Consider the following 57,671-nt stretch of genomic DNA (forward strand, 5'->3'; position numbering starts at 1 on the left):
TTTTTCGGCGGTGCCGGCGTTGACCACCAGGCGGAACCAGTTCTCGTTGATGAAATAGACGATCAGGTCGTCGATCACGAAGCCTTGCGGGTTGAGCATGCACGAGTACAGCGCCTTGCCCGATACTTGCAGCTTGTCGACGTTATTGGCCAGCAGGCCGCGCAGGAAGGCGCGCGCGTTGTCGCCCTTGATATCGACCACGCACATGTGGGCCACGTCGAACATGCCGACGTCGGTGCGCACGGCATGGTGTTCCTCGATCTGCGAACCGTAGTTCACAGGCATGTCCCAGCCGCCGAAATCGACCATGCGGGCGCCGGCTGCGCGGTGTGCGTTATTGAGGGGTGTGGCTTTGAGCGTCATGGCGGTCCAGATCAAGGAGGGTTAACAGAGCATACAAGGAGCGACCGGGCTAAATGCCAAGCCATTCCGCAATGTTGCAGACCCCTCTGTCCTTGGTACCTGAGAGATAACGGGAGTAACCCCGTGCGCCCCTTCGGTGGATTGCTGTGGCAATCGCTCTCCAGAGTTTGAGCCGCGCATGTTGCCATGCGACGCCCCTTGACCGGTCCTTTTGCCTGAGAGTTTTTGGGTAGTGCCCCTTCGGCGGCAACGCTGGTTTGCCCTCTCCCGATCAAGACTCGGGAATATAAGTCAGAAGGGCATATAAGTCAATCTTGAGGGGCCGTGAGCCAGCGTACAGACTAGCTTGTCGACCACCGCACGAATGGCGTGCAAGCAAAAAGCTCAAAAGACAACTTTTTGCTAGAATAAATTACACAATTTTGAGAGCCCAGCCATGAGCCAAGACCCACAACCTATTGATGATTACGCCGGCCAGGCGTGGTTCACGCTGTCTGGCGATGTCAACAGCGACATGGTGCGCCGCGTGTTCGACGCGGTCGCGGACATGACCGAAGACCGCATCACGACTGCCCACATCCTGATCCAGTCCAACGGCGGCTATGTCAGCGACGGTATTTGTCTGTACAACTACCTGAGCAAGCTGCCGGTCAAGATCATCACCTACAACGCCGGCGCCGTCGCGTCGATCGCGGTGATCCTGTTCCTGGCCGGGGAAGAGCGCTACGCCAGCGACACCTCGCGCTTCATGGTGCATAAGTCGCACGCCAGCGCCCCGCACGGCGCCCGCCCGGACGCGCTGCGCATCATCGTCGAAGGCTTGCAGGCCGACGACGCCCGCACCGAGCAGATCCTGCGCGAACACGTGCAGCTGTCCGAAGAACACTGGCGCACCCACGCTTACTCCGACCTGCACCTGACCGCTTCCGACGCGCGCGACGTCGGCATGATCAACGACGTCAAGGACTTCATTCCCCCGCGCGGCCAGCGCGTCACCAATATCTGAAAAGCCCGCCAACATCATCCCTGCAGTGCACCAAAAAATTCCCGCACGGCATTAATTCGCTACAATGCCGCTGCTGTGTTTAAATAGTATGGTGCAATGCAATAAATGAAAGGCTTTACGGATGATGTATTTCTGGCACCTCCTGAGCATGATCGGCAGCCTGGCCGTTACCGGCCCCATCGGCGCCGCCATCGCCATTTACCTGATCGCTGGCAAGCAATGGCGCCTGACGCTGGCCTGGGCCATGCTGTTCGGCATCGGCATGGCGCTGGTGGTCATCACCAAGATGATGTTCATGGGATGGGGACTCGGTGTCGAGTCCGTCGAGTTCGCCGGTTTCAGCGGCCACGCCATGCGCGCGGCGGCCGTGTACCCGGTGGCCGGCTACCTGGTCCTGCGTTCCAGCGGTCCTTATGCCCGTTACATCGGCGCTGCCGTGGGCGTGATCCTTGCTGTGCTGATTTCCATCTCGCGCGTGCCCACACTGGCCCACTCGGTGTCCGAAGTCGTGACCGGCGCCATACTCGGCCTGGTGGTGGCCGGTGGCTTTATCTACTTTGCCAGCCGCGAACACCGCTGGGCGCTGAGCCGTATGCTGGCCGTGCTGTGCCTGCCGATCGTGCTGGTGGCGCCCAACGTGGAGCCGATTCCGGCCGAGGACTGGATTACCCAAGTAGCTTTGAAGCTCTCGGGCCGCGATCATCCGTATACCCGCGATATGTGGCGCCACAATAATTCCAACGTCGCGCACTAAGCCGCTACCGCTGCCGCACACTTGCGGACATGGTTTTTGGCCTTGGCAGATAAGCTAAATGGTATTATTGCGAACCTTTACAGCCTCTCCCAGTTAAACCAACGTGCGTCTCTCTTCCATCAAATTGTCGGGATTTAAGTCATTCGTTGATCCCACCAATTTCCAGGTGCCGGGGCAACTGGTTGGCGTGGTGGGGCCCAACGGCTGCGGCAAGTCCAATATCATCGATGCCGTGCGCTGGGTGCTCGGCGAATCGAAAGCGTCCGAGCTGCGCGGCGAGTCGATGCAGGACGTGATTTTCAACGGCTCCACCCACCGCAAGCCGGCCGGCCGCTCATCGGTGGAACTGGTGTTCGACAATGCCGACGGCAAGGCCGCAGGGCAGTGGGGCCAGTATGCCGAGATCGCCGTCAAGCGCACCCTCACGCGCGACGGCACGTCCACCTATTACATCAACGGCCAGCCGGTGCGCCGGCGCGATATCCAGGATATTTTCCTCGGCACCGGCCTCGGCCCGCGCGCCTACGCCATCATCGGCCAGGGCATGATCAGCCGCATTATCGAGTCGCGCCCGGAAGAACTGCGGGTGTTCCTGGAAGAGGCGGCCGGCGTATCGAAATACAAGGAACGCCGCCGCGAAACCGAAAACCGCCTGCACGACACCCGCGAAAACCTGCTGCGCGTCGAAGACATCCTGCGCGAATTGAACAGCAATCTCGAAAAGCTCGAAGGCCAGGCCGCTGTCGCCACCCGTTTCCACCAGTTGCAGGCGGACCAGGAAGAGAAGCAGAAGCTGCTCTGGCTGCTGCGCAAGGTCGAGGCGGAAAACGAGCAAAAGCGCGTGTTCCGCGAGATGGAGCAGGCCCAGAACGACCTCGAAGAACAAACCGCCAAGCTGCGCAATGTCGAGCTGTCGCTGGAACACCTGCGCCAGTCGCACTTCGCCGCCGGCGACCGCTTGCACACGGCGCAGGGCGCGCTGTACCAGACCAATGCCGAAATCGGCAGTTTAGAGGCGCAGATCAAGTTCGTGATCGAATCGCGCAGCCGCCTGCAATCGCAACTGGCCACACTCACCGCCCAGCGCGACCAGTGGCAGCAGCAAGCGCTTGACTACGGCGGTCAGATCGAGGAAGCGGAATTCACGCTCGAAGAACTGGGCGCAAAAGTGGAAGAAGCGCAGATGCGCGCCGAGCAGAAGGCCGAATCGCTGCCGCTGCTCGAGCAAGCCTGGCGCGCGGCGCAAGAGAAAAGCACCGAGTCGCGCGCCCGCATCATGCAGGCGCAGCAGCAACTGGAACTGGAATCGGCGCACCAGCGCAACGCCAGCAATATTCTGAACAGCCTGGCCGTGCGGCGCGAGCGCCTGCAACAGGAAAAGCACGGCCTCAGTCTGCCCGACAGCGCGCATTTGTCCAATCTGCGCGAGCAGCAGGAAGAACAGCAGTACCAGCTTGAAGAACAGACCGGATTGCTCGAAGAACTGACCGCGCAGCAGCCGGCGCTGGAGCAGGAGCGTCGCGACGCCCAGCAGCAGGTGAACGCCGAGACGGCCGCCAACGCCCAGCTCGAAGCGCGCCTGAACGCGCTGCGGCAAATGCAGGAACGCGTGCAAACCGAAGGTAAAGTCACGCCGTGGCTGCAAAAGCACGAACTCGATACCTTGCCGCGCCTGTGGCAAAAGCTGCACATCGAAGCTGGCTGGGAAACCGCGCTCGAAGCCGTGCTGCGCGAACGCACGTCGGCGCTGCAATTGTCCAACATCGAATGGGCCAAGGCGTTTTTTGCCGATGCGCCGCCGGCCAGGCTGGCGTTGTACGCGCCGTCAAGCAGCGCACCGCCGGCGCCTGCCGATACCTCGGGCCTGGCGCCGTTCATCGACCTGCTGAAACTCAATGATCCCGGCCTGCGCGGCCTGCTGCAAGACTGGCTGCACCATGTGTACCAGGCACAGGACGCGGCCACCGCGTTTGCCGAGCGCGCGCGCCTGCCGGCCGGCAGCAGTTTCGTCACGCCGCAGGGCCACGTGATCAATGCGGCCAGCGTACGTTTTTACGCAGCCGATTCCGAACAGGACGGCATGCTGGGCCGCCAGCAGGACATCGAAAACCTCACGCGCCAGCTGCGCGCCCAGCAAATGCTGGCCGATGAAGCGCGCGCCCGCGCCGTGCGCGCCGAAGCGGCGCTGAGCGGCCACACGCGCGCGCTGGGCGACGCCCGCATCAAGCTGCAAAGCTTGCAGCAGTCGGTGCACAAGCTGCAAATCGACGTCGTCAAACTGTCCGAGATCGAAGCGCGCTTCAACCAGCGCAGCACGCAAATCGCCGCCGACCTGGCCGAGATCGTGGCGCAGGAGGAAGAGCAAACCCGGATCAAGCTCGAATCGGAAGAAAAATTCGAGCAGCTCGACATGGAACTGGGCGACCTGCAAGGCGAACACGAAGACGGCCAGACCGTGTTCCTGGAACAGGAGCAGCGCTTGGCCGATGCCCGCGACGCCGCCCGCGATCTGGAACGCGCGGCCCAGGAAATCGTCTTTGCCGAGAAAACCCATCGCAACAAGATCGAGGAACTGCGCCGGGCGATCGCCACCGCCAGCGCCCAGGTGGTGCAGGTGACCGACAGCATGGAGGCCGGCCACCTGGAGCTGGCCAATCTCGATTCCGGCGCTGCCAACGACGGCTTGCAGGACTTGCTCGATCGCCGCACCGACCAGGAAAAAGCGCTGTCCGACGCCCGCCATGAACTGGACCAGGTGGCGCAGCAGATGCGCGCATTCGAAGAAGGGCGCATGTCCACCGAGCGCGCACTGCAACCGCAGCGCGACAAGATCACCGAGCTGCAACTGAAGGAACAGGCCGCGCGCCTGAACCAGGAGCAGTTCGCCGCCCAGCTGGCCGAAGCGCAGGCGGATGAAGCGGCGCTGGCCGAAAAACTCCATCCCGAGATGAAGGCGTCGTACCTGCAGGGCGAAGTCACGCGCCTGACCAATGCCATTGCTCTGCTCGGTGCGGTGAACCTGGCCGCGCTCGACGAGCTGGCCACGGCGTCGGAGCGCAAGAATTTTCTTGACGCGCAAAATGCCGATCTGATGGAAGCGATCGCCACGCTGGAAGATGCGATTACCCGGATCGACAAGGAAACCCGGGACCTGCTGCAAGATACGTTCGACCGCGTAAACGGGCATTTTTCCGAGTTGTTCCCCATCTTGTTCGGCGGCGGCCAGGCCAAACTGATCATGACCGGCGACGAGATCCTCGACTCCGGCGTGCAGGTCATGGCGCAGCCGCCGGGCAAAAAGAACGCCACCATCCACCTGCTGTCCGGTGGTGAAAAAGCGCTGACGGCAACCGCGCTGGTGTTCTCCATGTTCCGCTTGAATCCCGCGCCATTCTGCCTGCTCGACGAGGTGGATGCGCCGCTGGACGACGCCAATACCGAGCGCTTCTGCCGCATGGTCAAGCGCATGTCGGAACATACCCAATTCCTCTTCATCTCGCACAACAAGATTGCGATGGAGATGGCCAATCAACTAATCGGTGTGACGATGCAGGAGCAGGGCGTGTCGCGCATCGTGGCGGTGGACATGCAGTCCGCCGCCAACTTTGCAACTGAGGTACAAGCAGCATGACAGATCTCCAACTGAGTTTGATCGGGCTCGCGGGCGTGTTCGTCGCCGGCGTCTTCACCTATAACAAGATCCAGGAATACAAGGCCAAGAAAAGCGTGGAACGCGCGTTCGGCACCGACCACGACGACGTGCTGATGAAGGGTCACCCCAATGCGCCCGACGCTGCGGCCGCGCCGTCCTACGCCCAGAACCCGGTACCGGCCGCGCCTCCCACGCCGGCCACCGTGCGCGCCGCCAGCAGCCCGGTTGCCGGCCCCGCCGTGCGCCAGGAACCGAGCTTTTCGCTCGATGAACCGGCGGCTGATGCACCGGGCGTTGCCGGCGCCGAAGCCACGGCGTCCGCCGCAGCACTGGGCGCGGTATTAAGTCCGGTCAGTCCGGCACTGCCACCGATCCCCGAATTCACCACCGACCCGGTGGCGCCCGGCGCGCCGGAGCCGGACGTGGACGAACTGGCCGCCCGCGCCAACGCCGCAGCGGCGGCTGCCGCCGAGCAGGCCACCGCGCTGGTCGATCCGCTGATCGACTGCCTGCTGCCGCTGGCGCTGGAAGCCCCGCTGCGCGGCGACAAGCTGCTGCCGGTACTGCAAACGCTGCGCATGGTCGGCAACAAGCCGCTGCACTATATCGGCCTGGCTGTCTCCGGCGACTGGGAACCGATCGCCTACGGCGGAGTGTACACCAGGCTGCAAGGTGGCATCCAGCTGGCCAGCCGCAGCACCGCGCTCAACGAACTCGAATACTCGGAACTGGTCACGCGCCTGCGCGCCATGTCCGACGAAATCGGCGCCGAGCCGGAAGTGCCGGACATGATCGAAGTGATGGCCGAAGCGCGCAACCTGCACCGTTTTGTCGCCAGCCATGATGCCCAGCTGGGCGTGAACCTGCAAAGCAATGGCGCACCATGGGCGATTTCCACCCTGATCGGCGCGCTGGAAAAGCAGGGATTCGATTTGCGCCCGGATGGCCGCTACGTGATGCCCGACGGCGACGGCGGCTTCCTGTTCTCGCTGTCCACCAATGTCACGCTGGCCGAGGAAACCACGTCGCGCCTGACCCTGCTGCTCGACGTGCCATGCGTGGCGCCTGCGCGTGACGGCTTCGGCGCCATGATCGCCTGCGCCAAGTCGCTGATGGGCCGCCTCGATGCGACCATCGTGGACGACTACAACCAGCCGCTGTCCGACGCCGCCCTGGCCGAAATCGCCAAGCAGGTGCAGGACTTCTATACCGAAATGAACGACGCCGACATTCCGGCCGGTTCCACCCGCGCCATGCGCCTGTTTAGCTGAACCGAGTACCTGCAATGACTGAAGTAGATTACCAAGCCCGCATCGCAACGCTGAGCGCGGAACTGAACCGCCACCTGCACGCCTACCACGTGCAGGACGCGCCGACCATCCCGGACGCGGAGTACGACAAGCTGTTCCTCGAGCTCCAGCAGCTCGAAACCGATCACCCGGAACTGGTGCAACCCGATTCGCCCACCCGGCGCGTTGGCGCCGCGCCGCTGCCGCAGTTCGACCAGGTGACGCACTCGGTGCCGATGCTGTCACTGAACAACGGCTTTACCGACGAGGATATCGAGAACTTCGACCGCCGCGTGCGCGACGGCCTCGATACGTCGGCTGCCGTCGAATATGCGGCCGAGGTCAAATACGACGGCCTGGCCATCAACCTGCGCTACGTAAACGGCCTGCTGGAGCAGGCGGCCACGCGCGGCGACGGCTACACCGGTGAAGACGTCACCGCCAACATCCGCACCATCAGCGTGATCCCGCTGCGCCTGGACACCGACAGTCCGCCCGCCGTGCTGGACGTGCGCGGCGAAGTGCTGATGTTCAAGGGCGATTTCGCGGCATTGAACGCGCGCCAGCGCGAAGCGGGCCAGAAGGAATTCGTCAATCCGCGCAACGCGGCCGCCGGCAGCCTGCGCCAGCTCGATTCGCGCATCACGCGCCAGCGCAAGCTGCGCTTCTTCGCCTACGGCATTGGCCTGCTCGAAGGCGCCGACATGCCGGCCTCGCACAGCGCGCTGCTCGAGTGGTACCAGGCCATGGGCCTGCCGGTGGCAAAAGAGGCGGCCGTGGTGCGCGGCTACGACGGCCTGATGGAATACTACAAGACCATCGGCGCCGCCCGTCCAACCATGCCGTACGAGATCGACGGCGTGGTCTATAAAGCCAATCGGCTCGAAGACCAGCGCACGCTCGGTTTCGTTTCGCGCGCGCCGCGCTTTGCGCTGGCCCATAAATTCCCGGCCGAGGAAGCACTGACCACGGTGCAGGCCATCGAAGTGCAGGTGGGCCGCACCGGCGCCATCACGCCGGTGGCGCGCCTGGCGTCCGTGTTCGTCGGTGGCGTGAATGTCACCAACGCCACGCTGCACAACGAGGATGAAGTGCGCCGCAAGGACGTGCGCGTGGGCGACACCGTGATCGTGCGCCGCGCCGGCGACGTGATACCGGAGGTGCTGTCGGTGGTACTGGAGCGCCGACCGCAGCCGTCCCCCTTGGAATTGCTGTTTAGTATTCGGAAAAGAGCATCCAGAGCAAGTTCACACAAACCACAGAAAAAGTCTTCTCGTCCTTCTATTTCAGACAGAGAAGCATACCGAAAATTTTTTGTTCGTGGATCGGTAATTATCACGTCGCATAAAAGCAGACAATCAAAAAATTCTAGAGTGTTGCCTGGTAGGCATACCACTCCAATTAAACTGACTGATGTTCAGCCTAAAATACGAAATATCATTAGTAAAATTCTTCTCCGCAGCCCGTTGAGAGGAGAAATTAATTCTAAGGTAAGCATTACCCTAAAGGGTGGCGTGAATTTAAAATTCTTGAGGACATCCGATTGTAAAAATGAATTGCCTCTAAAGCGGCTCCGATCAAGCCTAAGTCTGCTTGCTTATAACATTGATGTAATTTCTGAACAGTTGGAACCGCGTCAATTTATCATGTATAAGTCATGCCCAGTGTGTGGTTCGCATATTGTTCGGGAAGAAGGCGAAGTGATCGCACGTTGCTCCGGTGGTCTTTTTTGCTCAGCGCAGCGTAAGGAAGCAATTCGACACTTCGCGGGGCGACGTATGATGGATATCGAGGGTCTAGGCGACCGCTATATCGATAACTTGGTTGACCACGGAAAAGTTCAGCGAGTGGCAGATCTGTATTCTCTAAATCTTGAAGATTTGCTGAAAATGAAGCGCTTGGCTGATGAGCGTGAAGGTACGATACCGGAGACTGTTACGACCGGCAAGGTTGCAACAAAGTGGGCCGACAACTTGCTAAAAGCAATAAAGGCAAGCAAAAATCCTCCATTGGAGCGTCTGCTGTTTGCGCTAGGTATACGCCACGTCGGCGAATCTACTGCCAAGACGTTGGCCGAATGGCTCGGGAGTTTGACGCTGATAAGCGAGGTGCCGGCTACGCTGCTGCGTGTATTGCCCGATATTGGTGGCACTGTTGCCATTTCGATCGCTGAGTTTTTTGCAGAACCAAGGAACCGGGAGGCTATTAACGCACTACTGGACGCAGGTGTGGCGCCGAAAGGCGAGCATCCACCAAGCGCCAAACTGCGCGAGAAGCTTGAACCAGTCAAGCTGATAACTGCGCTGGGCATCCCTAAATTGACTGAGCCACGCAGTAAGCAACTGATTGAGGCAGGTGTCACGCTGGACAAGCTGCCGCATTTACGTGTATTCGATGTGTTTGGTTTGCCCACCACGGTATCACATGCTTTAGAAGAGTGGATGAATGTCCCGGGGCACCGCGAACAGGTCCAGAGGCTTCATACGCTTCGTGAAGCTCTGCTGGCGCAGCTGCCTGCCACGGTAGCCAGCGAAGGGCACCTGACCGGCAAGACGTTCGTGCTGACCGGCACCTTGCCCACCATGGGCCGCGACCAGGCGGCGGCGCTGATCGAAGCCGAAGGCGGCAAGGTCTCCGGCTCGGTCTCCAAAAAAACCCATTACCTGGTGGCCGGTGCGGATGCCGGCAGCAAGCTGGCCAAGGCCCAGGAACTGGAAGTGACCATTCTCGACGAAGCAGGCCTGCTGGCGCTGCTGGCGGCAAAATAAGGGAAACGTGATGGCGGTACGTGAAATTTTAAAGATGGGCGACCCGCGCCTGCTGCGCGTGGCCGAACCGGTCACCGAGTTCGACACGCCGGCCATGCGCCAGCTGATCGCCGACATGTTCGACACCATGGCCGATGCCAACGGCGCCGGCCTGGCCGCGCCGCAGATCGGCGTCAACCTGCAACTGGTGATCTTCGGCTTCAAGGAAAATCTGCGCTACCCGGACGCGCCGCAGGTGCCGGAAACGGTATTGATCAATCCCGTGCTCACGCCCCTGTCGGACGAGATGGAAGAGGGCTTCGAAGGCTGCCTGTCGGTACCGGGTCTGCGCGGCAGCGTGCCACGCTACACGCGCCTGCGCTACGAAGGCGTGGACCAGCACCGGCAGCCGATCCGGCGCGAGGTGGACGGCTTTCACGCGCGCGTGGTGCAGCACGAGGTCGATCATTTGCTGGGCATCCTGTACCCGGCGCGGATCAGGGACTTCACCAAGTTCGGCTTCACCTCGGTGATGTTCCCGGACCTCGACCCCAACGATGACGACTGATCAGTCGGGCTTGCCCACCGCTGCCACCGCCCCATCCTCCGGCAGCAACACCATCTCCACGTGATTCTTGCGGTCGAGGTAGCGCCGCGCCGCTGCCTTGACGTCGTCGGCGGTGACGCCGTTGATGCGCTTGTCGATGTTGAGGATTTCGTGCGGATCGAGGCCTTCGAGGACATTGAGGCGCAGGTAATTCATCCAGTAGCCGTTTTCACGCAGCGCCCGGCGATAGGTCTGCAGCCTGGCCTGCTTGACCTTGTTCAGGTCGTCCGCCTGCGGGCCGTCGGTCTGCAGTTTTTCGATCTCGCCCCATAACGCGGCTTCCACCTTGGCCACCTTGTCCGGCGTGGTCGGCAGCACGATGGTGGCGCCGTAACGGCCGCTCGGGATCTTCTCGTACCTGACGCTGGAGCCGCCCGAGTAGATCAGTTTTTGCTGTTCGCGCAGCTCGTCGGTGATGCGCAGGTTCAGCACTTCGTTCAACATGCCCAACGACCAGGAGTCGGGGTAGGAATAGGTCATGTCGCCGCCGAAATCGACGATCACGGTGCTCTTCTGTTCGAGACCTGCCTTCACTTCGCGCCGCACCACGCCCGGCACCTGGCGGATGCCCGGGTCCTTGTACGCGAGCGACACGTCGCCGACCGGCAGCGTTGCCACGTAGGTGGCCAGCAGCGGCTTGATCGCTTCGACCTCGAAATCGCCGACAAAGATGAAGGTCATGCCACGGGCGCTGGACAGGCGCGCGCGCAGCAGGTTCTGGCTGCGGTCGAGGTTGATCTTCTCGAAGTCTTCGGGCTTGGGCGGCAGTTCGAGCAGCGGATGGTCGCCATACACGGTCCGGGTGCGCGCTTCGGCAAAGCGCGCTTCCGGCGAGGCGGAACGGTTGCGCACGGCTTCGGCGCCGCGCGTGACGAACGAGCGGAACAGGTTCTCGTCGCGGCGCGGGTTGGTGATGGTCAGGTAATTCATTTGCAGCACGGCTTCGAGGTCGCCGCTGCGGCTGTTGCCGCTCAACGTATCGTTATACGGCCCCAGCGCGGCGTTATAGGCAAGGCCTTTGCCGGCCAGCACGCGCTGCAGGTCGGACGGGCTGTACGAGCCCACGCCCATCGCTTTCTGCACGTCGCTGGCAAAGCGCACGGCGCTCTTTTCCGCATCGCTGTACGCGTAGCGGCCGCCGGGGCGCACCGCCAGCATCTGCACCATGTCCTTGCTGAAGTCGGTCGGCTTGAGCATCACCTTCACGCCATTCGACAGTGTCAGCGTGGTCACGCCCGTGACCTTGTCTTCGACCTGGGCGGTGATGCTGCCCGGATCTGGCTTGTAGCTCATCAGGTTGGCCGGCAGCGCCTTTTCCTCAAGCTTGGCGACTGGCAGCTTGCTGGCCGTGTCAACGCGCGTCAGCAGGTCGGCGCCGGTGGGCGCAGCCTGGCCGGCGGCAACGCTGTTGGTGTGCGCCGTGTACAGCACCAGCTTGGGCGCCGTGGCCGGGATGATGGTTTTGGCATAGGCGTTCACTTCGTCGAGCGTGATGGTGGGCACCAGTTCGCGCGCATACCCGGCTTCGACGTCCACGCCCGGCATCGCGCCGCCGGTGCGGAAGTGTCGAATGAATTCGCCCGGGATGGCGGCAGAGTCGCGCGTGGCGCGCGACTTCACGGCAAAGTCGTAGCTGCCCAGCAGATTGCGCTTGGCCACGTCGAGGTCGTACGGCGAAAAGCCGAACTGGCGCGCGCGCGCATTTTCCTGCACCAGCGTGTCGATGGCGGCATTCACGCCGGCCTTGCCCACGGTGGCGCTGGCCGAAAAACTGTACTGGTGCAGGCCGAACGGAATCGGGCTCTCGCCGGCGGTGCCGGCAACGAACGGCGGCTCGGCAATCTGCGTCAGGCGTCCCAGGCGCATCGCCATCAACTGGCTGAACATGCGCCGCACCAGCGCATCGCGCAAGTCGCCGACGGTCTGGCCCGGCTGGCGCCCGAAGGTGGAATAGACCAGCTGCACATTATTGGCGGGCGCTTCCTGGTCGAGGAAGGCCAGCGCGTCGGGCGCACCGAGCGGCGGCAACTGGTAAGCGATATGCGGGCGCGGCTTGGCCGGCATTTTGAGGCCGCTGAAATGGCGCTTGACCATGTTTTCAGCCTCGACCGGGTCGATATCGCCGACCATGATCACGGCCATCAGGTCGGGACGATACCAGTCGGCATAGAAGCGGCGCACGGCATCGGCCTTGGCGTGCAGGATCGAGTCCTCGGTGCCGATCGGCAGCCGGTCCTGGTAGCGCGAGCCGTTGGCCAGCTTGGGCAGGATGGCGGCCAGGCTGCGGCGCGCATAGCCGCTGCGCAGGCGCTTTTCTTCGAGCACGATCTGGCGCTCGTCGTCGATATCCTTGTCGGTCAGCGTCAGGCCGTGGGCCCAGTCTTCCAGCACCGTCATGCCTTGCTCGAGATTTTCCGGCTTATCGGTCGGAATCGGCAGCATGTACATGGTCATGTCGAAGCCGGTGGAGGCATTCAGGTCAGGCCCGAAGCGCACCCCGATCGAGCGCAGGTAGGCGATCAGTTCGTGCTTCTTGAAATGCGTGCTGCCGTTGAAGGCCATGTGCTCGAGCAGGTGGGCCATGCCGCGCTGGTCGTCATCCTCCTGTACCGAACCGGCATTGACCACCAGCCGCAGTTCCACGCGCTGGGCCGGCTTGGCGTTCTTCTGGATGTAGTAGGTGAGACCGTTGTCGAGTTTGCCGATCTTGACGTTGGGGTCGAGCGGCAGGCGGTCGGTAAGGACCGGAGCGGCCACCGCCGAGATGGCCAGCAGCAGGCTGGCAAGCAGGGCGGACAAGCGCAAATGTTTGGTCATGCGAATTCCTGTGATTGATTTCTATACCAGACTGTAAGCGAGAAATATCTTTTCGGCAATAAGCTCGTGCTCAACCCCGTGAGCGATCATTGGTATTGACTATTTGCTATCGATCATGCTTAATCACGCTGGTGGATTGCGTATGGGCAAGTGAGATAAAAAGAGAGGCATGAATTGAAACGAATCGGAATCGGATTGCTGCAGGTGGCGGTCATGGCATGGGCCACTGCGGCGGAGGGGCAGGAATATCCGCAACAGGCCGAAATGCTGGCCGGTCTTAAAAGGGAAGTGGTGCGTGCTTTTACCGTGCCCAAGGTTCAGCAGCTCGATCCCGCATTGCGCACTGCTGCCGAAAAAATCGCTGCAGACCAGGTAAAACGTATCGAGAGCCAGCTGCCAGGCTGGCTGCTGGAAGAAAAACTCGCCCTCAACGATACGACCAGTCAAAAGGCGCGGCTGGCTTACACCGCGGTAGCGGCACGGGTGCTCAACGAACTGGCGTACTGGCATATCGAACCGGGCGACGCGGCCTACGAGCGCGCCACGATCGAGCTGATCAAGACTTCCCCTGCGGCGTGCAAGATCGGCGAGTTGCCGTACACCGCCGACTTTGCCCGCCGGATCGCGCGCATCCAGGCCATGCCGCCAGCGCAGCGTGCAGCCGCGCTGGAAGCCGAAGCCCGCCTGCTGGAGCGCTGGGGCAAGCCGCATGCCGAACCATTGCCGTGGCCGGAAACGCCAGCGCGGCAGCAGATTGTCGATGCCGTGGCGCGTATCCCCGACGGCAAGCGGCCGTTGACACCATTGCCGCCGGTGCTGGCCTGGCTGCTGTTGTCGGAAGGCCGCCCTTATGACGACCTGCCGCCGGAGGTCAACTGCCATGCGCAGCGCTGGTGGCTGGTGGAAAGCCTGGCGCAAGGCGTGGCGCCGGCGACGGCCATCAACGCGTTCCGCTACGGCACCCTGGTCACCGCCACGGTCCGTTTCGGCAGGGCGTTCGACCCGCCGGCCGGCGAGGCGCCCGAAGAGCGGGCAGACGGCAGGCCGGCCTTTCCCGGGCTGGCCAGCCGGTATGGCGTCAGCGGAGTGACCAAGGTGCGCCGCACATTCGACGCCAGCGGCAAACCGGTGCGCGCCACCGTCTCGGCCCGCGAGATTACCGTGCCCGGTATCCGCGGCATGCGTCCGATTGCTTTCGAAGATACTTTCGACAAGGGGACGCTCAAGGGCGGCCTCAATCCGGCGATGGGCGCGGTAACCGGGGTTCCGCTGCCGCCGGAGGTCAAGCTGGTATGGGGCAAAACGTATGAACCAGAGGGCACGCCTGCCAAGGCTGCCGGGGAGGCAAGTCAATGAGTACTACATCGAACACGCAACGCCGCGCACGCCGGGTGTGCGCACTGGTCCTGGCTACTGCGCTGGTCTGGGCCGGGCCTGTTGGGGCCGCCAACGACCAGCCGGCAGTACCTTCGGTCCAGCAGGCAGCCACGGAAGCTTTCTGGACAGGCGACTTTGCCGCGCTCGACAAAATGAACGCGGCCTACCGGCAACCGGGCCCGCTGGAGACCAATGCCCGCAACCGGCTCGATTATTTCCGCAGGGGGACCAGCGCCGTGTTCTCCTACGTGGTCAAGAACAGCGAGGCTTACCTGAGCGAACTCGATGCCCTGACTTTGCAGTGGGCCCACGACAATCCGCAATCGGCCTATGCCCACATCCTGCATGCGCGGTCGCTGCTGGCGCACGCCCAATCCTATCGCGGCACCAGCTATGTCAAGGACGTGCCGCCCGAAGCCTGGGCCTATTACCAGCGCTACGTGGACCAGGCGTTTGCCTACGTCAAGCAGCACATGGACCTGGTATCGACCGACAGTTCCGGCCACCTAGTGCTGCTCGAGATCGGCCGCGGCTTGTCGTGGGACCAGGCCCGGATGGAGGCGATCGCGGAGGCGGGCATCGCGCGCAATCCCGACGATATCCAGTTGTATTTCATGGTCGCTCTCGGGCTGGTGCCCAAGTGGGGCGGCAACCCGAAGGTGCTCGATACCTACATCCGCAAGGTGACCGCCGCCACCAGCGCCAAATTCGGCACCGGCATGTATGCGCGCCTGTATGCGGACGCCATGGACAACCAGTTCGGCGCGGCGTTGTTCGAGTCGAGCTACGCGGATTGGGACAAGATGAAACAGGGCTACGAGGACATGCTGGCCCGCTACCCGGACGGCGCCGCCCGGCGCAACAACTATGCCTACGTGGCCTGCATTGCCAAGGACAGGCCGACCTTGCAGCGCCTGCTGGGCGAAATCGGTACCGGCTTCATCGCGGATTCCTGGGGTGTGAATCCGCAGCGCGCCTTCGAGACCTGTACCAAGTGGGCGCAGCAGACCTGAGCGTCCCTGGCTAGTTGGCCTGGGCCTTCATCGCATCAAGCTCGGCGATATCGCTTGTTGCCGCGCCGAGCTCCCGCGTTCGGGTGCAGCCGCCGGCGTACAGGTGGCCGCCGGCGCTGGTCGCGTAAATCAGGTAACTCTGTCCCACTTCGTACTGGTACTCGGTTGAGACGATGTAGTCGGTGCCGTCGGCATCCCTGGGTATATTGGTGTGCAGAGTAATCTGCTCGCTTGGCGTGCCTTTCCACCATGTGCCGGTTGCCAGCTTCACCACCTGCATCTTTCGGCCCTTGACTTGCTGGTCCTCGGCCGGAATGTACTCGATTGCGGTGACCTGGCCGGTGAAGACCGCACTGCTGTTACGCACGGCCCACTCGACGGCAGTTTGCAGACTGGCCGATGCGAGACCTGGCCAGACATTACAAGAGGCGGCAACTGACCCGCTGGCCGTGGCGATGGCCAGGGCGGTTGCCAGATTGATCAACGAGGGAATCTTCATGTGTCCTTGTGTGGGCGGATTGCACTGAGGACATCATACACTTTAGATAACGCCAAAACTAATCCTGTCGATTTCCCAGCAAATCGCGGGCATCGAGTAGTGCATAGACAATGTCAGGGTGCTCGGCCAGGCAGCGTCGTACCGCCGCGGGCAGTATCTCGCGCGTGCGGCGGCACAGGCCCTGCTGGTCGGCCAGCTTGATGGTCAGGCCCCTCACAGTGCGCACGCCGTTGGCGCTGGGGGTAATCGTAAGGCGGATGCCCAATTGGTCGTACAGGCGCTGCTCGATGCGGCCCAGCGCCTCGTAGTTGTCGATCGCCTCGATGCGCGCGACCAGCGCTTTTTCTTCTTCGCGCGTCAGGCGCAGGATGCGGATGTCGGTGGCCGGGTCGCGCTCCCAGGCGTCCAGCAACTCGCCCTGGCGGCACTCGCATGCGCCGGGCGGGCATTCCTTGCGGATCGGGAAGGGCAGGGCGGGTGACATCGTCGTCGGCGGCGCACAGGTGGTTAAAAGCCGATTTTAACCCGAACGCGTGCCGCCCGATCGCGGGCCGTCTGGTCTCGGGCCGCCGGCTCGCGGGCTGCGCTATTCGCGGATGGCCGGTTCGTGTGCCACCCGTTCGCGGGCTATGCGATCCGCGCGCAGCCTGACGCAATCACGCATCAGACGCGCTAGGGCTGCAAACGCCGCTGCAACAGCGCCAGCACGGCCGCTTCTTCGGGCCGCAGCGCGTGCACGTCGTCCTGCAACTGCTGCTGCGCGCGTTTGCGCAGCGCGGTTTTCATGGCGCCGCTCAGGTAGGTTTCGATCACGGCCGGGTGCACATAGCACTTGCGGCAGATGGTCGGCGTATTGCCGAGTTTTTTCGCCACCGATTCGATCGCGGCCACCACGTTCTTCTTGGCCTGCACCTCGGAGTCGAATTTTTCGTACTCGAGCAGGGCCACTGCCGCCAGCACGGTGCCGGACCAGGTGCGGAAATCCTTGGCGGTGTAATCCTCGCCGGCAATGCCTTGCAGGTACTCGTTCACGTCGGCCGAGCCGACCGTGTGCGCATTGCCGTCGTCATCGACGTACTGGAACAGGTCCTGCCCCGGCAGGTCGAGCGTGCGGCGGATGATGTTGGCCAGGCGCCGGTCCTGTACCTGCACTGCGTGATTGACGCCGCTCTTGCCACGGAAGCGGAATTCCACCTTGCTGCCGTCGAGCCGCACGTGGCGTTCGCGCAGCGTGGTCAGCCCGAACGACTTGTTTTCGCGCGCGTACTCCTCGTTCCCGATCCGCATCATGGTCGCCTCCAGCAAATAGACGATGGTGGCCAGGACCTTTTCGCGCGGCAGGCCGGGCAGCTTGAGCGATTCATCGACGGCGCGGCGGATCTTCGGCAGCGCCTTGCCGAAGCTGAGCATGCGCTCGTACTTCGATTCGTCGCGCACCGAGCGCCACTTGGGGTGGTAGCGGTACTGCTTGCGTCCGCGCGCGTCGCGCCCTGTCGCCTGCAGGTGACCGTTGACGTGCTTGCAGATCCAGACGTCCTGGTAGGCGGGAGGAATCACCAGCGACTTGATGCGCGCGAGTGTGTCCTCGTCCTTGACGGCGGCGCCGTCGGCATCGACGTAGTGAAAATTTTTGCCGCGCTGCTTGCGGGTGATGCCGGGCTGGTCGTCGTGCACGTAGCGCAGGCCGGCCGATTTGGCGGCAGCCGGCGCATCGGCCACGCCGCCCGGTACTTCAGGTAAGTCGTCGCGCTTCATCGCTGTCCTTCGTTGAGCAGTATCTGACGATGCTACTCCCGGCGCTGGCCACGCGTTGTGCGCGAACGCACCGACCTTAGTCTAGAGTTTTTAAACGTTGGCCGACAATACCCCACTTGCGCGGCTCACCATCCACGGTGCCCACCAGCGCCCAGCCGGTGCCGATCTTTTCCACGTCGATCGCGCATTCGAGCTCCCTGGCCAGCTTTTCGGCCCAGCCGCGCGCGGCGCCCTGGCCCTTGAACAGCTCATTGCCTTCGTAGATCACGGTGGCGTCGAAAACAGAGGAGGCAAATACGGTCATGGCGGTTCCTTCAGAGTGAAGGCGGTATTTTGACATGCCACGACCGCAGCTGCCACCTCCTTGATTGCGGTGGCTATGCTTTTATGGCAACATCCGCCACCTTATTACCGGACCCTCTTCATGCAGCGTACTGTTATTGCCATCGCCCTGGCTGTTGTCACCTCGCTCGGCCACGCCGCCGTCCTCCCGCCAACCGATGCCAACGCCAGCAGCAGTCTCCAGTACGCCAAAGCGCTGCGGGCAGAGGCGGAACCGCTGTCCGGTCCGGAGGCGCAGCCGGCGGACGTGCAACGGGCGGTGGCGCTGTACCAGCAGGCGCTCGATTACCTGGCCACGCCGGCGGCGAGGGAACAGGCGTTTGGCGCCAAATCGCTGATCGCCGAACAGGTCAATCTCGAGTATTCGCAGGCGTTCGCCCATGCAAAGCTGGGTAACAAGCAGGCAGCGCTGGTGGCGCTGGAACGGCTGGCCAACCTGGCGTGGAACCCGTCCTTCGATCGCGCACTGGCGCACGAGGGTTTGCCGGCGCTGCGCGACGAGCCGCGTTTCCGGGCGCTGCAGGCGACCATGATGCTGCCCGAACGGCTCTACAATACGCCGGCTATCGCCACGCCCTGGAAGCCGGTACTCACCACCGAAGAAAAGGTGGCCGGCCTGTCGCTGTTCTGGGCCGAGGCCCGGCGTAATTTCGTCTATTTCGACCATGTACCGCAGTTGCAGTGGGACCAGGTGTACATGGACTACCTGGCCAAGGTGATCGCCGCGCCGACCACCGAGGATTACTATCGCGTGATGATGACGCTGGCGCCGCTGCTGCACGATGCCCACACCAACATCATCGCGCCGCAACAGCTGGCGCAGGTGTTTTATGCAACGGCGCCGGTCAGCACGGCGCTGATCGAGGACAAGGTCCTCGTGCTGCACGTGGGAGAAGCAGACGTGGCAGCGCGCATCCGGCGCGGCGACGAAGTCGTGTCCATCGACGGCGTGCCGGTGCGCCAGTACGGGCGCGAGCGCATCGCCTCCCTGGTCAGCGCCAACACCCAGCGCGACCGCGACGCACGCACGTTCAACGACCAGCTGTTCGCCGGCGACGCCTCGCGGCCGGTGGTGGTCGGACTGCGTGCGCCGGACGGCGCCGAGCGGACCGAAACGGTGGCCCGCTCCGGCCCCGGCAGCGCCCCACCTGCCGCCGGCTTCACGCTGCTGGACGGCGGCATCGCCTATATTGCGCTCGACCAGTTCGGCGACGACAGCGCGGTCAAGGCGTTCGAGGCGGCGCTGCCGCAGATCCTGGCGGCCAAAGGACTGGTCATCGATGTGCGCCGCAACGGCGGCGGCAATGGCAGCTATGGCTTGCAGGTACTTGCGCACCTCACCCGCGCGCCGATCAGGTTCATGGACAGCATGACCCGCATCGACAACGTCTTCTCGCGCGCTCAGGGTAGCCCGGTCATCGACTGGAGCCGCAGCGGCTTCGAGTACAAGCATGCGCGAAAACAGGTGTTCGACGGTCCCGTGGCGGTGCTCACCAGCGTGCGCACGCTGTCAGCCGCCGAGGATTTCACCGCCATGTTCAGAATCATGAAACGCGGCATCGTCGTGGGCGAAACCACCGGCGGCAGCACCGGCCAGCCGCTGGGCTTCTACCTGCCCGGCGGCGGCTGGGCGCGCATCTGCGTCAAGCGCGACGTCTATGCCGACGGCTCCACGTTCGTCGGCCAGGGCATTGCGCCCGATGTCGAGGTGCCGCAGACGGTTGCCGACGTGCGCGCTGGGCGCGACCTGGCGCTGGAGCGCGCTGCCGCCGCACTGCGCCACCCAGAGGCGCGCGGCGGCGAGGTTGTATCACCACCACTACGTTAATTGACGTATTCCCCGACCAGACCCCGCTGGCTAATCTTGCAACATGTCAAAGGCGCAAACCCTTTGACTAACCAAGTTCAAGATGAGCCAAAACAAGGGGAATGGAATGGGTCGTGTAGCGAAGAACAGCCGCAGCAGCGGTAGAAATTTGTTGGCAGCCGCCGCGCTGGCGGCCGGCGCCTGCGCCGTGGGCCATGCCCACGCCGGCGCCACCATCAAGATCGACGACGAAAAATCGGTCTCCGTGGGCTTCGGCCTGCGCGAAAGCTATACCAGTGCCGAGGATGGCGCACCGGGCGGCGGCAAGCGCTCCAGTGATTTCAACCTGGACAGCGGCCGCCTGTACTTCGGCGCTACGCTCAACAAGAACATCAAGGGCATGTTCAACACCGAGTGGGACGGCGACAAGATCCGGGTGCTCGATGCCGCCGGCCAGTTCGCCATATCACCGGAATTCAATATCTGGGCCGGCCGCCTGCTGTCGCCGTCCGACCGCGCCAACATGGCCGGTCCGTACTACTCGCTGGGCGGCGGCTACTGGGCCGGCGTGGCCTCGCGTTACGGCTACAACGGCGGCATTTTCCGTGGCCGCGACGACGGCGTGGTCGTGTGGGGCAATGTGGCCGACGGCAAGCTCGGTTACTCGTTCGGCGCCTTCGAAGGCCACACCCTGGGCATCGGCACGCTCACCCAGTCGCAGGCCAATGCGGCCGGCGTGAAAGCCGACGACGCGCTGATGTATGCCGGCCGCCTGCAATACGATTTCTGGGACGCGGAACCCGGCTACTACGGCACCGGCAACTACCTGGGCAATGCGGACATCCTGTCGATCGGCGTGGCAGGTCGCTACCAGAAAGACGGCATCCTGACCGTGGCGCGCACCGGCAAATACAGCTCGTACAACGTCGACTTCCTGATGGAGAAACGCTTCAAGGGCTCGGGCGCGGTCGCCATCGAAGCCGCGTACTACGACTACGACACCGACAACATCGTGCTGGCGGAGCAGGGCAAGGCTTATTCGGCCGGCGCCTCGTACATCTTCGAACAGAAGGCCGGCTGGGGCAAGCTGCAACCGTTCGCCCGCTACCAGAAGTTCAGCGCCGACACCAACATCGATACCAAGCAGGTCGATGCAGGCGTGAACTACATCATCGATGGCTACAACGCGCAAGTAAGCGCCGTGTACTCGAAGACCAAGATCACCCGCGCCGGCGACACCGACAAGTTTGCCGTAACCCTGCAACTCCAATACTAATCCCACCATCTCCGGAGCCCGACCATGAAAAACCCAATTCGTAATCGCCGCAACTTCATCGGCACCATGACCCGCATCGCCGCCGCCACCTCGCTGGTGGCCGCCGGCAGCCTGCTGCCAGGCCTGGCCCAGGCCGCAGACACCATCAAGATCGGCATCCTGCACTCGCTGTCCGGCACCATGGCCATCTCGGAAACGTCGCTCAAGGACGTGGCCCTGATGACCATCGACGAGATCAACGCCAAGGGCGGCGTAATGGGCAAGAAGCTCGAAGCCGTCGTCGTCGATCCTGCCTCGAACTGGCCGCTGTTTGCCGAAAAGGCGCGCGGCCTGATCGCACAGGACAAGGTCGCTGCCGTCTTCGGCTGCTGGACGTCGGTGTCGCGCAAGTCGGTGCTGCCGGTGTTCAAGGAGCTCAACAGCCTGCTGTTCTACCCGGTGCAGTACGAGGGCGAGGAACTGGAAAAGAACGTGTTCTACACCGGCGCGGCGCCAAACCAGCAGGCGATTCCCGCCGTGGCCTACCTGATGGGCAAGGAGGGCGGCAGCGCCAAGCGTTTTGTCCTGCTGGGCACCGATTACGTCTATCCGCGCACGACCAATAAAATCCTGCGCGCCTACCTGAAATCCAAGGGCGTCAAAGACAGCGACATCGACGAGGTATACACCCCGTTCGGCCACTCCGACTATCAAACCATCGTCGCCAACATCAAGAAATTCTCGGCCGGCGGCAAGACGGCGGTGATCTCCACCATCAACGGCGATTCCAACGTGCCGTTCTACAAGGAGCTGGGCAACGCCGGCATCAAGGCGACCGATGTGCCGGTGGTGGCGTTCTCGGTAGGCGAGGAAGAACTGCGCGGCGTCGATACCAAGCCGCTGGTCGGCCACCTGGCGGCCTGGAATTACTTCGAGTCGATCAAGAACCCGGTCAACGCGGATTTCATCAAGAAGTGGAAAGCCTACGCCGTCGCCAAGAAGCTGCCGAACGCGAAAACCGTGGTCACCAACGACCCGATGGAAGCAACCTACGTCGGCATCCACATGTGGGCCCAGGCGGTAGAAAAAGCCAAATCGACCGATACCGACAAGGTGATCGCCGCGATGGCCGGCCAGACCTTCAAGGCGCCTTCGGGCATGACCCTGACCATGGACCCGACCAACCACCACCTGCACAAGCCGGTATTCATCGGCGAGATTCGCGGTGACGGCCAGTTCAACGTGGTCTGGAAAACCCCGGGCCCGGTGCGCGCGCAGCCGTGGAGTCCTTACATCAAGGGTAACGAGGCCAAGCAAAAACTGTAAAGACTGATTGCGCCGCAAGGCCACCCCGAGCACCGGGGGCGGACCCCGCAAGGTGCCGCCCCCATGCCCATCGCAGTGCGGGTTTCAGCAAGCACCACCGGGACTACCACATGAAAAAACTCTTATTAATGGCCTGCCTGTGCTGCACAGCGCTCGCCCACGCAGCCATCCCCCAGCCATTGCTGGCCCCCCTGGCCGGCGACGACTTCGATCCCAAGCTTGAGGCCATTGCAAAAATCGGCGCCCTGGCCAACGACGACGCCACCCGCCTGCTTACCGCGTTGAATAACGACGCGCTCTACAGAGCCCCGGACGGCCGCCTGCTGATCGTCACCGACGACCAGGCCTACGACCCGGTCACAGACAAAACCGGCCCCATGCCCGAAGGCCTGGACGGCGTGATGCTCAATAACCGCCTGCGCGGCGCCGTCGAAGAGGCGCTGTCGGCGCTTAAACTGTTCTCGAAGGACCGCGCCGAACGCGCAGCCGCCGTGGGCGAGCTGCAAAAAAGCGTGACTTTCGCCCAGGCGCCGCTGATCGACAAGGCGCTGGCCGCCGAACAGGACCCCCAGATTCGCGAACAGCTGCAACTGGTCGCCGCCACCGCCAACCTGCAGTCGCCGGACGCAGCGCGCCGCAAGGCGGCGGTGGAAGCGCTGGCCGGCAGCAGCAACGCCAGCCTGCGCCCGGCCCTGCAAGCGATGCAGGACAAGCATGACGACGGCACCCCGGTGGAGCCCGACGAAGCCGTGCGCGTGGCCGCCGCCAAAACCCTGGCAGCGATCGACAGCCGGCTGGCCCGCACCGAGTTCCTCGGCAATGTCTTTTACGGCATTTCGCTGGGCAGCGTGCTGCTGCTGGCCGCCCTCGGCCTGGCCATCACTTTCGGCCTGATGGGCATCATCAACATGGCGCACGGCGAGTTGCTGATGATCGGCGCCTACACCACCTATATGTGCCAGGTGGCGTTCCGCCACTACTTCCCGTCGGCGGTGGACGCCTATTTATTTGCCGCGTTGCCGGCCGCCTTCCTGGTGACGGCAGCCGTGGGCGTGGCGATGGAGCGCACCGTGATTCGCTGGCTGTATGGCCGGCCGCTGGAAACCCTGCTGGCTACCTGGGGCATCAGCCTGATCCTGATGCAGACCGTGCGCACCATCTTCGGCGCGCAGAACGTGGAAGTGGCCAATCCCGCCTGGATGACGGGCGGCGTGACGGTGCTGGGCAACCTGGTGCTGGCCTATAACCGCATCGTCATCATCGTGTTCTCGCTGGTGGTCGTCGCTGGCGTGTGGCTGATCCTGAACAAGACGCGTCTCGGCCTGTTCGTGCGCGCCGTCATGCAGAACCGTCGCATGGCCGGCTGCGTGGGCGTGTCCACCGCCAAGATCGACATGATGACGTTCGGCCTAGGCTCCGGCATCGCCGGCCTGGGTGGTGTGGCGCTGTCGCAGCTCGGTAACGTGGGACCCGACCTGGGACAGGCGTACATCGTCGATTCGTTCATGGTCGTGGTGCTGGGCGGCGTGGGCCAGCTGGCTGGCACCATCATCGCCGCCTTCGGCCTCGGTGAAGCCAATAAATTCCTCGAACCGTTTGCCGGCGCCGTGCTGGCCAAGATCGGCATCCTGGTCTTCATCATCGTCTTTATCCAGAAACGCCCGCAAGGCCTGTTTGCCCTGAAAGGCAGGAGCGTAGAATGACAACCCAATCTCTTTTTTCCAAGCAGGCGTGGACCGGCATCGTCGTGTGCTGCGTGGTGCTGGCGGCGCTGCCGTTGTTGAATCTCTTGTTTGCCGACGGCCACGCGCTGCACGTGCCGAGCTACATGGTGAGCCTGATCGGCAAATTCATGTGCTACGCGCTGGCCGCGCTGGCGCTGGACATGGTGTGGGGTTATGCCGGCATCCTGTCGCTGGGCCACGGCGTGTTCTTCGCACTGGGCGCCTATGCCCACGGTATGTACCTGATGCGCGCCATCGGCCGCGAAGGCAGCTACGCCAGCGACATGCCGGACTTCATGGTCTTCCTCGACTGGAAAACCTACCCGTGGTTCTGGGCCGGTACCGACAGCTTCTGGTACTGCCTGGCGCTGGTGGTCCTGGTGCCCGGCGTGCTGGCCTTCGTGTTCGGCTACTTCGCCTTCCGCTCGCGCATCAAGGGCGTGTACTTCTCCATCATCACGCAGGCCATGACGTATGCCTTCATGCTGCTGTTCTTCCGCAATAATACCGGCTTTGGCGGCAACAACGGCTTTACGGACTTCAAGCGCATCCTCGGTTACTCGATCAGCGCGCCCGGTACCAAGGCAACGCTGTACCTGGTGACGCTGGCAGCGCTGCTGGCTGCCTTGCTGCTGTGCCGCGCCATCGTCAAGTCGCGCCTGGGCCGGGTGCTGCAGGGCGTGCGCGATTCGGAATCGCGCCTGATGTTCATCGGTTACAACCCGCTGTGGTTCAAGCTGTTCGTGTGGACGCTGTCGGCGGTGCTGTGCGGGATTGCCGGCGCGCTGTACGTGCCGCAGGTGGGCATCATCAACCCGTCCGAAATGTCGCCGGCCAATTCGATCGAAATGGTGATCTGGGCCGCCGTCGGTGGCCGCGGCACGCTGCTCGGACCCATCGTCGGTGCGTTCTCGGTCAACGGCCTGAAAAGCTGGTTCACCGGCGCCTTCCCGGACCTGTGGCTGTTCGCCCTGGGCCTGATCTTCATCCTGGTGACCATCTACCTGCCGCAAGGACTGGCGGGACTGACCGCGCGCTGGCGCAAGGAGCAAGCATGATAGCCAACGCACACAATAACGGCCCGGACGTGATCGGCGCGCAGGGCCCGTCGTACGGTCGCGTGGCCGGCACCGGCGTGGACACCAGTCACGGCGCCATCCTGTACCTGGAAGAGATCACGGTGATGTTCGACGGCTTCCGCGCCCTGAATAAACTGTCGCTCGATATCTCGGTGGGTGAACTGCGCTGCATTATCGGCCCCAATGGCGCTGGCAAGACCACGATGATGGACGTCATCACCGGCAAAACCCGGCCCACGACCGGCACTGCATTTTTCGGCCAGACCATGGACTTGTCGAAAATGGCCGAACACCAGATCGCCCACGCCGGCATTGGCCGCAAGTTCCAGCGGCCCACGGTGTTCGAGCACCACACGGTGTTCGAAAACCTGGAGCTGGCGATGAAGGCCGACAAGCGCGTGCGCGCCACGCTGTTCGCCCGCTTGAGCTCGGAGCAGAAGGGCAAGATCGACGAGATCCTGCGCCTGATCCGCCTGAACGGCAGCGAAACGCGCATGGCCGGCCTGCTGTCGCACGGCCAGAAGCAGTGGCTCGAAATCGGCATGCTCTTGATGCAGGAGCCGCAACTGATCCTGCTCGACGAACCGGTGGCCGGCATGTCCGACGCCGAAACCGCGCGCACGGCCGAACTGCTCAATGAGTTGCGCGGTAAGCACTCGATCATGGTGGTCGAACACGACATGGGTTTCGTCACCGAGATCGCCCAGCAGGGCGTGGTGACGGTGCTGCACGAAGGCTCGGTACTGGCGCAGGGCACGATGGCGCAAGTGCAGTCCGATGAACGTGTGATCGAAGTCTATCTCGGACGCTGAAGGGAATAACGATGCTGCAAGTGGAAAATATCAACCAGTACTACGGCGCCGCGCACACGTTGCGGGGCGTGTCGCTCGAACTTGAGCGGGGCAAGTGCATGGCGCTGCTGGGCCGCAACGGCGTGGGCAAGACCACGTTACTGAAATGCCTGATGGGCGTGCTGCCCGCATCGAGCGGCACGGTCAGGCTGGAAGGGCGCGACATCACCCGCCTGGCGCCGCACCAGCGTGCGCGGGCCGGCATCGCCTACGTGCCGCAGGGGCGCGAAATTTTCGCGCGGCTGACGGTGGAAGAAAACCTGCTGATGGGCCTTGCCACCCACAGCGGCAAAAAGGCCAGCACCATCAAGGGCGAGGTGTATGAGTTGTTCCCGGTATTGAAATCGATGCTGCACCGGCGCGGCGGCGATTTATCGGGCGGCCAGCAGCAGCAACTGGCGATCGCGCGTGCCTTGCTGGCCGAACCAAAACTGATCATTCTCGATGAACCGACCGAAGGCATCCAGCCGTCGATCATCAAGGACATCGGCAACGTGATCCGGCTGCTGCGCGAGCGCGGCGACATGGCGATCCTGCTGTGCGAGCAATACTTCGACTTCGCCCACGAACTGGCCGACCAGTTCATGGTGCTGTCGCGCGGCGAGGTGGTGGCGTCCGGCGTGCAGGCGCAGATGGGCGCCCCGGAGGTCAAACGCCACCTGGCCGTGTAGAGTTACTGCGCCAGCAAATAGGCCGCCATGTCACGCGCGTCCGATTCGGTCACGCCCATGGCCGGCATGGCGCTGTGCGGGTTGGTAGCTTGCGGATCGCGGATGAAGCGCGCCAGGTTGGCTGCATCGTTCGGTAAATCGTCGGCGATGAACTTGCGTGATTTCAGATCGGACAGCGCCGGACCGACCGAGGTGTCGGACCCGGTCACGCCCGGCACCATGTGGCAGGCATGGCACGCGTACTGGGTGAGCGCCAGGCGACCGCGCTCCACGTCGGCCCGGGCGAACGACGGCCGTGGCGCGCGCGGTTGCGGCCCTGACTGCGCGGTGATGCCCGCGTAGTCCTGCGGCGTCATCGAGGGCAGGGCGACCAGGAAGCCCACCACCGCCCAGATATCTTCTTCCGCCAGGTGGTACTGCCAGGCCGGCATGCCGCTCATCTTGATGCCGTGGCGCGTGATCCAGTACAGCTCATTCGGGCGCCAGCGGCGCGCCGCGTCCGACAACGGCCCGGGTACCGGCTGCATGCTCTTGCCGATATCCCCCTGTGCCACGCCCGGCGCACCATGGCATACCACGCAGTTGTCGCGATACAGGCCGGCGCCGCGCACCACCTGGGGCTTGGCGCGGTAGGCAGCCGACGGCGCGCCGGGTGGGGTGTCCGCTTCCAGCGTGATCTCTTTCGGCACCTGCACGTCGCGCGCATGGAAGCTGACCGACTCGAGCAAGCCGCGTTCGAGTATCCGGTGTACCTGCGGGAAATGCGACTTGGTGGCGCCGATATTGTAAAAACCGCCATACAGCACCGCCAGGCCGACGATCCCGCCCACGACGCCAACTGCCGCCAACGTGGCGACAACAGTGGTGATAACGAGGCGGCGGCGGGTGTTGATCATCGATTTTTCCAGGTGGGAGGCCAGGCAAGCGGCTTGCAAGTGCTCGTTCTGTTGCCATTATGAAATTAATATGTTTCTTGTATTATATCTATTCAAATGACTAACACCGGATTGCTATCGTGCGCATGCCTGTTTATTCCCTGCCGCTGTTGTGCGCCGCCTTGCTGGCCGGCTGCGACAATGGTGACAAAGCGCCGCTCGCACCGGCCAGCGGCGATCCCGCGCGCGGCAAGCTGCTGCTGGCGCAATACCACTGTGGCTCGTGCCACGCGATTCCCGAGGTGCCGGCCGCGCGCGGCGTGATCGGGCCCGCGCTTGACGGGTACGGGCGCCGCAGCTATATCGCCGGCCACGTCCCCAATGCGCCCGAGGCGCTGGCGCGCTGGATCGTCGATCCGGCCGCCATGAAACCCGGCACCACCATGCCGGCCATGGGCGTCTCGCCCGACGATGCGCGCCACATGGCCGCCTACCTGACGGAGCTGCGATGAGCAATATCGCGCAACAGTCGGTGCTGCACCCGGCCGGTCCCGATGCCGCCATCATCACGCAACTGAGCTGGATCCTGTTCATCGGTGGCACCTTGCTGTTTGTCGGCGTGATGGTGCTGTGCGCCCTGAGCCTGCGGCGCGGCGAGAAAATCCGCCCGATGTACTGGCTGCTCGGTGGCGGCGTACTGCTGCCGCTGGTGCTGCTGTCGGCGCTGCTGGTGTTCGGCACCTGGCGCACCGTTCAACTGAGCCAGCCGTCGTCGCAGCATGCGGTCAAGATCGCCGTCATCGGCCATATGTGGTGGTGGGAGATCCGCTACAGCCACCCCGACGGGCGCGAGGACATCGTGCTGGCCAACGAGATCCGCCTGCCGGTGGGCCAGCCCGTGTACCTGGGCCTCTCCAGCGCGGATGTGATTCACAGCTTCTGGGCGCCGTCGCTGGCCGGCAAGGTCGACATGATACCCGGCCGGGTGCACGGCATGACCTTGCAAGCCGACCGCGCCGGCGTCTATCGCGCCCAGTGCGCCGAGTACTGCGGCGAGCAGCACGCGCGCATGGCGCTGCACATCGTGGCGCAGCCGCCCGAAGAGTTCCAGGCGTGGCTGGCAGCGCAGGCACAGCCCGCAGCGACAGCCGCCAGCGCCGAAGTGGAACGCGGCCGCCGCGCCTTTGTCGAGCAAAGGTGCAGCGCCTGCCACACGGTGCGCGGTGTCGATGACCCGGCAGCGGCCGCACCCACGGTGCAGGCGGCGCAGATCAATGCGCCCGACCTTACACACTTCGGCAGCCGCCTGTACCTGGGCGCCGGCGCCCAGCCGAACAACCGCGCCAACCTGGCCGCCTGGATCGCCAATCCGCACGTGGCCAAGCCCGGCGTGCGCATGCCTGCCAGTACCGAGATGGACCCCGCCACACTCACCGCGCTGGCCGCTTACCTGGAAAGTTTGAAATGACCGCAGCAAGCGATACCATGAACGAGCTACCCAGCTCCCTGCCACGACCGCCGGACGAGGTGGAAAAGCTCGAACGCGTCTGGCGCACGCCGCGCGGCCTGGCGTTTCTCACCACCGTCAACAACACCAATATCGGCCTGCTGTACATCGGCACGGCGCTGCTGTTCTTCGTGCTGGCCGGCATCCTGGGCCTGATGATCCGCGCCCAGCTGGCCGTGCCCGACGCCGGCCTGCTTACGCCGGCCACCTACAACCAGGTGTTCAGCATGCACGGCACGGTGATGATGTTCCTGTTTGCGATCCCCGTGGTGGAGGCGATTGCCGTGTACCTGCTGCCCGGCATGCTGGGCGCGCGCGATCTGCCGTTCCCGCGCCTGTCCGCTTACGCCTTCTGGGCCTACGCCGTGGGCGGCCTCGGATTTTTCACCAGCCTGTTCGTGGGCCTGGCGCCCGATGGCGGCTGGTTCATGTACCCGCCGCTCACCAGCAAGGAGTATTCGCCGGGCCTGAACGCCGACTTCTGGCTGCTGGGGATCGGCTTTATCGAAATCTCCGCGATTGCCGGCGCCATCGAACTGATCGTCGGCATCCTGTTTACCCGCGCGCCGGGCATGACGCTCGCGCGCATGCCAGTCTATGCGTGGGCCATGCTGGTGGTAGGCGTGATGATCGTGTTTGCCTTCCCGGCCGTGATCGCAGGCACCACCTTGCTGGAGATGGAGCGCGCGTTCGACTGGCCGTTCTTCATTCCCGCGCGCGGCGGCGATCCGGTGCTGTGGCAGCACCTGTTCTGGTTCTTCGGCCACCCCGAGGTGTACATCATCTTCCTGCCGGCGGCCGGCATGGTCTCGACCATGATCCCGGCGCTGGCCGGCACGCCTCTGGTCGGCCACAGGTCGATTGTCGCCGCGCTGGTGATCGTGGGCTTCTTCAGCTTTGCCTTGTGGGCGCACCATATGTTCACGGCTGGCCTGGGCGTGCTGGAAACCAGCCTGGTATCTGCGGCCAGCATGGCCGTGGCGATACCGACCGGGGTGCAGGTGTTCGCGTGGCTGGCCACCATGTGGCGCGGCCAGATGCGCATGGTCGCACCCACGCTGTTCCTGCTCGGCTTTATGTTCATCTTCGTGCTGGGCGGTTTGACCGGCGTGATGGTGGCGCTGCTGCCGTTCGACTGGCAGGCGCACGACACGTATTTCATCGTCGCCCACCTGCACTATGTGCTGATCGGCGGGCTGGTGTTCCCGATGTTCGCGGCCATGTATTACTGGATGCCGCTCATTAATGGGAACAAGCTGTCCGAAAAAGTCGGACGCTGGGTGTTCGGCATGATGTTCGTGGGGATGAATCTCGCTTTCTTCCCGATGCATATCGCCGGCCTGCTCGGTATGCCGCGCCGCGTGTACACGTACGGTACGGAGATGGGGTGGGATGGCTACAACCTGGCGTCGTCGATCGGCGCGCTGATCCTGGCGCTCGGTGTGCTGCTGTTCATCGTCGATGCGGTGCGCACGCTGCGTCTGCCCAAGGGCGATGCAGGCAATCCGTGGAACGCCGCCACCCTGGAGTGGATACCGAACGAAGACTATGCCACCCGCAGCATCCCGGATGTGCGCTCGCACGAGCCGCTGTGGGACCGTCCCGAGCTGATGACCGAAGTGCCGGCGGGCCGGCACTGGCTGCCCGGCACCGTCTCCGGCCGCCGCGAGACCATCATCACCAGCCCGATCAGCGCCCGCCCGCTGTACCTGCAAGTGCTGCCCACCGACAGCTGGTGGCCGCTGATCGCTGCCGTGGGCACGGCCGGCTTCTTCCTGCTGCTCACCATCCAGTGGACGCTGGTCTCGGCCACCTGTGGCGTGGTGGCCGTGGCGGCGATGGTGATCTGGATGTGGCAGTCGGACCGCCTGCCGATGCAGCGCACCGCCAAGGTGAGCGACACGGTGACGCTGCCGGTGGGCGCCAGCGGGCCGGCGTCGCACTCGTGGTGGGGCACGATGATCATGCTGGTGGTCGATGGCACCATCTTCGCGTCGTTCCTGTTCGCCCACATCCACACCACCATGCGGCTCGACGTGTGCCCGCCGCCGGGCAGCCGCGTGCCGGACGCGATCTGGCCGCTGCTCTCGTGCAGCCTGTTGATCATCGGTTCGGCGCTGATCGAATGGACCCGTCGCAGCGACGGCAAATCGGGCATGCACCGGCTGACCGTGCTGGTGGCGCTGGCCTGCGTGCTGGGCGCTTTTGCCGGCGACTTGCGCAGCCAGTTCCTGGCCGGTCTCGATCCAACCGCCAACGCCTGGGCGGCGACGATTGCCGCCATGCTGTCGTACCAGGGCCTGCACGCGGTGGTGCTCACCATCCTTGCCGTGTATCTGATCGCAAGGTCATGGACCGGCCGGCTGTCCACCGTCAACCGCGCCACGCTCGATAACTGCGCGCTGGTGTGGCACTACGCCACGCTGCAGGGCGTGATCATCGCAGTGGTGCTGCAAGTGTTGCCCAAGCTGATGGAGCCATGATGCGCGCCCAGGACCGTTTATTGACCCGCACTTTGACCGCCGTGCTGCCGCTGGTGATCTGGGGCGTACATTTCTTCTTTTGCTATGCGTATGCGGCAGTGGCCTGCCAGCGTGGCGGCGATCCGGCGTGGGTGCTGGGCGCGGTGTCGGTGCTGGCGGTGGGGGCGACAGCGCTGTTGTTCGCTCGGTCGCTGCGGCGTGTTTGCCGGCAGGGCGATGCCACACCGGCACTGCACGACTGGGCCACGCTGGTGACGGCCGCGTTGTCTCTGGTGGCCATCGTGTGGACGTGCGTGCCGATGTTGATGGTCGAGATGTGTTCGGGGCCGGCGTCGTTCTGAAAATCTATTTGAGGTAACCGCGCACGATGCGATCGAGTTCGCCGCTGCGTTTGAGGTCGTCGATTGCGGTATCGAACTGACGCACGAAGTCGGCCTTGAACGGGAAGCGCCCCTGGTCGCGGTTGGTGTAGCCGAGATAGCCGTTCTTCACCGCGATCACTGCTGCTTCCACCACCTCGGCCTGGCCGGCGCGGTCGTTGATACGGCCTTCGGCTTTGAGCTGGCGCATGGTCCACGCGATCGAATAGCGGTCGTTGATATAGCAGTCGATCCGGCCCAGCTTTAGCTTGAGGATGTTGGTGGCGCTGTCGCGCGCTTCGGACACCCGCATGCGGCCATCGCGCACCGCCTGATCGAACGCTTCGCCGCCGACGATGAAGCCGGAATTGTTGCCGATGGTGAGGCCATAAAAATCTTCGGGCCAGCGCGTGCGGCCACGTCCTGCCAGCAGGTCCTTGCGGCAAAACGCCACCACGTGTTCTTCGTAGAGCGGGCGCGAGTAGGGCCAGGTCCACGGTTCGTCCTTGGTGTTCATGTACGGCGGATACAGCGCAAAGCCGGCGCCCGACTGCAGCAGCGCCATGCCGCGCTTCCACGGCACCGGCTTGATATCGACCTTGTAACCTTGCATGCGCGCCAGTGCGGCCGTCACGATCTCGTGATACAGGCCGGCGGCTTTGCCGTCCTTGTCGTAGGAATAGGGCGGGTAGCCGGCATCGGCATAAATGGTGACGGGGATGTCGGCCGCGCGGGCCACGCCGCCGGCCAGCAGCGCGGCTGCCAGGGAGAGTCGAAAAATACGCATGCCGCCGGTTTGCATCATGGATCGTTGAGAGCGTTACGAACAGGTATACTACCGCCTTTTGTTTCATCGCCCTCACAACCATTGCCCAGCATGTCCAGAGAATCACGCCTGCCGCCCCGAAAATTCATCGATACGCCCGAAGAGGCACTGGCAAGAAAGCACGCGCGCGAGCTGAAAGACGCCCAGGTGCGCGGCGTGCCGTCGATCGACGCAATGCGCCACGCCATCCGCCGCGTGAGCCGCGACCTGCCCGCGATTACGGAAGTGCCGCGCTATGGCCATCTCGACGCAGCGGCCTTCCGTGCCCGCGCCGCGCAGGGTTTGCCATTCCTGATCACGGGCGTGGTGGACCGCTGGCCGCTGTGCCGCCTCACGCCCGAGCAGCTGCGTGAACAATATGGCGACGTGCCGGTGCGCGCCCGCGTGGGCGACTATATCGGCAACGCTTTTGCTGCCGACCGCCCGATGCGCGACATGACCATGCGAGAATACCTCGATATCTCGCTGGCCGGCGCCGACGATTTGCCGCCCTATGTGGGCAACCTCGAACTGCGCGAATTGAACAGCATGTGCCACTGGCCCGGCTACTTCCAGAAAATGGGGCCGCCGCGTTTCTGGCTCGGCCCCGTGCGCACCATGACGCCACTGCACTGCGACTACGACGACAACGTGTTCGCGCAAATCTGGGGCACCAAGCGCATCTACCTGGCACCGCCGCACCACGACGAATTCCTGTACCCGAAGGAAGCGAACGCCATCCTGTTTGGCTCCCCGTTCGACCCCGAAGCGCCCGATTACGACCGCTACCCGCTGGCGCGCCAGGCCAACTGCGTCGAGGTAATCGTCAACCCCGGCGACATGCTGTTCGTTCCCGCCGGCTGGTACCACCAGGTGCGCGCCCTGACGTTCTCGCTGTCCTCCAACCGCTGGGCGCGCGGCGTCCCGCTGGCCCTCACCTGACGCGGCGTTATTTGCCGAGTTGATGTTCGCTGAAGAACCGCCAGATGGTGTCGTTGGCGTCGATGGTGGTGGTGGTTTTGCCGATCGGCAGGCCGACGTTGAAGGGATCGGCGCCGGGCCAGGTGTGGCCGCCGTCGCGGATCGTGGCGAGCGCCACGCGCTGGTGGCCGTTGCCTTGTTCCTGCCAGGTGACGTCGGCGCCGATGTTGACCGGTTGGCCGTTGCCTGCGGTGATGCCGTTGCGCTCGAGCCAGTAGGCGTAGGTCGCTTCGGCTGACAGGTAGCCGGTCGGCTTGCCGGCGTAGGCCACCACCTGGTCGGCGGTGCCGTGCAGTTGCAGTACGCCGATTTTTCCTTTGCTGGTGTGATGCGCGATGACCGGTTCGGGCATCGGGGCACCGACCGAGGCGACCGCCGCGAACAGCTGCGGCAGTTCGGCGGCGATGCGCAGGGCGAAGAAGCCGCCGCGTGACAGCCCGGTGGCGTACACGCGCCGGTCATCGACGCGGTAGTCCTCCCGGAGTTTCGCCAGCAGCGCCTGCGTAAAGCCGATATCGTCGGTACCGTCCAGGTACGACATGCCGAAGCCCACGTTCCAGTCCTGCTTGACGCCTGATGGATACACCACGATGAACTGGTGACGGTCGGCGGCGCGGTTCATCTGCGTGTACAGCATCTGCTCGGCCATGGTCATGCCGCTGCCGTGAAAGTTGAACACGACCGGGTAAGACTTCTGCGGCTGCTGGCTATACGACGGCGGCGTATAGACCAGGTAGCGGCGCTTTTCCTCCTTGTGCACCAGCGACTTGACCTGGGCCAGCGCGGCGGCGGGCAGGGCGGTGCAGGCAATCAGGAACAGGCTGACGAGAATTTTCATGTGCGACTCCGGGTATTGGTTGGAGGTCGCAGCATGCAGGGCGGCTGGTGAAATGCCGGTGAAGTTTTCCGTCTTTTTTAAATGGTTGGCGTGATGGTCACGCGGTAACCGTCGTCCATCGCGTCGAAAGCGATCTGCCACCGCATGGCCGCTGCAATGCGCAGCAGCAGGTGCTGGCCGTGGCGGAAACCGTGCGTGGATGCCGGTTGTTGCGGCGCCACCGTGTTGATGATGGCGAGCGCGCCGTCGGCGAACGCGAGTTGCAGGCGACAGCCGGCGCCGCCGTGGAAGACGGCGTTGCGCAGGCAGTTGTCGAGCAGGAGGCTGCACAGATGGCGGTTGCCTGTTGCTGGCAGGCGTTCCGGCAGTGCCAGCACCAGGCCCGCTGCGTCCCAGCCCTCGTCCTCGATCAGGCGCAGCAGCCGTTCTTCGATCAGGGCGCGCAGGTCGAAGGTCTCGGCAGCGATGTGTTCTGCGCGCGCCAGCGCGAACAGCACGTCAACAGTAGCGCGCATTTCGGATACTCCTTCGCGTAACTGTTCCGCGTCGGCGCTGCCAATTGCAGCGCTGGCGCCAGCGTTGGCACCAGCACCAGCACCACCGCTGCGCGACAGCACGTTCTGCATCACGGTCAGCGGCGTGCGCAATTCGTGCCCTATGTCGCGCGTAAAATCGGTTTCGCGTTGCAGCGCCGCGTGCAGGTCCCCGATGGTGGCGCCCAGCCTGTCGGCCAGGTAGCCGATTTCGTCGCGTCGGTCGCTGGCGCTGAACCTGACCGCTGTACCTGGCTCCGCCACGGTTGCTGCGCGCACCTCTTGCGCCAGCACCTGCAACGGCGCCACCAGCCTGCGCGACAGCAGGTAGGCCAGCAACAACGCCAGCGCCAGCAATCCGAGCGCCACGGCAGTGAGCAGGCCGCCCACTTCCTGGAACAGCTTGGCCACCACCAGCAGCGGGGCGACGTCGGCCACCAGGTACAGCCGTTGTCCGCCATTGGTCGTGCGCAGATCCAGCGTGCGCAGGTGGTAGTGGGGTCCGGTATCGGTGGCGATTTCGGCGCGCTGGAACCCGGCCATTACTGCGCCTTCCACCTCGGGCGGCAAGTCCGCCACGCTGCGATAGACGCGGATCAGCGTCAAATCGGGCGGCTTGATCTCGCCATGCTGGCGGAAGTGCAGGGCGATGCCGTCGGCTTCGCGCGCCAGCAGGCGATCGACCAGCATGTCCTCGGTGACGTAGGAAATCACCAGCGCCAGTCCCGTATAGCCGACGCAGATCAGCACCGTGAAGCCGGCTAGCGCGGCAAACAGGCCGTGGCGGATCGACCTAAACATGGCTGCCGTTCGCCAATGCCAGGCGGTAGCCAAGCTGCGGGATCGTGACGATCAGGTCCGGCGCGCCGGCCAGATCGAGCTGCCTACGCAGCGCGTACAGGTGCGATTTCAACGCATCGCTGTCCGGCGGATCGTCGCCCCACAGGGCGTGGATCAGCGCCGAGCGGGCCACCGCGTGCGGGTAAGCTTCGCATAACATGGACAGTACACGGAACCCGGTCTGCGTGAGCGCCACCGGTGCGCCGTGGCATAGCGCGCGCCGTTCGCGCAGGTGCAGCGTCAGCGGGCCTACCGTGGTTTGCTGGTCGCGGTGCAGGGCGTTGCGGCGGGCCAGCGCTTCGCAGCGCAGCGCCATTTCGCGCAGGTCGAACGGTTTTGTAAGGTAATCGTCGGCGCCGCCGTGGAAGCCGCGCGCCTTGTCCTCGAACGCGTCGCGCGCGGTGAGCATCAGCACCGGCACATTGCGCGGCGCCCGCGCCTTGATGGCGCGGCATACTTCCAGGCCATCGATGTCGGGCAGGTTGAGGTCGAGCAGGACCACGTCATACACGTTACTGGTCGCCAGGTCGATGGCCAGCGCGCCGGTGGCGGCGTGGTCGGCCTGCCACGCCAGCCCGTCGAGGAATTCCACGATCTGGCGGGCGATGGTCGGGTGGTCTTCGACGACCAGGATGGACAGGGCAGGGTGGTGCATGGTGGCGTGGAAGTGACAGCGATGGCGCGATGATATCCTGACATCGCACGGCGTTGATAAATTTGCCGTTTTGATACTGAAAGCAATCTTTTCATCGCTACCAAAACGTTAAACCAGTCTCATGTTTGTGGTGTGGTATGTGCGCTGACTAACATTGCTAGCACGTTTCGAGCCGGAAAGCTATTGGACAAGCGCACTTTTTCTTGCTATAATTGATGCATATTTACAACAGCTGTAACAGGTAGCACCTTCCGCTACACACTGCATTTCACCTCAAGCGTGAAACGCAACCATGGGCCCTCCGCCCGTATCAGGACGACCCGGCGCCATGCCGCAACGGCGTCCGCCCCCGACACGTCACTTGCTTGCGTGCGCCTTGCGCCGCGACATCGCCGACGGAATTCGCTTTGAATTCGCACTATCGCAACATATACGCCGCCGCAGCCGTATGGCTTGCAGCGTTTCATCCATTCGTTTCATCGAGGGAGAACCACGACGTGGCTAAACAAATTATTATCGATCATGTATTCAAGGTCTTCGGCGACAAGCCCGACGAAGCACTGGCCTTGGTCCGCCAGGGCGCCAGCAAGCAGGACATCCTGGCGCAAACCGAATGCACCATCGGCGTTTTCGACGCCACCTTCACCATCGAAGCCGGCGAAATTTTCGTCATCATGGGCCTGTCCGGCTCCGGCAAATCGACGCTGGTGCGCATGCTCAATCGCCTGATCGAGCCCACCGACGGCCGTATCCTGATCGACGGGAACGACATCAACACGCTGCCCGATAAGGAACTGCGGGCGCTGCGCCGCAAGGACATCAGCATGGTGTTCCAGTCGTTCGCATTGCTGCCGCAGATCACGGTGCTGGAAAATACCGGCTTCGGCATGGAACTGGCCGGTATCCCGAAGGACGAGCGCAATACCGCTTCCCTGCAGGCGCTCGAACAGGTAGGCCTGGCCGGCTATGGCGCCAGCTACCCGGACGAGCTGTCCGGCGGCATGCAGCAGCGCGTGGGCCTGGCCCGCGCACTGGCGTGCGATCCGTCGATCTTGCTGATGGACGAAGCGTTTTCCGCGCTCGACCCGATCATGCGCACCGAGATGCAGTCTGAGCTGCTGCGCCTGCAACAGATCAAGCGCCGCACCATCGTCTTCATTTCGCACGATCTCGATGAAGCGATGCGCATCGGCGACCGCGTGGCCATCATGAAGGACGGCCACGTGGTGCAGGTGGGGACGCCCGAGGAAATCCTGCGCAAGCCCGCCAACGATTACGTGCGCAACTTCGTGCGCGGTGTCGATGCGGCGGCCGTGTTCAAGGCCGGCGATATCGCCCGCAAGAGCCAGATCGTGGTGTCGGAATCACCGACGCGCGGCTCGCGCGCCGCGCTGTCGATGCTGGAAGAGCAGGACCGCGCCTACGCCTACGTGGTCAGCCCGCAGAAGAAGTACCTGGGCGTGGTATCGGCCGACTCGCTGCGCACGGCGCTCGACGGCCATGTCGGCCCGCTCGGGCTGGCCCATGCGTATCTCCCTGACGTGCCGACCATCGATGCCGATGAACCGGTGGCCGGCCTGTTCGGCCAGGTGGCGCAACTGCCGTATGCCGTCCCCGTGGTCGCCAACGATGGCAACTTCCGCGGCGCCATCAGCAAGACCACCTTGCTGAAGTTCCTCGACCGCGACACGCCACCGATTGCAGAACCACAAGCACAGAAAGGACAAGCATGAAAGCAGATAACCTCGCACATACCGCGGTCGCCGCCGATGCAGCCCGTACCGCACAGCCGGCAGTAGAGCAGGCCGCGCAGGTCAATCCGTGGCTGCCGCAGCCACCGACCGATACCTCGTGGCTCGACGCTGCCGGGCCAGCTGCGGAACCGGCGCACGCCACCGGCTTCCACGTATCGCAAATCTTCGACGGTTCGCTGCCGCTCGAGTCCTGGATCAACCAGGGCCTGGGCTGGGTGGTCGCCAATTTCCGGCCGTTCTTCCAGGCCGTGCGCGCGCCGATCGACGCGACCCTGACCGGCGTCAGCGACGTGCTGCTGGCAGCGCCGGCGCTGGCGGTGATCGCCATCGTGGGCGTGCTTGCCTGGCAGTTCACCAGCCGCGCGCTGGCCATCGGCACCGTGCTGGCGCTGCTGGTCGTGTCGATGCTGGGCATCTGGCCCGAGGCGATGATCACGCTGTCGCTGGTGCTGACTTCCCTGGCGTTCTGCCTGTTGATCGGCTTACCGCTGGGGATATTCCTGGCCAGCAGCGACCGTGCGCAGAACCTGCTGCGTCCTTTACTGGACGCGATGCAGACCACGCCCGCTTTCGTATATCTGGTGCCGGTGGTGATGTTGTTCGGTATCGGTAACGCCCCCGGCGTCATCGTCACCATCATCTTCGCGTTGCCGCCGCTGGTGCGCCTGACCAACCTCGGTATCCGCCAGGTGCGTCCCGACCTGATCGAAGCGGCGCGCGCCTACGGCGCTTCGCCATGGCAGCTGCTCACCCGCGTGCAGTTCCCGCTGGCGATGCCGTCGATTATGGCCGGTATCAACCAGTCGCTGATGCTGTCGCTGTCGATGGTGGTGATCGCCTCGATGATCGCGGTCGGTGGCCTGGGCCAGATGGTATTGCGCGGCATCGGCCGCCTCGATATGGGCCTCGCTACCGTCGGTGGCCTGGGCATCGTGCTGCTGGCCATTACGCTCGACCGCCTGACCCAGGCGATGGGCCAGCCGCGCCGTGGCGTGCGCCACTGGTACCAGACCGGCCCGGCCGGCCTGGTGATGCGCCTGGTGCGCCGCGATCCCGTGCCAACGCCGGCGCCTGTGCAGGAAGCCGCACCAGCGCACCTGGCCACACAATAAGAAAGGAACTCCATGAATCAAGTCGCACAATTCAAAGAAACCCGCAAATCGCAACGCAAGTTCCAGTGGTTGTCGTTCCTGGGCATCGCCGCCATGGTGCTGGGCACCAGCCTGGCCATGGCGCAAACGCCCGCTGCCGACTTGCCCGGCAAGGGCATCAAGGTACAGGCGCTGCAAAGCTCGATCGCGGAAGAAACCTTCCAGACCATGCTGGTCGAGCGCGCGCTGGAAAAACTCGGCTACGAAATGCAGCCGATCAAGGAAGTCGAATACCCGACCGCGCACATCGCCATCGCCAACGGCGACGCCACGTTCCTTGCCGTGCACTGGGACCCGCTGCACAAGGACTACTACGATAATGCCGGCGGCGATGCCAAGCTGATGCGCGTGGGCCAGTACGCCGGTCCTGCCGCCCAGGGCTACCTGATCGACAAGGCCACGGCCGACAAGTACAACATCACCAATATCGACCAGCTGCGCGATCCCACCCTGGCCAAGCTGTTCGACCATGACGGCGACGGCAAGGCCGATCTCACCGGGTGCAATCCCGGCTGGGGCTGCGAGGCGATGATTGAAAACCACATGGATGCCTACAAGCTGCGCGAAACCGTGCAGCACGTTCAGGGCAGCTACTCGGCGCTGATCGCCGACACCATCGGCCGTTACCAGCGCGGCGAGTCGATCCTGTACTACACCTGGACGCCGTACTGGGTCAGCGGCGTGCTGGTACCGGGCAAGGACGTGGTGTGGTTGCAGGTACCGTTTTCGTCCAACCCGGACAAGACCAACACCCGCATGGACGACGGCAGCGACTACGGCTTCGCGGTCAACACCACGCGCATCGTGGTCAACCGCGCCTGGGCCGGCAAAAATCCGGCCGCACTCAAATTGTTCGAGGTGATGCGTTTGCCGATCGCCGACATCAACGCCCAGAACGAACGCATGCGCACCGGCGAGAACACCCAGGCCGACATCGCCCGCCACACGGCCGGCTGGATCAAGTTCCACCAGCAGCAGTTCGATGGCTGGATTGCCGAAGCCATGGCCTCAGCCAAGGCTAAACCCTAAACCACTTCTTCCCCGCGCCCCGATCCATGCAGCTTGCTGATCGCGAGCGCGGCGGCGGAAGTGCGGGTCTCCACGCCCAGTTTGACGAACACGTGCTCGAGGTGCTTGTTCACGGTGCGCGGGCTGGTGCCGAGGATTTCGCCGATATCGCGGTTGGTCTTGCCCTTGACCAGCCAATTCAACACCTCCGATTCGCGCTGCGTGAGTTTGAACGCTGCCATCAGTTTTTCGATCTGCGCCGCGTCCGATTCCTCGCGCAGTACGATCATCCATTGTTCGTCCTCGCTGTACTCGGCCGCCGAAAAAATCAGGCGGCGCGCGCCGCGCAGTAAAGTGAGTGGTGGGTGCGCCTGGCCTTTCGCATGCGCTGCCTGGGTGGCGGTCAGCCATTCCGGCAGTTCCTTCTCCACCGCGTAACCCTGCATCAGCGTGCGCGCCAGCGGGGTTTGCCAGACGATCTTGCCATCCTGCGGCGACATCGCAATCACCGCGTTGCCGAAAGCGTCGAGCGCGCTGCGGGCCTGGTCCATCAGGCGCGCGGTCTGGCGGTGGGCGGCGATGCGCGCCAGGACTTCGCTGGTGCGTACCGGCTTGGTCACGTAGTCGTTGCCGCCTGCCTCGAAGGCAGCTACCACGTGCTCGGACTCGGTCAGCCCCGTCATGAACACGACCGGGATGTGGCGCGTGGCCAGGTTCGCTTTCAGGCGGCGGCAGGTTTCGAAGCCGTCCATGCCGGGCATCATGGCGTCGAGCAGGATGATGTCCGGCTGCGCTTCGGCCGCGCGCACCAGGGCCACTTCGCCGCCGTTGGCCACCAGCACGGTGTAGCCCGATTCGTCGAGGGCGTCGTGCAGCACGGCCAGGTTCTCGGGCACGTCGTCCACCACGAGGACGATGCCCGGTGCAGCAGGATTAAAGTTCATGGTCTTTGCTCTTTCGGATAAAGTCTGCCATCAGGTCCAGCTGGAAGCGCGCGGCGTGGCCACGCAGGGTGTCGGTGAAGGCGCGGTAGCGCGGATCGAGCGCATCGATCTCGTCGAGCCGCGCCTTGATGCCGCGCACATAGCCGATGCGCACCAGTTCGGCCAGCGCGGACAGGTGTTCGTCCGGCGGCAGCACCAGCGCCGCTGGCGGCGGTGGCGCGGCCGGCGCCTCCGGTTCGTGGGTCCATTCCAGCGCCAGGCGGCGGCCGATCCAGTCCAGCAGCTCGGCGATATTGACCGGTTTGACGATGAAGTCGTCGGCGGTGATGCCGGCCGCGTTGTCCATGCCCTTGTCGAACGCGTTGGCCGAGACGATGGCAATCGCCGCCTGCGAGTTGTGGCGGCGGCGCAGCACGTAGCTGGTCTCCCAGCCGTCCATGCCCGGCATGGCCAGGTCCATCAGTACCACGTGCGGCTCGAACGAAGCGTGCAGGTCGATACCTTCCAGGCCCGATGCGGCCTGCGCCACCTCGAAGCCCAGCGGCGCGAGGATGTTGACCAGCAGTTCGCGGTCCACCTGCTCGTTATCGACAACCAGTACCCGCCGGCGCGCACCGAGGTAGCCGTTACGCTGGCGCGGCGGCGCCAGGGTCTCCGCCAGCGCCTTGCCGGCCACGTGCACGCTGGGCAGAAACAACCGCACGTGGAAGGTGCTGCCCTGGCCAGGCATACTGCGGATGCGCATCTCGCCACCCATCAGCTGGGTGAGCATGCGCGAGATCGGCAGCCCCAGGCCGGTGCCGCCCGCATTGGCCTGGGCGCTGGCGCTGCCGCGTGTAAATGGCTCGAAGATGTGGTCGAGTTCTTCCTGCAGGATGCCGGGGCCGGTGTCCTCGATTTCGAACGAGGCGATTTCGCGCGCGTAGCGCAGCCGCATCACCACGCCGCCCTCGCTGGTGAACTTGACCGCGTTGCCGAGCACATTGATTAGGATTTGCCCGAGTCGCTTGCGGTCGGCGCGCACCACGCGCGGCAGGGCGCCGGTTAGTTCGTAGCGGAAGGTGAGACCCTTGTTGGCGGCCTGCAGCTCGAACATGCGCACCAGCTGGCCGATAAATTCGGGGAAGTCGATTTCGCGCGTGGCAAAGGTCAGCTTGCCGCCTTCGATGCGGGCGATATCGAGCGTGCCTTCGATCAGCGACAGCAAGTGCTCGCCGCTGCTGCGGATCACGCGCACGGCCTGCTGGCGGTGGGCGGGAATCGCGGGGTCGTTGTCGAGCAGCTGGGCGTAGCCGAGGATGCCGTTCAATGGCGTGCGGATCTCGTGGCTGATGCCGGCGATGTAGCGGCTCTTGGCTTCGTTGGCCTGCTCGGCGGTCTTGCGGGCTTCCTCGGCGATCTTGCGCGCCTGTTGCAGCTGGGCGTCTGTCTCGTTGTGCAGCGTGATTTCGCGTGTGAGCAGGCCGGTCTGGCGGTTCGATTCTTCCTGCGCCACGCGCCGGCTTTCGCTGGTGAGCACCAGCCACCACGCGACGATGCCCGACGCCAGCAGCAGCGCCGCAAACACCTTGACGAAAGCCAGGCGCAGTTGCGGCAGCAGCGCCGCATCGGCTGCCGACAGCACCGATTGTTCGTGATAGTAGATCAGCCCCAGCAGCGCGCCCAGGAAAAGCACCGTGACGATCATCAGCAGCAGGTAATGTCCGAGGCCGCTGCTCAGGTAGCGCCAGGTCGATTGCGGCAGCATGGCGCGCATCGCCTGCTGCCACTGGGCCGACACGCGCGCATGCGGCTTGCAGGCGTCGTTGCAGCGCGCATCGAGGCAGCAGCACAGCGAGCAGATCGACCCCTGGTAGGCCGGGCAGTGCGCCATGTCCTCGGATTCGTATTCCTTTTCGCAGATCACGCAGGTGCGGGAATGGACATGGGGCGCCGGGCGGGCAATGTAGTACTTGCCGCGCGTGGCCAGCGCGATCAGCGGTGATGTAATGAACGCGGTCACCAGCGCGATGAACGCGGAAAACGCCTGCGCCTGCACGCCGAAGGCGCCCATGAACGCGGCCACCGACAGGATCGACGCCAGCACCATCGCACCCACGCCCACCGGGTTGATGTCGTACAGGTAGGCGCGGCGGAACTCGATGCCCTTGGGGCTCAAGCCCAGCGGCTTGTTGATCACCAGGTCGGCCACCACGGCGGTAATCCACGAGATGGCGATGTTCGAGTACAGGCCCAGCACCTGGTCCAGCGCCTGGAACACGTCGAGCTCCATCAGGAGCACGGCGATCAGCGCGTTGAACACGGCCCACACCACGCGGCCCGGGTGGCTGTGCGTGAGGCGCGCAAAAAAATTCGACCACGCCAGCGAGCCGGCGTAGGCATTGGTCATGTTGATCTTGATCTGCGAGATCACTACCAGCACGGTGGTGGCCAGCAGCGCCAGTTGCGGATGGTCGAACACCAGCCCGAAACCGTTCAGGTACATATGGGTGGGATTGACCGCTTCCTCGAGCGGCACGGCGGCGCGGATGGCCAGGAACGCCAGCAGCGCGCCGCCCAGCATCTTGGCGATGCCGAGCAGGATCCAGCCCGGACCGGCGATCAGCACGCCGAAGTGCCAGCGCCACCGGTTCTCGGCCGTTTTGGGCGGCATGAAGCGCAGGAAATCGACCTGCTCGCCGATCTGCGTGATCAGCGCCACGCCCACAGCCGTGGCGGCGCCGAAGGCCAGCATGTTGAAGTGGCCGTGCTGGCCATCGCGACCGGCGTAGTCGAACAGCTGCGGCAGCAATTCGGGCTGCTTGTGCAGGATGGCGATGAACGGCAGCGCCATCAGGATCAGCCACACCGGCTGGGTCAGCATCTGGATGCGGCTGATCAGGGTCACGCCGTGGGTCACCAGCGGAATCACCACCAACGCGCTGACCATGTAGCCGAGGTAGAGCGGCAGGCCGAAATACAGTTCCAGCGCGTAGGCCATGATGGCCGCCTCCAGCGCAAACAGGATGAACGTGAACGAAGCATACACGAACGACGAGATGGTCGAGCCGATGTAGCCGAAGCCGGCGCCACGCGTGAGCAGATCCATGTCCACGCCATAGTTGGCGGCGTAGTAGCTGATGGGCAGGCCGGTGGCGAAGATGATCAGGCCCACGGCCAGGATCGCCCACAGCGCGTTGATGAAGCCGTAGTTGACGGCGATGGTGCCGCCGATGGCTTCCAGCACCAGGAACGAGATGGCGCCGAACGCGGTGTTCGAGACGCGGAACACCGACCAGCGCCGGAACGAACGCGGCGTGTAGCGCAGCGCGTAGTCCTCGATGGTCTCGCTGGCCACCCAGGTATTGTAGTCGCGGCGAATCTTGATGATGCGCTGGGTGGGTTCCGGCCCGGTCACTGTCTCGCTTGTAGTCATGCCGAACTATCAAGCAAAAAGTGTACCTAAAAGCGCATCAGCGTTGGCGGCTGGCGTTCAATTCCTGCAGCACGCGCGTCAGTTCTTCCTGCATGGCCGGCGACAGGTTGACGAACTGGCAGCCGATCTGCACCTGCTCGCCCAGCAGGAACGAGCGGAAGGTGCGCGACAGCCGCACTTCCAGGTCGGCGATCATCACCGTGTCCGGCCCCAGTTCGAGCCGCACGCGTTGCAGCTTGCGGCCCACGTGCAGGCCCACGGTATCGCGCGGCGGTGCGCGCATGCCCACGCCGCCGGCAGAAAAGTCGTAGAGCTGCAATTCGTACGGCTTGCCGTTCAAGACGAACGACGCCATGTAGTAGATGCCGAGCGGGGTTTCCAGGCGCGTCGAGGAGCGCCGGTTGAGCACCAGGCAGCGCAGCGGAAAGTCGAGCGGGATGATGGTCGGCTGGTCCGGCACCGGGGTCCAGTTGTCGTAGGCCAGGTTGAACTGCATCTTGGACGAACGCAGCCAGGCGACAAAGGTCGCTTCGCCGGGAGGGATGAATTCGCCCTCGTTCAATTCGAACGTGAAGTGCGGCAGTTCGGGGTGGACCGACTTGATCCGGCCGAGCACGACGTTGGTACTGGAAGACGGGTAGATCGACACCGGGTCGCCGTTCTGCGCCAGCAGCGTCAGCGCCTCCGCGATGTCATGCTCGTCGAGCATTTCATGCGGGTGGGAGCCGGACGGGATCGGTTCCACCGCGTCTTTCAGCAGCGGCGGGCCACGGCGCATGTCATTGGGTATGGGATCGTTCACAACGGCATATCACTTTGCTAACTTCACTGTGCGAGGTCGGACCGCACAGTGTATATTTTATTGCGGCGTTTGGCTTGCTTTTTGGCAAGTCATTTTAACCTTTGGTGCCGTTTTTTTTAAAACTGTTCGTCAGGGCGCAGGTAACGCCATTCGCCCACCGGCAGATCGCCAAGCTTGACCTTGCCGATGCGCACGCGTTTGAGGCCGATCACTTTCAGGCCCACCATGTCGCACATGCGGCGGATTTGCCGCTTTTTGCCTTCGCGCAGGGTAAAGCTGAGCTGGTCGTCGTTTTGCCAACGCACCTTGGCCGGCAGCAGCGCCTTGCCGTCCATCCACAGGCCGTGGTTGAGTTTTTTCAGGTCGCTGTCGGGCAGCTTGCCGGGCTTGGTGTATTCGACCCGCACCAGGTATTCCTTGTCCACGTCGGTGGTTTCGCCGATCAGGTGCTTGGCCACGCGGCCGTCTTGCGTCAGCACCAGCAGGCCCACCGAGTCGATGTCGAGGCGGCCGGCCGGCACCAGCGAGCGCAGTTGGGTAGGGTGGAACTGTTCGGGCGACGGGTCTTCGGCCCAGCGGTTTTCCGGCTTGATCAGCACCACGGCCGGCTGGTAGCCGTCTTCGGCCTGGCCGCTGACGTAGCCCATCGGCTTGTTGATCAGGACCGTCACGCGCTTCGATTGCTCGGCGGCGGCCTGCCGCTCGACCGACACGCGCTGGCTCGGGTAAATCTTGGTGCCCAGTTCGGACACCACCTTGCCATCGACGCGTACCCAGCCGCGCGCGATCCATTCGTCGGCTTCGCGGCGCGAGCACAGGCCCAGTTCGGACATGCGTTTGGACAGGCGTAATAATTCTTCTGACATGATGCTTCTTTATAGTGAGAGTTGACGACCCGCGCGCTAGACCTTCATGGCGTCGAGCAGGTCGGTTTCCAGTTGCAGCTGGTTGCGCGGGTTGCCCAGCGCGGCGCCGTCGATCAGGAACACGTCTTCCACGCGCTCGCCCAGCGTCATCACCTTGGCCGTGTGCAGGTTGAGGCGGTACTTGGCCAGCACGTTGGCAATCGCGTACAGCAAACCGGTGCGGTCGTTGGCGGCGATCGACAGCAGGTAGTACTGTCCGCGCTCGTCCGGGCGCAGGTCCACCGTGGGCTGCATCGGGAACGTGCGCGACAGGCGCGACAGCCGGCCCTTCGACGGCGACGACAGCGGCTCGGGGTGGGTGAGGGCGCCGCACAGTTCGTGCTCGATCAGGTTGATGATGTCGCGGTAGCTCTTGGCGAAATTCTGCTCGGTCACGAGGAAGGTGTCGAGCGCGTAGCCGTGGCGCGTGGTGTGGATCTTGGCGTCGAGGATGCTGAAATTCTTGCGGTCGAAATAGGAGCAGATGCGCGCGAACAGGTCGGGCTGGTCGCGCAGGTACACGGCGATCTGCAAGCCTTCGCCGATCGGCGCCAGGCGGCACTTGACCACCGGCTGCTCGCTGTTGAAGCGGTCGTACAGCGCGCGCGTTTGCCAGGCGATGTCGGAGGCGTCGTGGCGCAGGAAGTACGCGACGTCGAGCTGCTTCCAGAACGCCAGGTGGGCGTCCGGCGCCAGGCCGTACAGGCGCAGTGTGGCCAGCGCTTCCTGCTGGCGGTTTTGCAGTTCGTGGTCGGCGCTGTGCGGCTGGCCGCCCAGCACGCGCAGGGTCACGCGGTACAGGTCTTCGAGCAGCTTGGCCTTCCAGGCATTCCACACCTTGGGGCTGGTGCCGCGGATGTCGGCCACCGTCAGCAGGTACAGGGCGGTGAGGTGACGCTCGTCGCCGACCTTGCGGGCAAAGGCGGCGATCACGTCGGGGTCGGACAGGTCCTGCTTTTGCGCCACCTGCGACATGTCGAGATGGTGCTCGACCAGGAACGATACCAGTTCGGTGTCGGCGTCGCTCATGCCATGCTCGCGGCAGAACTGCTCGGCATCGACGCGGCCCAGCGTGGAATGATCGCCGCCGCGGCCCTTGGCAATGTCGTGGAACAGCGCGCCCAGGTACAGCAGCCAGGGCTGGCCGAAGTTGGCCATCAGCTGGCTGCAGAACGGGTATTCGTGCGCATGTTCGGCCATCGAGAAGCGCCGCATATTGCGCACCACCATCAGGATGTGCTGGTCCACCGTATACACGTGGAACAGGTCATGCTGCATCTGGCCGACGATCTTGCGGAAGTTGGGCAGGTAGCGGCCCAGGATCGACAGGTCGTTCATGCGCCGCAGCGCATGGATGATGCCCTTGGGCGCCTGCAGGATGCGCAGGAACAGCGCGCGGTTGGCCGGATCGGCGCGGAAGGCGGCGTCGATCAGGAAGCGTTCGTTCCACAGCGCGCGCATGGTGCGCGAGGTCATGCCCTTGAGCGAAGGCCGCTCGGTCATCAACAGGAAGATCTCGAGAATGGCCGACGGCGTTTGCGTGAACGTGTCGTCGTCGCGCATGTCGATCAGGCCATTGACGTCGTTGAAGCGGGGGTTGATCTGCACCGCGTGCTCTTCGCGCGGGAACAGCCGCTCCTCGATGTTTTGCAGCAGGATGGTATTGAGCTGCGTGACCGCCTTGGCGGCCCAGTAGTAGCGCTGCATCAGGTATTCGCTGGCGCGGCGCATCTCCACGCCCGACCCGGTATTCTCAAGGCCCAGCGATTCGGCAATCGCCGTCTGCACGTCGAACACCAGGCGGTCTTCGCGGCGGCCCGCGTGCAGGTGCAGGCGCACGCGGATATCCTTGAAGGCGCGCTCCTTTTCCATCAGCCCCTTGGCTTCGGCCTGGGTAATCAGGCCGCTGGTGGCCAGCGTGCGCCACGAGTTGGCCAGGCCGGCCGCTTTCACCAGCCACAGGATCACCTGCAAGTCGCGCAGGCCGCCCGGGCTTTCCTTGCAGTTCGGCTCCAGGCTGAAGGCCGTGTCTTCGTACTTGGCATGGCGCTGGCGCATTTCCAGCAGCTTGGCCTGGAAAAAGGCCTGCGGATCCATGGCCTCGTCGTAGCGCGCCTGCAGTTGCTCGAACAGCGGTTCGTCTCCGCAGATCAGGCGCGCCTCGAGCAGGCTGGTTTGCACGGTGATATCGGCCTTCGACTCGGTCAGGCATTCATCGACGGTGCGGATGCTGCTGCCGATTTCCAGCCCCAGATCCCACAGCAGCTGCACCAGTCCTTCGAGCTTCTCGGTGGTTTCGGCGTCCGGCGCCACTTCCAGCAGGATCAGCAGATCGACATCGGAATACGGGAACAACTCGCCACGGCCGTAGCCGCCCACGCCGACGAGCGCCGTGTTGGCGGGCAGGTGCGCGTGGTGCCAGGCGGCCGTGAGCACCGCATCGACGCTCTGGCGCAGGCTGCGCAGCAGCTTCTCCGGCATGCCGTCGGTACGGAAGGTGCCGATGATGACCTGGCGTTCGGCCTTCAACTGGCGTTTCAGCTGTTCGCGGATTTCCTTGTCCATGGAGTGGATTACTTGGCGGCGTTGGTGATGAAGGCTGGCGGCGGCGGGCTGCCGGCGGACAGGGTCAGTACTTCGTAACCGGTGTCGGTCACCAGGATCATGTGTTCCCATTGCGCCGACAGGCTGCGGTCCTTGGTCTTGATGGTCCAGCCGTCGCCCATTTCGCGGATCTCGCGCTTGCCGGCGTTGATCATCGGCTCGATGGTGAAGATCATGCCGGGTTTCAGTTCATCGAGCGTGCCCGGTTTGCCGTAGTGGAGTACCTGCGGCTCTTCGTGGAACACCTTGCCGATGCCGTGGCCGCAGAATTCGCGCACCACGCTGTAGCCGGCTTTCTCTGCGTGCTGCTGGATGGCGTGGCCGATGTCGCCCAGGTGCGCGCCCGGTTTCACTTGCGCGATGCCCAGCCACATGCATTCGTAGGTGATCTCCGATAAACGCTTGGTCATGATCGACGGCTCGCCGATCAGGAACATGCGGCTGTTGTCGCCGTGGTAGCCGTCCTTGATGACGGTGATGTCGAGGTTGACCGAATCGCCGCTCTTGAGCACCTTGTCGCCCGGGATGCCGTGGCAGATGACGTCGTTGACGGACGTGCAGATGGCCTTGGGGTAGGGCGTGTAGCCTGGCGGGCTATAGTTGAGCGGTGCGGGAATGGTGCCCTGGACATTGCTCATGTACTCGTGACACAGGCGATCGAGTTCGCCGGTGGTGACGCCAGCCTTGACGAACGGGGTGATGTAGTCGAGCACTTCGGAACCGAGGCGGCCGGCGACGCGCATGCCTTCGATATCTTCGGCGGTTTTAATGGAAATGGACATAATAAAAGATCGCAATCTGCAAAGTAAAAGCTTAATGGTGAGGATTATAAACGACCGCTATGTCCATGTGTGCCATGCAACAATTTGGTGCAATAATGTTGCCGCCGTACACGGCGCGCACCAACCTGGCCGAGGCGGCGTTCGGTCCGCACCAAATTGGCCCGGGTTGGGTCTTCTGCAATGGCTGCGCTTGCCAGTTGGGCGCTATTTGGTGTAAAATCCCGGGTTGCCTGAATTCTCATTCGGGCAATGCAGTAAAAATCACTATTTTTGTTAATAAACTCGAATCCGATCGACAAGGGTGCCTGGCGTAATAACCGGGTCACTGGTCGGATTCCAGACCCAACCCTGGAGTTAAAAAATGTCCGTAACTATGCGCGAAATGCTGGAAGCCGGTGTCCACTTCGGTCACCAAACCCGTTTCTGGAACCCAAAGATGGCTCCGTTCATCTTCGGTCACCGCAACAAGATCCATATCATCAACTTGGAAAAGACGATGGGTATGTATCAAGAAGCGATGAAGCATGTTAAGCAAGTAGCTGCAAGCCGTGGCACCATCCTGATGGTCGGCACCAAGCGTCAAGCACGCGACATCATCGCTGCTGAAGCTGCACGCGCAGGCGTTCCTTTCGTTGACCAGCGCTGGCTCGGCGGCATGCTGACCAACTTCAAAACCATCAAAACCTCGATCAAGCGTCTGAAAGACATGGAAGCCCAGGTTGAAGACGGTTCGGTTGAGAAGCTGTCGAAAAAAGAAGCGCTGATGTTCCAACGCGAAATCGTCAAGCTGCAAAAAGCAATCGGTGGCATCAAAGACATGGGCGGCGTTCCTGACGCAATCTTCGTCGTTGACGTCGGCTACCATAAAGGCGCCATCACCGAAGCCGCAAAACTGGGCATCCCGGTTATCGGCGTGGTCGATACCAACCACTCGCCAGAAGGCGTGAAGTTCGTCATTCCAGGTAACGATGACTCGTCGAAAGCAATCACCCTGTACGCACGTGGTGTAGCCGACGCTATCCTGGAAGGCCGTGCTGCTGCCGGTAACGAAGTAGTTGAAATGGTTAAAGCCGCCGCCGGCGACGAATTCGTCGAAGTCGAGCAAGCTTAATTAGTCGGCCTAACGGTCTGCTAAGGAAAAAAGGGGTGGCCACCAGCTCCCCCTTTTTTTTAACATCAATGGGTTAGAGCCAGATTGGTTCCCCATCCCCCCGAATACCGAACAACAGGAGAAAACACATGGCAGCGATTACTGCAGCAATGGTAGGCGAACTGCGCGCGAAAACCGACGCGCCAATGATGGAATGCAAAAAAGCACTGACCGAAGCCGAAGGCGACATGGGTCGTGCTGAAGAGATCCTGCGCGTCAAGCTGGGCGGCAAGGCATCGAAAGCATCGTCGCGCGTGACCGCCGAAGGCGTGGTAGCGAGCTTCATCGACGGCGGCGTAGGCGCCCTGGTCGAAGTGAACTCGGAAACCGACTTCGTTGCGAAAAACGACGACTTCCTGGCCCTGGCTGCCAATGCTGCCAAGCTGGTTGCCGAACACAACCCGGCCGACGTCGCTGCTCTGCTGGCTCTGCCAGCTGGCAACGGCCAGACCCTGGACGAAGTGCGCGCTGCCCTGATCGGTAAAATCGGCGAAAACATGTCGATCCGCCGCTTCCAGCGTTTTGAAACCACCGCCAAGCTGGCTTCGTACCTGCACGGCGCACGCATCGGCGTGATCGTCGAGTTCGACGGCGCCGACGAACAAGTCGGTAAAGACGTTGCCATGCACATTGCCGCGATGAAGCCAGTGGCGCTGTCGTCGGACAACGTTCCAGCCGAACTGATCGAAAAAGAGCGTTCGGTTGCAAAACTGAAAGCCGACGAAGATGCAGCCGCAGCAGTTGCTGCAGGCAAGCCAGTGCAGCCTGCCGACATCGTCGCCAAGCGCCTGGAAGGCTCGGTACAGAAGTACCTGAAAGAAGTATCGCTGCTGAACCAGGCTTTCGTGAAAAACGACAAGCAATCGATCGAGCAGATGCTGAAAGAAAAAGCAACCACGGTTAAATCGTTCACCATGTACGTGGTGGGCGAGGGCATCGAGAAGAAGGTTGACGACTTCGCAGCAGAAGTGGCCGCTCAAATGGCCGCCAGCCAGGGTTAATCTCCGGGCAAGACTAGAAAACGGGCCGCGAGGCCCGTTTTTTTAGCCTGATCACGTAATATTGCAACTAATGTAACAGTCGCGCTGCCGCCGCCGTCTCAAGGTATGATAGGCGCCGGCAGCCCTTCAACCCACCATATTTAGGAGCCCCGTCTCATGTCCAAACCAGCCTACAAGCGTGTCCTCCTCAAACTGTCCGGCGAAGCGCTGATGGGCGACGACCCGTACGGCATCAACCGCAGCACCATCGAGCGGATGGTGGCTGACGTGGCCGAGGTCGCGAAACTGGGCGTGGAACTGGCGATCGTCATTGGCGGCGGCAACATCTTCCGTGGCGTTGCGCCTGGCGCCCAGGGCATGGACCGCGCCACTGCCGACTACATGGGCATGCTGGCCACCGTCATGAACGCCCTGGCCCTGGCTGACGCCATGCGCCACGTCGGCATCACCGCCCGCGTGATGTCGGCAATCGGCATCGAGCAAGTGGTCGAGCCGTATGTGCGCCCGAAAGCGCTGCAATACCTGGAAGAAGGTAAAGTTGTCGTGTTCGCCGCCGGCACCGGTAACCCGTTCTTCACCACCGACACAGCCGCTGCATTGCGCGGTGCCGAAATGAGCGCCGAAATCGTGCTCAAGGCAACCAAGGTCGATGGCGTATATACTGCCGATCCGAAGAAGGACCCGAACGCCACGCTGTACCATTCGATCAGCTTCGACGAAGCGATTGCCAGCAATCTGCAAGTGATGGACGCCACCGCCTTTGCGCTGTGCCGCGACCAGAAGCTGCCGATCAAGGTGTTCTCGATCACCAAGCCCGGCGCGCTGATGCGCGTGATCATGGGCGAAGATGAGGGTACACTGGTTCACGTTTAAGATTTACATCATCCGTATACAGGAGAGCAGCAATGTCCGTAGCTGACGTTAAAAAGAATGCGCAAGAGCGCATGACCAAATCGCTGGAAACCCTGCGCGCCGATCTGGCCAAGGTCCGCACCGGCCGCGCCCACACCGGCATTCTCGACCATGTGATGGTCGAGTACTACGGTTCGCCGACCGCGCTGTCGCAGGTGGCAGGCATCAACCTGATCGACGCCCGTACCATCGGCGTGCAGCCGTTCGAAAAACGCATGGCCTCGACGATTGAAAAAGCCATCCGCGACGCCGACCTGGGCCTGAACCCGTCGGCACAGGGCGACATCATCCGCGTGCCGACCCCGGCCCTGACCGAAGAACGCCGCAAGGAAATGGTCAAGCTGTGCAAGAGCGAAGCCGAAGATGCGAAAATTGCCGTGCGCAATATCCGCCGCGACGGTAACGAATCGCTGAAAAAGCTGGTCAAGGACAAAACCATCTCGGAAGACGACGAGCGTCGCGCCGTGGATGAAGTCCAGAAATTGACCGACAAGTTCATCGCCGACATCGACAAGATGGTGGCGGAGAAGGAAAAAGAAGTTCTGACGGTTTAAGCCCTCAGGCCGAGGCGCCAGCAACCAGCTTGTCATGCGCACCCGCGCGTGGCAAGTTGGTGCTGGCGTCTTGTCTTTTTCCGTTCCACCTGCAATACTTTATCCTTTGGCAGCAAAGCTTTCATGAAATATACGAGTTCGACTACCGATGTTCCGGACGCGCCACAGGTGCCGCGCCATGTCGCCATGATCATGGACGGTAACGGCCGCTGGGCCACCAAGCGCTTTTTGCCGCGCGTAGCCGGTCACGTCAAGGGCGTCGAAGCGGTACGCACCGTGGTCGAGGCCTGCATCAATCGCGGCATTGAATACCTGACCCTGTTTGCCTTCAGTTCCGAAAACTGGCGCCGCCCGGAAGAGGAAGTGTCCCTCCTGATGCGCTTGTTCATGACCGCGCTCGAGCGCGAAGTGTCCAAGATGCACGCCAATAACATCCGCCTGCGCGTGGTCGGTGACCTGTCCCGCTTCGACGAGAAGCTGCGCACCATGATCGCCAACGCCGAGCGCAAGACCGCCAACAACACCAGCCTCACCGTCACCATCTGCGCCAATTACGGCGGCCGCTGGGACATCATGCAGGCCGTGGGCAAAATGGTAGCCGCCCATCCCGGCGCCACCGACTTCTCCGAAGAACAACTGGCGCCGCACCTGGCCATGGCGTACGCACCGGAGCCGGACCTGTTCATCCGCACCGGCGGCGAGCAGCGCATTTCCAATTTCCTGTTGTGGCAGCTTGCGTACACCGAGCTGTTCTTTACTGACACCTACTGGCCCGATTTTTCGATCGAGCGCCTCGACGAGGCCATCGCCTCCTACCAGCACCGCGAACGCCGTTTTGGCCGCACCGGCGCGCAACTGGCAGAAAAGAAAAACTGATGCTGAAAACACGGATTATTACCGCTCTGGTCTTGCTGGCGGTGTTGCTGCCAGTCCTGTTCTTCCAGTATTTCCCGGCCTTTGCCGTGATCGTCACGCTGTTCCTCGGCGCTGCCGTGTGGGAAGGTGCGCGCATGTTCGGCCTGAAAGACGGTCCGGCCCGCATCGCCGGCATCGTTGGCGCTCTGCTGTTCGTCGGCTTGATGTTCAAGGCGCAACCGGGTTCCGCCACCGCGCTGTACGCGATTGCCTCCCTGCTGTGGCTGATCCGCTATGCACCGTCGCTGGGCCTGGGGCTGCCGCAACTGGGCACCGCCGCCAACTGGTCGATGGCGCTGACCTTCGGTTTTGCCGTGTTCGTCTGCTTCTTTGCCATCGTCGGTTTGTACCTGCGCTCGCCCGTGTACCTGCTGTCGGTGCTGGTGCTGGTGTGGATTGCCGATATCGGCGCCTATTTCTCCGGCAAGGCGTTCGGCAAGCGCAAGCTGGCGCCCACCATTTCCCCAGGTAAATCTTGGGAAGGCGCGATCGGCGGCGGCATTGCCGTGCTGGTCATCGCCACCATCTCGATCCTGGCGGCCGCCGGCGTGCCGTGGCTGCAAGACACCTTTGCCGTGCGCCTGCAGGCGCGCTTCGGCTGGGGCGTGACCATGCTGGCGCTGCTGGTGATCGTGGCCGCGTCCGTGATTGGCGACCTGTTCGAATCCCAACTCAAGCGCCGTGCGGCCATCAAGGACAGCAGCAACCTGCTGCCCGGCCATGGCGGCGTGCTCGACCGTGTCGATGCATTGATTCCCGTGCTGCCGATCGCAGCGCTGCTCTCGACCTGGCTCTGAAAGAAATCTCTATGCAACGCATTACCATCCTTGGCGCCACCGGTTCGATCGGCGTGTCCACGCTGGACGTGCTCGCTCGTCATCCCGAGCGCTATGCCGTCTATGCCTTGTCCGCGCACAGCCGCGTCGATGAACTGGCGGCGCAGTGTATTGCCCACCGGCCGCAACGCGCGGTCGTCGGCACCGCCGAGGCAGCAGGGCGCCTCGCCGCGCTGCTGCGTGCGGCCAACGTCAGTACCGACGTCGAATATGGCGAAGCCGCGCTGTGCGCGATCTCGTCCGCGCCGGAAGTGGACAGCGTGATGGCCGCGATTGTCGGCGCCGCCGGCCTGGCGCCCACGCTGGCTGCCGCCCGCGCCGGCAAGAAAATTCTGCTGGCCAACAAGGAAGCGCTGGTCATGTCCGGCCAGCTGTTCATGGATGCGGTGGCCGAGTCCGGCGCCATCCTGCTGCCGATCGACAGCGAACACAACGCCATTTTCCAGGCCATGCCGCAGTTTGGTGGCCGCATGCCGGCCGTGCGCGATGCCAATGCCGGCGTGGCCAAGATTTTGCTCACCGCCTCCGGCGGACCGTTCCTCACGCGTGACGTTGCCACGCTGGAAGACGTGACGCCCGAGCAGGCCTGCAAGCACCCGAACTGGTCGATGGGCCGCAAGATTTCGGTCGATTCGGCCACCATGATGAACAAGGGCCTGGAAGTGATCGAGGCGCACTGGCTGTTCGGCGCCCCGGCCGACCGCATCGAGGTCGTGATCCACCCGCAGTCGGTGATCCACTCGATGGTGTCGTATGTCGATGGTTCGGTGCTGGCCCAGCTGGGCAACCCGGACATGCGCACGCCGATCGCGCATGCGCTGGCGTACCCGGAGCGGATCGCGTCCGGCGTGGCCCAGCTCGACATCACCGAGATTGCCACCCTGCAATTCCACCGTCCCGACTATGCGCGCTTCCCGTGCCTGGCGCTGGCGTTCGACGCCTTGCGCGCCGGCGGCACCGCACCGGCCTTGCTCAACGCGGCCAACGAAGTGGCGGTGCAAGCCTTCCTCGACCGCCAGATCGGCTTCCGCCAGATCGACCGCGTGATCGCGCAAGTGGTGGAGCAGCTGCCGCACGGCGCCGCCGACAGCATCGAGGCCGTGATGGCGCAGGATGCCGCCGCCCGGGCCGCCGCCGAACGCTGTATCGGCCAGCTCGCGCGATGAATTTTCTCACCACCATCCTGGCGTTTGCCGTCTGCCTCGGCTCGCTGATCACGATCCACGAGCTGGGCCACTACCTGGTGGCGCGCTGGTGCGGTGTCAAGGTGCTGCGCTTTTCGGTGGGCATGGGTAAAGTCGTGTGGTCACGCCGCTTCGGCCGCGACCAGACCGAGTGGGCCGTGTCCGCCTTGCCACTGGGCGGTTACGTGAAAATGCTCGACGCCCGCGAGGGCGACCTGGCCAGCATTCCGAAAGAAGACCTGGCGCGCGAGTTCACGCGGCAGAGCGTCTGGAAGCGCATTGCCATCGTGGCTGCCGGTCCGCTGGCCAATTTCCTGGTTGCCATCGTGCTGTTTGCCGGCCTGTACATGCATGGCGTGGAAGAGCCGACCAGCAAGATCAGCGTGCGCGCTGCCGCCGGCCAGGATGCCGACCGCACGCCTGCCGCCCTGGCCGGCCTGCGCACCGGCGACCGCATCACGGCCGTCAATGGCGAACCGGTGGCAGCCTGGTCCGAGCTGCGCTGGAACCTGATGCAGGCAGCCGTGGACAAGAAGGAAGCGAGCCTTACGGTCGAGCGTTCCGGCTACGGCCGCGTCAACGCCATCGTGCCGGCTGCCACCATGACCGCGCTCGACCTGGAAGGTGACATCGTCGGCAACCTCGGCATCGGCGTGGCGCTGCCGTCGCCGGTGGTGCAGCAGGTGCTGCCGGGCGGCGCTGCCGAGCGCGGTGGCCTGCAAGTGGGTGATCTGCTGAAAAGCGTCGATGGCGTGGCGGTGCAGGACGGCGTTGCCTTCATCGAACTGATCCGCGCCGCGCCCGACAAGACCGTGCAGGTCGAGGTCATCCGCGCTGGCGAACCGCGCACGCTGGCGGTCACGCCGCAGGCGGAGATGCTCAAGGGGGCTGACGGGGAAAAGTCAGGTAAGCAAGCTGTAACAGTCGGTAAGATCAGCGCTTAC

At 63.5% G+C, this 57,671-nt stretch carries 48 protein-coding genes and 2 riboswitches (2 of these 50 cut by a window edge); of the genes, 31 read left to right on the forward strand and 17 right to left on the reverse strand.

The genetic code is table 11. The annotated features are described in order from the left end of the window. A protein-coding gene (gcvT, locus tag F8197_RS02690; RefSeq protein WP_152879754.1) for a glycine cleavage system aminomethyltransferase GcvT crosses the window boundary here: on the reverse strand, positions 1–363 show its start. The gene continues 759 nt to the left of window position 1, outside the view; only the first 363 of its 1,122 coding nucleotides appear in the window; it begins with the start codon at positions 361–363; its stop codon lies beyond the left edge, outside the window. A gap of 76 nt (positions 364–439) precedes the next feature. Continuing rightward, a riboswitch (glycine riboswitch) is annotated at positions 440–537 on the reverse strand. 19 nt (positions 538–556) lie between these two features. Further along, positions 557–643: riboswitch (glycine riboswitch) on the reverse strand. Positions 644–799: 156 nt separating this feature from the next. Between gcvT and F8197_RS02695 the strand changes: the two genes are divergently transcribed. The 6 genes from F8197_RS02695 (at position 800) to def (ending at position 10,379) form a co-directional block, all read left to right on the forward strand. Beyond that, the gene (locus tag F8197_RS02695) at positions 800–1,369 is read left to right on the forward strand and encodes an ATP-dependent Clp protease proteolytic subunit (RefSeq protein ID WP_056147718.1); all 570 of its coding nucleotides are present in this window, start codon (positions 800–802) and stop codon (positions 1,367–1,369) included. 121 nt (positions 1,370–1,490) lie between these two features. After that, positions 1,491–2,123 carry a phosphatase PAP2 family protein gene (locus tag F8197_RS02700; RefSeq protein WP_056147715.1) on the forward strand — a complete coding sequence of 211 codons (633 nt, stop codon included), beginning with the start codon at positions 1,491–1,493 and terminating at the stop codon, positions 2,121–2,123. A gap of 103 nt (positions 2,124–2,226) precedes the next feature. Next, the gene (gene smc, locus F8197_RS02705) at positions 2,227–5,754 is read left to right on the forward strand and encodes a chromosome segregation protein SMC (RefSeq protein WP_373996764.1); all 3,528 of its coding nucleotides are present in this window, start codon (positions 2,227–2,229) and stop codon (positions 5,752–5,754) included. After that, positions 5,751–7,046: a cell division protein ZipA C-terminal FtsZ-binding domain-containing protein gene (locus F8197_RS02710; RefSeq protein ID WP_152879758.1), complete on the forward strand. Its 1,296-nt coding sequence runs from the start codon at positions 5,751–5,753 to the stop codon at positions 7,044–7,046. The genes smc and F8197_RS02710 overlap by 4 nt, the downstream gene beginning before the upstream one ends. Positions 7,047–7,060: 14 nt before the next feature. Further along, positions 7,061–9,832, forward strand: coding sequence for an NAD-dependent DNA ligase LigA (ligA, locus tag F8197_RS28765; RefSeq protein WP_227012028.1), 2,772 nt, complete (start codon positions 7,061–7,063; stop codon positions 9,830–9,832). A 10-nt stretch (positions 9,833–9,842) separates the two neighbouring features. Beyond that, positions 9,843–10,379 (forward strand): peptide deformylase, encoded by a 537-nt coding sequence (def, locus tag F8197_RS02725; protein WP_056147702.1) that lies wholly within the window; start codon positions 9,843–9,845, stop codon positions 10,377–10,379. Here def and F8197_RS02730 read toward each other — a convergent pair whose 3' ends face one another. Further along, positions 10,380–13,235, reverse strand: a complete 2,856-nt coding sequence (locus tag F8197_RS02730; RefSeq protein WP_152879760.1) for a pitrilysin family protein — start codon at positions 13,233–13,235, stop codon at positions 10,380–10,382. A 213-nt stretch (positions 13,236–13,448) separates the two neighbouring features. Between F8197_RS02730 and F8197_RS02735 the strand changes: the two genes are divergently transcribed. Next, a complete protein-coding gene (locus F8197_RS02735; RefSeq protein WP_152879762.1) occupies positions 13,449–14,591 on the forward strand; it encodes a hypothetical protein in 1,143 nt (380 codons plus the stop codon). After that, complete coding sequence (locus F8197_RS02740) at positions 14,588–15,625, forward strand: DUF4034 domain-containing protein (protein ID WP_152879764.1); 1,038 nt, start codon at positions 14,588–14,590, stop codon at positions 15,623–15,625. Before F8197_RS02735 ends, F8197_RS02740 begins: the two co-directional genes overlap by 4 nt. Before the next feature lie 10 nt (positions 15,626–15,635). Here F8197_RS02740 and F8197_RS02745 read toward each other — a convergent pair whose 3' ends face one another. The 4 genes from F8197_RS02745 to F8197_RS02760 all read right to left on the reverse strand — a co-directional run bounded on the left by F8197_RS02745 (position 15,636) and on the right by F8197_RS02760 (position 18,183). Continuing rightward, positions 15,636–16,124: a hypothetical protein gene (locus F8197_RS02745; RefSeq protein ID WP_152879766.1), complete on the reverse strand. Its 489-nt coding sequence runs from the start codon at positions 16,122–16,124 to the stop codon at positions 15,636–15,638. A gap of 58 nt (positions 16,125–16,182) precedes the next feature. Then, on the reverse strand, positions 16,183–16,608 hold the full coding sequence (locus tag F8197_RS02750; RefSeq protein ID WP_152879768.1) for a hypothetical protein: 426 nt from the start codon (positions 16,606–16,608) through the stop codon (positions 16,183–16,185). Between the two features lie 188 nt (positions 16,609–16,796). Then, the gene (locus tag F8197_RS02755; protein ID WP_152879770.1) at positions 16,797–17,879 is read right to left on the reverse strand and encodes a DNA topoisomerase IB; all 1,083 of its coding nucleotides are present in this window, start codon (positions 17,877–17,879) and stop codon (positions 16,797–16,799) included. Between the two features lie 76 nt (positions 17,880–17,955). Further along, a complete protein-coding gene (locus F8197_RS02760; RefSeq protein ID WP_152879772.1) occupies positions 17,956–18,183 on the reverse strand; it encodes a hypothetical protein in 228 nt (75 codons plus the stop codon). Between the two features lie 120 nt (positions 18,184–18,303). Here F8197_RS02760 and F8197_RS02765 point away from each other — a divergent pair, with 120 nt between their 5' ends. The 7 genes from F8197_RS02765 (at position 18,304) to urtE (ending at position 26,934) form a co-directional block, all read left to right on the forward strand. After that, complete coding sequence (locus F8197_RS02765) at positions 18,304–20,049, forward strand: S41 family peptidase (RefSeq protein ID WP_152879774.1); 1,746 nt, start codon at positions 18,304–18,306, stop codon at positions 20,047–20,049. Positions 20,050–20,155: 106 nt separating this feature from the next. After that, positions 20,156–21,304, forward strand: a complete 1,149-nt coding sequence (locus F8197_RS02770; protein ID WP_227012029.1) for a porin — start codon at positions 20,156–20,158, stop codon at positions 21,302–21,304. Between the two features lie 66 nt (positions 21,305–21,370). Next, positions 21,371–22,609, forward strand: coding sequence for an urea ABC transporter substrate-binding protein (urtA, locus tag F8197_RS02775; protein WP_026636895.1), 1,239 nt, complete (start codon positions 21,371–21,373; stop codon positions 22,607–22,609). 110 nt (positions 22,610–22,719) lie between these two features. Beyond that, complete coding sequence (gene urtB / locus F8197_RS02780; RefSeq protein WP_152879776.1) at positions 22,720–24,312, forward strand: urea ABC transporter permease subunit UrtB; 1,593 nt, start codon at positions 22,720–22,722, stop codon at positions 24,310–24,312. Next, a complete protein-coding gene (gene urtC, locus F8197_RS02785; protein ID WP_152879778.1) occupies positions 24,309–25,391 on the forward strand; it encodes an urea ABC transporter permease subunit UrtC in 1,083 nt (360 codons plus the stop codon). Before urtB ends, urtC begins: the two co-directional genes overlap by 4 nt. After that, on the forward strand, positions 25,388–26,224 hold the full coding sequence (gene urtD / locus F8197_RS02790; protein ID WP_152879780.1) for an urea ABC transporter ATP-binding protein UrtD: 837 nt from the start codon (positions 25,388–25,390) through the stop codon (positions 26,222–26,224). The genes urtC and urtD overlap by 4 nt, the downstream gene beginning before the upstream one ends. A gap of 11 nt (positions 26,225–26,235) precedes the next feature. After that, positions 26,236–26,934, forward strand: coding sequence for an urea ABC transporter ATP-binding subunit UrtE (urtE, locus tag F8197_RS02795; RefSeq protein WP_152879781.1), 699 nt, complete (start codon positions 26,236–26,238; stop codon positions 26,932–26,934). 2 nt (positions 26,935–26,936) lie between these two features. On the opposite strand, the gene F8197_RS02800 is transcribed toward urtE, so the two are convergent. Next, the gene (locus F8197_RS02800) at positions 26,937–27,830 is read right to left on the reverse strand and encodes a c-type cytochrome (RefSeq protein ID WP_152879783.1); all 894 of its coding nucleotides are present in this window, start codon (positions 27,828–27,830) and stop codon (positions 26,937–26,939) included. Positions 27,831–27,955: 125 nt separating this feature from the next. On the opposite strand from F8197_RS02800, the gene F8197_RS02805 reads away from it, so the two are divergent. The 4 genes from F8197_RS02805 to F8197_RS02820 are packed head-to-tail and all read left to right on the forward strand — an operon-like array spanning position 27,956 to position 32,140. Further along, entirely contained in the window at positions 27,956–28,321 is a 366-nt protein-coding gene (locus tag F8197_RS02805; RefSeq protein WP_056147657.1) for a cytochrome c family protein, read from the forward strand. Next, positions 28,318–29,277 (forward strand): cytochrome c oxidase subunit II, encoded by a 960-nt coding sequence (gene coxB, locus F8197_RS02810; RefSeq protein WP_152879785.1) that lies wholly within the window; start codon positions 28,318–28,320, stop codon positions 29,275–29,277. Before F8197_RS02805 ends, coxB begins: the two co-directional genes overlap by 4 nt. 17 nt (positions 29,278–29,294) lie before the next feature. Continuing rightward, on the forward strand, positions 29,295–31,799 hold the full coding sequence (locus F8197_RS02815) for a cbb3-type cytochrome c oxidase subunit I (protein ID WP_227012030.1): 2,505 nt from the start codon (positions 29,295–29,297) through the stop codon (positions 31,797–31,799). 20 nt (positions 31,800–31,819) lie between these two features. Next, on the forward strand, positions 31,820–32,140 hold the full coding sequence (locus F8197_RS02820) for a hypothetical protein (RefSeq protein ID WP_152879789.1): 321 nt from the start codon (positions 31,820–31,822) through the stop codon (positions 32,138–32,140). 4 nt (positions 32,141–32,144) lie between these two features. Here F8197_RS02820 and F8197_RS02825 read toward each other — a convergent pair whose 3' ends face one another. Beyond that, positions 32,145–32,945: an ABC transporter substrate-binding protein gene (locus F8197_RS02825; protein WP_227012031.1), complete on the reverse strand. Its 801-nt coding sequence runs from the start codon at positions 32,943–32,945 to the stop codon at positions 32,145–32,147. 90 nt (positions 32,946–33,035) lie between these two features. On the opposite strand from F8197_RS02825, the gene F8197_RS02830 reads away from it, so the two are divergent. Next, positions 33,036–33,905: a cupin-like domain-containing protein gene (locus tag F8197_RS02830; RefSeq protein WP_152879793.1), complete on the forward strand. Its 870-nt coding sequence runs from the start codon at positions 33,036–33,038 to the stop codon at positions 33,903–33,905. Between the two features lie 7 nt (positions 33,906–33,912). On the opposite strand, the gene F8197_RS02835 is transcribed toward F8197_RS02830, so the two are convergent. The 3 genes from F8197_RS02835 to F8197_RS02845 all read right to left on the reverse strand — a co-directional run bounded on the left by F8197_RS02835 (position 33,913) and on the right by F8197_RS02845 (position 36,810). After that, positions 33,913–34,782 (reverse strand): PHB depolymerase family esterase, encoded by an 870-nt coding sequence (locus F8197_RS02835; protein ID WP_152879795.1) that lies wholly within the window; start codon positions 34,780–34,782, stop codon positions 33,913–33,915. Positions 34,783–34,859: 77 nt separating this feature from the next. Next, entirely contained in the window at positions 34,860–36,116 is a 1,257-nt protein-coding gene (locus tag F8197_RS02840; protein ID WP_152879797.1) for a HAMP domain-containing sensor histidine kinase, read from the reverse strand. After that, complete coding sequence (locus F8197_RS02845) at positions 36,109–36,810, reverse strand: response regulator transcription factor (RefSeq protein WP_152879799.1); 702 nt, start codon at positions 36,808–36,810, stop codon at positions 36,109–36,111. The genes F8197_RS02840 and F8197_RS02845 overlap by 8 nt, the downstream gene beginning before the upstream one ends. A gap of 497 nt (positions 36,811–37,307) precedes the next feature. Between F8197_RS02845 and proV the strand changes: the two genes are divergently transcribed. From proV to proX, 3 genes are read left to right on the forward strand one after another with little or no spacing between them, the layout of a single operon-like run. Beyond that, positions 37,308–38,543 (forward strand): glycine betaine/L-proline ABC transporter ATP-binding protein ProV, encoded by a 1,236-nt coding sequence (gene proV / locus F8197_RS02850; protein ID WP_373996765.1) that lies wholly within the window; start codon positions 37,308–37,310, stop codon positions 38,541–38,543. Beyond that, positions 38,540–39,676 carry a glycine betaine/L-proline ABC transporter permease ProW gene (gene proW / locus F8197_RS02855; protein WP_152879802.1) on the forward strand — a complete coding sequence of 379 codons (1,137 nt, stop codon included), beginning with the start codon at positions 38,540–38,542 and terminating at the stop codon, positions 39,674–39,676. The genes proV and proW overlap by 4 nt, the downstream gene beginning before the upstream one ends. A 12-nt stretch (positions 39,677–39,688) precedes the next feature. Continuing rightward, complete coding sequence (gene proX / locus F8197_RS02860; RefSeq protein WP_152879804.1) at positions 39,689–40,744, forward strand: glycine betaine/L-proline ABC transporter substrate-binding protein ProX; 1,056 nt, start codon at positions 39,689–39,691, stop codon at positions 40,742–40,744. Here proX and F8197_RS02865 read toward each other — a convergent pair. From F8197_RS02865 to map, 6 genes are all read right to left on the reverse strand, one after another. Further along, positions 40,741–41,667, reverse strand: coding sequence for a response regulator transcription factor (locus tag F8197_RS02865; protein WP_152879806.1), 927 nt, complete (start codon positions 41,665–41,667; stop codon positions 40,741–40,743). The two genes, proX and F8197_RS02865, sit on opposite strands and share 4 nt — an antisense overlap. Beyond that, on the reverse strand, positions 41,657–45,082 hold the full coding sequence (locus F8197_RS02870; RefSeq protein WP_152879808.1) for an ATP-binding protein: 3,426 nt from the start codon (positions 45,080–45,082) through the stop codon (positions 41,657–41,659). The genes F8197_RS02865 and F8197_RS02870 overlap by 11 nt, the downstream gene beginning before the upstream one ends. Before the next feature lie 37 nt (positions 45,083–45,119). Continuing rightward, complete coding sequence (locus F8197_RS02875; protein ID WP_152880800.1) at positions 45,120–45,791, reverse strand: PilZ domain-containing protein; 672 nt, start codon at positions 45,789–45,791, stop codon at positions 45,120–45,122. Positions 45,792–46,000: 209 nt separating this feature from the next. Continuing rightward, the gene (locus F8197_RS02880; protein ID WP_026636889.1) at positions 46,001–46,750 is read right to left on the reverse strand and encodes a pseudouridine synthase; all 750 of its coding nucleotides are present in this window, start codon (positions 46,748–46,750) and stop codon (positions 46,001–46,003) included. 36 nt (positions 46,751–46,786) lie between these two features. Further along, a complete protein-coding gene (locus F8197_RS02885) occupies positions 46,787–49,354 on the reverse strand; it encodes a [protein-PII] uridylyltransferase (RefSeq protein WP_152879810.1) in 2,568 nt (855 codons plus the stop codon). A gap of 8 nt (positions 49,355–49,362) precedes the next feature. Next, the gene (gene map, locus F8197_RS02890; RefSeq protein ID WP_373996803.1) at positions 49,363–50,178 is read right to left on the reverse strand and encodes a type I methionyl aminopeptidase; all 816 of its coding nucleotides are present in this window, start codon (positions 50,176–50,178) and stop codon (positions 49,363–49,365) included. Between the two features lie 358 nt (positions 50,179–50,536). Here map and rpsB point away from each other — a divergent pair, with 358 nt between their 5' ends. From rpsB to rseP, 8 genes are all read left to right on the forward strand, one after another. Beyond that, on the forward strand, positions 50,537–51,286 hold the full coding sequence (gene rpsB, locus F8197_RS02895; RefSeq protein ID WP_019919692.1) for a 30S ribosomal protein S2: 750 nt from the start codon (positions 50,537–50,539) through the stop codon (positions 51,284–51,286). Between the two features lie 128 nt (positions 51,287–51,414). Next, positions 51,415–52,326: a translation elongation factor Ts gene (gene tsf, locus F8197_RS02900; RefSeq protein ID WP_026636888.1), complete on the forward strand. Its 912-nt coding sequence runs from the start codon at positions 51,415–51,417 to the stop codon at positions 52,324–52,326. Positions 52,327–52,482: 156 nt separating this feature from the next. Next, positions 52,483–53,199 carry a UMP kinase gene (pyrH, locus tag F8197_RS02905; RefSeq protein WP_152879814.1) on the forward strand — a complete coding sequence of 239 codons (717 nt, stop codon included), beginning with the start codon at positions 52,483–52,485 and terminating at the stop codon, positions 53,197–53,199. Positions 53,200–53,231: 32 nt separating this feature from the next. Then, a complete protein-coding gene (frr, locus tag F8197_RS02910) occupies positions 53,232–53,792 on the forward strand; it encodes a ribosome recycling factor (RefSeq protein WP_056147605.1) in 561 nt (186 codons plus the stop codon). Positions 53,793–53,915: 123 nt separating this feature from the next. Then, positions 53,916–54,668: a polyprenyl diphosphate synthase gene (gene uppS / locus F8197_RS02915; protein WP_152879816.1), complete on the forward strand. Its 753-nt coding sequence runs from the start codon at positions 53,916–53,918 to the stop codon at positions 54,666–54,668. Further along, a complete protein-coding gene (locus tag F8197_RS02920) occupies positions 54,668–55,504 on the forward strand; it encodes a phosphatidate cytidylyltransferase (RefSeq protein WP_152879818.1) in 837 nt (278 codons plus the stop codon). Before uppS ends, F8197_RS02920 begins: the two co-directional genes overlap by 1 nt. An 11-nt stretch (positions 55,505–55,515) precedes the next feature. Then, the gene (gene ispC / locus F8197_RS02925; protein ID WP_152879820.1) at positions 55,516–56,709 is read left to right on the forward strand and encodes a 1-deoxy-D-xylulose-5-phosphate reductoisomerase; all 1,194 of its coding nucleotides are present in this window, start codon (positions 55,516–55,518) and stop codon (positions 56,707–56,709) included. Continuing rightward, positions 56,706–57,671, forward strand: the 5' portion of a protein-coding gene (gene rseP, locus F8197_RS02930; protein ID WP_152879821.1) for an RIP metalloprotease RseP. Its footprint extends 429 nt past the window's final position; the window shows 966 of its 1,395 coding nt (coding positions 1–966); it begins with the start codon at positions 56,706–56,708; its stop codon lies off the right edge, out of view. Before ispC ends, rseP begins: the two co-directional genes overlap by 4 nt.

This window comes from Duganella sp. FT27W (genome assembly GCF_009295655.1).
Taxonomy (GTDB): Bacteria; Pseudomonadota; Gammaproteobacteria; order Burkholderiales; family Burkholderiaceae_D; genus Rugamonas; species Rugamonas zoogloeoides.

Bases quoted from the DNA above. Each gene is read 5' to 3' on its own strand.
- urtB (WP_152879776.1), top strand. From the start codon at position 22,720: ATGAAAAAACTCTTATTAATGGCCTGCCTGTGCTGCACAGCGCTCGCC.
- urtE (WP_152879781.1), top strand. From the start codon at position 26,236: ATGCTGCAAGTGGAAAATATCAACCAGTACTACGGCGCCGCGCACACG.
- F8197_RS02735 (WP_152879762.1), top strand. From the start codon at position 13,449: ATGGCATGGGCCACTGCGGCGGAGGGGCAGGAATATCCGCAACAGGCC.
- urtC (WP_152879778.1), top strand. From the start codon at position 24,309: ATGACAACCCAATCTCTTTTTTCCAAGCAGGCGTGGACCGGCATCGTC.
- F8197_RS02750 (WP_152879768.1), bottom strand. From the start codon at position 16,608: ATGTCACCCGCCCTGCCCTTCCCGATCCGCAAGGAATGCCCGCCCGGC.
- F8197_RS02835 (WP_152879795.1), bottom strand. From the start codon at position 34,782: ATGAAAATTCTCGTCAGCCTGTTCCTGATTGCCTGCACCGCCCTGCCC.
- F8197_RS02805 (WP_056147657.1), top strand. From the start codon at position 27,956: ATGCCTGTTTATTCCCTGCCGCTGTTGTGCGCCGCCTTGCTGGCCGGC.
- F8197_RS02865 (WP_152879806.1), bottom strand. From the start codon at position 41,667: ATGAACTTTAATCCTGCTGCACCGGGCATCGTCCTCGTGGTGGACGAC.
- F8197_RS02840 (WP_152879797.1), bottom strand. From the start codon at position 36,116: ATGTTTAGGTCGATCCGCCACGGCCTGTTTGCCGCGCTAGCCGGCTTC.
- F8197_RS02875 (WP_152880800.1), bottom strand. From the start codon at position 45,791: ATGCTCGACGAGCATGACATCGCGGAGGCGCTGACGCTGCTGGCGCAG.
- rpsB (WP_019919692.1), top strand. From the start codon at position 50,537: ATGTCCGTAACTATGCGCGAAATGCTGGAAGCCGGTGTCCACTTCGGT.
- F8197_RS02870 (WP_152879808.1), bottom strand. From the start codon at position 45,082: ATGACTACAAGCGAGACAGTGACCGGGCCGGAACCCACCCAGCGCATC.
- F8197_RS02710 (WP_152879758.1), top strand. From the start codon at position 5,751: ATGACAGATCTCCAACTGAGTTTGATCGGGCTCGCGGGCGTGTTCGTC.
- F8197_RS02770 (WP_227012029.1), top strand. From the start codon at position 20,156: ATGGGTCGTGTAGCGAAGAACAGCCGCAGCAGCGGTAGAAATTTGTTG.
- F8197_RS02740 (WP_152879764.1), top strand. From the start codon at position 14,588: ATGAGTACTACATCGAACACGCAACGCCGCGCACGCCGGGTGTGCGCA.
- coxB (WP_152879785.1), top strand. From the start codon at position 28,318: ATGAGCAATATCGCGCAACAGTCGGTGCTGCACCCGGCCGGTCCCGAT.
- F8197_RS02755 (WP_152879770.1), bottom strand. From the start codon at position 17,879: ATGAAGCGCGACGACTTACCTGAAGTACCGGGCGGCGTGGCCGATGCG.
- F8197_RS02825 (WP_227012031.1), bottom strand. From the start codon at position 32,945: ATGCGTATTTTTCGACTCTCCCTGGCAGCCGCGCTGCTGGCCGGCGGC.
- frr (WP_056147605.1), top strand. From the start codon at position 53,232: ATGTCCGTAGCTGACGTTAAAAAGAATGCGCAAGAGCGCATGACCAAA.
- F8197_RS02880 (WP_026636889.1), bottom strand. From the start codon at position 46,750: ATGTCAGAAGAATTATTACGCCTGTCCAAACGCATGTCCGAACTGGGC.
- def (WP_056147702.1), top strand. From the start codon at position 9,843: ATGGCGGTACGTGAAATTTTAAAGATGGGCGACCCGCGCCTGCTGCGC.
- F8197_RS02885 (WP_152879810.1), bottom strand. From the start codon at position 49,354: ATGGACAAGGAAATCCGCGAACAGCTGAAACGCCAGTTGAAGGCCGAA.
- F8197_RS02815 (WP_227012030.1), top strand. From the start codon at position 29,295: ATGAACGAGCTACCCAGCTCCCTGCCACGACCGCCGGACGAGGTGGAA.
- proW (WP_152879802.1), top strand. From the start codon at position 38,540: ATGAAAGCAGATAACCTCGCACATACCGCGGTCGCCGCCGATGCAGCC.
- F8197_RS02760 (WP_152879772.1), bottom strand. From the start codon at position 18,183: ATGACCGTATTTGCCTCCTCTGTTTTCGACGCCACCGTGATCTACGAA.
- F8197_RS02920 (WP_152879818.1), top strand. From the start codon at position 54,668: ATGCTGAAAACACGGATTATTACCGCTCTGGTCTTGCTGGCGGTGTTG.
- F8197_RS02800 (WP_152879783.1), bottom strand. From the start codon at position 27,830: ATGATCAACACCCGCCGCCGCCTCGTTATCACCACTGTTGTCGCCACG.
- F8197_RS02695 (WP_056147718.1), top strand. From the start codon at position 800: ATGAGCCAAGACCCACAACCTATTGATGATTACGCCGGCCAGGCGTGG.
- pyrH (WP_152879814.1), top strand. From the start codon at position 52,483: ATGTCCAAACCAGCCTACAAGCGTGTCCTCCTCAAACTGTCCGGCGAA.
- F8197_RS02700 (WP_056147715.1), top strand. From the start codon at position 1,491: ATGATGTATTTCTGGCACCTCCTGAGCATGATCGGCAGCCTGGCCGTT.
- proX (WP_152879804.1), top strand. From the start codon at position 39,689: ATGAATCAAGTCGCACAATTCAAAGAAACCCGCAAATCGCAACGCAAG.
- urtD (WP_152879780.1), top strand. From the start codon at position 25,388: ATGATAGCCAACGCACACAATAACGGCCCGGACGTGATCGGCGCGCAG.
- uppS (WP_152879816.1), top strand. From the start codon at position 53,916: ATGAAATATACGAGTTCGACTACCGATGTTCCGGACGCGCCACAGGTG.
- F8197_RS02830 (WP_152879793.1), top strand. From the start codon at position 33,036: ATGTCCAGAGAATCACGCCTGCCGCCCCGAAAATTCATCGATACGCCC.
- F8197_RS02730 (WP_152879760.1), bottom strand. From the start codon at position 13,235: ATGACCAAACATTTGCGCTTGTCCGCCCTGCTTGCCAGCCTGCTGCTG.
- ispC (WP_152879820.1), top strand. From the start codon at position 55,516: ATGCAACGCATTACCATCCTTGGCGCCACCGGTTCGATCGGCGTGTCC.
- F8197_RS02765 (WP_152879774.1), top strand. From the start codon at position 18,304: ATGCAGCGTACTGTTATTGCCATCGCCCTGGCTGTTGTCACCTCGCTC.
- urtA (WP_026636895.1), top strand. From the start codon at position 21,371: ATGACCCGCATCGCCGCCGCCACCTCGCTGGTGGCCGCCGGCAGCCTG.
- ligA (WP_227012028.1), top strand. From the start codon at position 7,061: ATGACTGAAGTAGATTACCAAGCCCGCATCGCAACGCTGAGCGCGGAA.
- F8197_RS02745 (WP_152879766.1), bottom strand. From the start codon at position 16,124: ATGAAGATTCCCTCGTTGATCAATCTGGCAACCGCCCTGGCCATCGCC.
- F8197_RS02845 (WP_152879799.1), bottom strand. From the start codon at position 36,810: ATGCACCACCCTGCCCTGTCCATCCTGGTCGTCGAAGACCACCCGACC.
- tsf (WP_026636888.1), top strand. From the start codon at position 51,415: ATGGCAGCGATTACTGCAGCAATGGTAGGCGAACTGCGCGCGAAAACC.